At 73.6% G+C, this 44,882-nt stretch carries 39 protein-coding genes and 2 rRNA genes (1 of these 41 cut by a window edge); 33 read left to right on the top strand and 8 right to left on the bottom strand.

What is annotated here, in order from left to right:
• The 6 genes from ACWDRR_RS07605 to ACWDRR_RS07580 all read left to right on the top strand — a co-directional run.
• Window positions 1–93: ribosomal RNA gene (locus ACWDRR_RS07605) — 23S ribosomal RNA — on the top strand; the annotation flags it as partial.
• Window positions 94–177: 84 nt separating this feature from the next.
• A 5S ribosomal RNA gene (rrf, locus tag ACWDRR_RS07600) occupies window positions 178–294 on the top strand.
• A gap of 322 nt (window positions 295–616) precedes the next feature.
• Window positions 617–3,382, top strand: coding sequence for an ATP-binding protein (locus ACWDRR_RS07595; protein WP_449771237.1), 2,766 nt, complete (start codon window positions 617–619; stop codon window positions 3,380–3,382).
• Between the two features lie 38 nt (window positions 3,383–3,420).
• The gene (locus ACWDRR_RS07590; RefSeq protein ID WP_387892709.1) at window positions 3,421–4,101 is read left to right on the top strand and encodes a response regulator; all 681 of its coding nucleotides are present in this window, start codon (window positions 3,421–3,423) and stop codon (window positions 4,099–4,101) included.
• 74 nt (window positions 4,102–4,175) lie between these two features.
• Window positions 4,176–4,583 (top strand): OB-fold nucleic acid binding domain-containing protein, encoded by a 408-nt coding sequence (locus tag ACWDRR_RS07585; RefSeq protein ID WP_387892711.1) that lies wholly within the window; start codon window positions 4,176–4,178, stop codon window positions 4,581–4,583.
• A 2-nt stretch (window positions 4,584–4,585) separates the two neighbouring features.
• Window positions 4,586–5,362: a DUF3159 domain-containing protein gene (locus tag ACWDRR_RS07580; protein WP_449771236.1), complete on the top strand. Its 777-nt coding sequence runs from the start codon at window positions 4,586–4,588 to the stop codon at window positions 5,360–5,362.
• A 155-nt stretch (window positions 5,363–5,517) separates the two neighbouring features.
• Here the strand turns inward: ACWDRR_RS07580 and ACWDRR_RS07575 are convergent, their stop codons facing one another.
• Together ACWDRR_RS07575 and ACWDRR_RS07570 are read right to left on the bottom strand one after the other, a co-directional pair.
• Window positions 5,518–6,189, bottom strand: a complete 672-nt coding sequence (locus tag ACWDRR_RS07575; RefSeq protein WP_387892715.1) for a potassium channel family protein — start codon at window positions 6,187–6,189, stop codon at window positions 5,518–5,520.
• Complete coding sequence (locus ACWDRR_RS07570) at window positions 6,189–6,857, bottom strand: potassium channel family protein (protein WP_449771235.1); 669 nt, start codon at window positions 6,855–6,857, stop codon at window positions 6,189–6,191. Before ACWDRR_RS07570 ends, ACWDRR_RS07575 begins: the two co-directional genes overlap by 1 nt.
• 235 nt (window positions 6,858–7,092) lie before the next feature.
• On the opposite strand from ACWDRR_RS07570, the gene ACWDRR_RS07565 reads away from it, so the two are divergent.
• Window positions 7,093–9,156, top strand: a complete 2,064-nt coding sequence (locus ACWDRR_RS07565) for an APC family permease (protein WP_449771234.1) — start codon at window positions 7,093–7,095, stop codon at window positions 9,154–9,156.
• Between the two features lie 329 nt (window positions 9,157–9,485).
• Window positions 9,486–10,841, top strand: coding sequence for a class I SAM-dependent RNA methyltransferase (locus tag ACWDRR_RS07560; protein WP_449771245.1), 1,356 nt, complete (start codon window positions 9,486–9,488; stop codon window positions 10,839–10,841).
• A gap of 159 nt (window positions 10,842–11,000) precedes the next feature.
• On the opposite strand, the gene ACWDRR_RS07555 is transcribed toward ACWDRR_RS07560, so the two are convergent.
• A complete protein-coding gene (locus ACWDRR_RS07555) occupies window positions 11,001–12,041 on the bottom strand; it encodes a LysR family transcriptional regulator (protein WP_449771233.1) in 1,041 nt (346 codons plus the stop codon).
• 407 nt (window positions 12,042–12,448) lie between these two features.
• Here ACWDRR_RS07555 and ACWDRR_RS07550 point away from each other — a divergent pair, with 407 nt between their 5' ends.
• From ACWDRR_RS07550 to ssuE, 13 genes are all read left to right on the top strand, one after another.
• Window positions 12,449–13,456, top strand: a complete 1,008-nt coding sequence (locus ACWDRR_RS07550; protein ID WP_449771232.1) for an L-tyrosine/L-tryptophan isonitrile synthase family protein — start codon at window positions 12,449–12,451, stop codon at window positions 13,454–13,456.
• A 32-nt stretch (window positions 13,457–13,488) separates the two neighbouring features.
• Complete coding sequence (locus tag ACWDRR_RS07545) at window positions 13,489–14,298, top strand: TauD/TfdA family dioxygenase (protein ID WP_449771231.1); 810 nt, start codon at window positions 13,489–13,491, stop codon at window positions 14,296–14,298.
• Between the two features lie 94 nt (window positions 14,299–14,392).
• On the top strand, window positions 14,393–15,631 hold the full coding sequence (locus tag ACWDRR_RS07540; RefSeq protein ID WP_449771230.1) for a styrene monooxygenase/indole monooxygenase family protein: 1,239 nt from the start codon (window positions 14,393–14,395) through the stop codon (window positions 15,629–15,631).
• Window positions 15,628–16,779: an LLM class flavin-dependent oxidoreductase gene (locus tag ACWDRR_RS07535; protein ID WP_449771229.1), complete on the top strand. Its 1,152-nt coding sequence runs from the start codon at window positions 15,628–15,630 to the stop codon at window positions 16,777–16,779. The genes ACWDRR_RS07540 and ACWDRR_RS07535 overlap by 4 nt, the downstream gene beginning before the upstream one ends.
• The gene (locus ACWDRR_RS07530) at window positions 16,776–18,014 is read left to right on the top strand and encodes a styrene monooxygenase/indole monooxygenase family protein (protein WP_449771228.1); all 1,239 of its coding nucleotides are present in this window, start codon (window positions 16,776–16,778) and stop codon (window positions 18,012–18,014) included. Before ACWDRR_RS07535 ends, ACWDRR_RS07530 begins: the two co-directional genes overlap by 4 nt.
• Window positions 18,015–18,043: 29 nt before the next feature.
• Entirely contained in the window at window positions 18,044–18,565 is a 522-nt protein-coding gene (locus ACWDRR_RS07525; RefSeq protein ID WP_449771227.1) for a cupin domain-containing protein, read from the top strand.
• Window positions 18,566–18,625: 60 nt separating this feature from the next.
• Window positions 18,626–19,822, top strand: coding sequence for an MFS transporter (locus ACWDRR_RS07520; protein WP_449771226.1), 1,197 nt, complete (start codon window positions 18,626–18,628; stop codon window positions 19,820–19,822).
• 127 nt (window positions 19,823–19,949) lie between these two features.
• The gene (locus tag ACWDRR_RS07515; protein ID WP_449771225.1) at window positions 19,950–20,840 is read left to right on the top strand and encodes a sulfurtransferase; all 891 of its coding nucleotides are present in this window, start codon (window positions 19,950–19,952) and stop codon (window positions 20,838–20,840) included.
• A 58-nt stretch (window positions 20,841–20,898) separates the two neighbouring features.
• Window positions 20,899–21,705, top strand: a complete 807-nt coding sequence (locus ACWDRR_RS07510) for an SDR family NAD(P)-dependent oxidoreductase (protein ID WP_449771224.1) — start codon at window positions 20,899–20,901, stop codon at window positions 21,703–21,705.
• Window positions 21,705–23,066 carry an aminotransferase class V-fold PLP-dependent enzyme gene (locus ACWDRR_RS07505; protein ID WP_449771223.1) on the top strand — a complete coding sequence of 454 codons (1,362 nt, stop codon included), beginning with the start codon at window positions 21,705–21,707 and terminating at the stop codon, window positions 23,064–23,066. The genes ACWDRR_RS07510 and ACWDRR_RS07505 overlap by 1 nt, the downstream gene beginning before the upstream one ends.
• Window positions 23,067–23,141: 75 nt before the next feature.
• Window positions 23,142–24,056, top strand: a complete 915-nt coding sequence (locus ACWDRR_RS07500; RefSeq protein WP_449771222.1) for an LLM class flavin-dependent oxidoreductase — start codon at window positions 23,142–23,144, stop codon at window positions 24,054–24,056.
• Between the two features lie 167 nt (window positions 24,057–24,223).
• Window positions 24,224–25,921, top strand: a complete 1,698-nt coding sequence (locus ACWDRR_RS07495; protein WP_449771221.1) for an FAD-binding oxidoreductase — start codon at window positions 24,224–24,226, stop codon at window positions 25,919–25,921.
• 201 nt (window positions 25,922–26,122) lie between these two features.
• On the top strand, window positions 26,123–26,713 hold the full coding sequence (gene ssuE, locus ACWDRR_RS07490) for an NADPH-dependent FMN reductase (protein ID WP_449771220.1): 591 nt from the start codon (window positions 26,123–26,125) through the stop codon (window positions 26,711–26,713).
• A gap of 54 nt (window positions 26,714–26,767) precedes the next feature.
• On the opposite strand, the gene ACWDRR_RS07485 is transcribed toward ssuE, so the two are convergent.
• Window positions 26,768–26,965 carry a hypothetical protein gene (locus ACWDRR_RS07485; protein WP_449771219.1) on the bottom strand — a complete coding sequence of 66 codons (198 nt, stop codon included), beginning with the start codon at window positions 26,963–26,965 and terminating at the stop codon, window positions 26,768–26,770.
• Between the two features lie 287 nt (window positions 26,966–27,252).
• Between ACWDRR_RS07485 and ACWDRR_RS07480 the strand changes: the two genes are divergently transcribed.
• Window positions 27,253–27,489 carry a toxin-antitoxin system HicB family antitoxin gene (locus tag ACWDRR_RS07480; protein ID WP_360641271.1) on the top strand — a complete coding sequence of 79 codons (237 nt, stop codon included), beginning with the start codon at window positions 27,253–27,255 and terminating at the stop codon, window positions 27,487–27,489.
• Complete coding sequence (locus ACWDRR_RS07475) at window positions 27,486–27,911, top strand: fic family toxin-antitoxin system, toxin component (protein WP_449771218.1); 426 nt, start codon at window positions 27,486–27,488, stop codon at window positions 27,909–27,911. Before ACWDRR_RS07480 ends, ACWDRR_RS07475 begins: the two co-directional genes overlap by 4 nt.
• 100 nt (window positions 27,912–28,011) lie before the next feature.
• On the opposite strand, the gene ACWDRR_RS07470 is transcribed toward ACWDRR_RS07475, so the two are convergent.
• Entirely contained in the window at window positions 28,012–28,893 is an 882-nt protein-coding gene (locus tag ACWDRR_RS07470; RefSeq protein ID WP_449771217.1) for a GNAT family N-acetyltransferase, read from the bottom strand.
• A 220-nt stretch (window positions 28,894–29,113) separates the two neighbouring features.
• On the opposite strand from ACWDRR_RS07470, the gene ACWDRR_RS07465 reads away from it, so the two are divergent.
• The 6 genes from ACWDRR_RS07465 to ACWDRR_RS07440 all read left to right on the top strand — a co-directional run bounded on the left by ACWDRR_RS07465 (window position 29,114) and on the right by ACWDRR_RS07440 (window position 34,770).
• A complete protein-coding gene (locus ACWDRR_RS07465; RefSeq protein ID WP_449771216.1) occupies window positions 29,114–30,094 on the top strand; it encodes an ATP-grasp domain-containing protein in 981 nt (326 codons plus the stop codon).
• A complete protein-coding gene (locus ACWDRR_RS07460; protein ID WP_449771215.1) occupies window positions 30,091–30,969 on the top strand; it encodes an ATP-grasp domain-containing protein in 879 nt (292 codons plus the stop codon). The genes ACWDRR_RS07465 and ACWDRR_RS07460 overlap by 4 nt, the downstream gene beginning before the upstream one ends.
• Window positions 30,970–31,021: 52 nt before the next feature.
• A complete protein-coding gene (locus tag ACWDRR_RS07455; protein WP_449771214.1) occupies window positions 31,022–31,852 on the top strand; it encodes a putative RNA methyltransferase in 831 nt (276 codons plus the stop codon).
• 125 nt (window positions 31,853–31,977) lie between these two features.
• Window positions 31,978–33,381: an AAA family ATPase gene (locus ACWDRR_RS07450; protein WP_449771213.1), complete on the top strand. Its 1,404-nt coding sequence runs from the start codon at window positions 31,978–31,980 to the stop codon at window positions 33,379–33,381.
• On the top strand, window positions 33,378–33,758 hold the full coding sequence (locus ACWDRR_RS07445; protein ID WP_449771212.1) for a nucleotide pyrophosphohydrolase: 381 nt from the start codon (window positions 33,378–33,380) through the stop codon (window positions 33,756–33,758). Before ACWDRR_RS07450 ends, ACWDRR_RS07445 begins: the two co-directional genes overlap by 4 nt.
• A 340-nt stretch (window positions 33,759–34,098) precedes the next feature.
• On the top strand, window positions 34,099–34,770 hold the full coding sequence (locus tag ACWDRR_RS07440; RefSeq protein WP_449771211.1) for a DUF6099 family protein: 672 nt from the start codon (window positions 34,099–34,101) through the stop codon (window positions 34,768–34,770).
• On the opposite strand, the gene ACWDRR_RS07435 is transcribed toward ACWDRR_RS07440, so the two are convergent.
• Both ACWDRR_RS07435 and dapD read right to left on the bottom strand, forming a co-directional pair.
• Window positions 34,716–34,964, bottom strand: a complete 249-nt coding sequence (locus ACWDRR_RS07435; RefSeq protein WP_449771210.1) for a hypothetical protein — start codon at window positions 34,962–34,964, stop codon at window positions 34,716–34,718. The two genes, ACWDRR_RS07440 and ACWDRR_RS07435, sit on opposite strands and share 55 nt — an antisense overlap.
• 492 nt (window positions 34,965–35,456) lie before the next feature.
• Complete coding sequence (gene dapD, locus ACWDRR_RS07430; RefSeq protein ID WP_449771209.1) at window positions 35,457–36,446, bottom strand: 2,3,4,5-tetrahydropyridine-2,6-dicarboxylate N-succinyltransferase; 990 nt, start codon at window positions 36,444–36,446, stop codon at window positions 35,457–35,459.
• Window positions 36,447–36,662: 216 nt separating this feature from the next.
• Between dapD and ACWDRR_RS07425 the strand changes: the two genes are divergently transcribed.
• The 3 genes from ACWDRR_RS07425 to argF all read left to right on the top strand — a co-directional run bounded on the left by ACWDRR_RS07425 (window position 36,663) and on the right by argF (window position 42,354).
• Window positions 36,663–38,336: a 3' terminal RNA ribose 2'-O-methyltransferase Hen1 gene (locus ACWDRR_RS07425; protein WP_449771208.1), complete on the top strand. Its 1,674-nt coding sequence runs from the start codon at window positions 36,663–36,665 to the stop codon at window positions 38,334–38,336.
• On the top strand, window positions 38,333–41,056 hold the full coding sequence (locus ACWDRR_RS07420; RefSeq protein WP_449771207.1) for a polynucleotide kinase-phosphatase: 2,724 nt from the start codon (window positions 38,333–38,335) through the stop codon (window positions 41,054–41,056). The genes ACWDRR_RS07425 and ACWDRR_RS07420 overlap by 4 nt, the downstream gene beginning before the upstream one ends.
• Before the next feature lie 296 nt (window positions 41,057–41,352).
• Window positions 41,353–42,354, top strand: a complete 1,002-nt coding sequence (gene argF / locus ACWDRR_RS07415) for an ornithine carbamoyltransferase (RefSeq protein WP_449771206.1) — start codon at window positions 41,353–41,355, stop codon at window positions 42,352–42,354.
• A 78-nt stretch (window positions 42,355–42,432) separates the two neighbouring features.
• Here argF and ACWDRR_RS07410 read toward each other — a convergent pair whose 3' ends face one another.
• Window positions 42,433–43,014, bottom strand: a complete 582-nt coding sequence (locus ACWDRR_RS07410) for a superoxide dismutase family protein (protein WP_449771205.1) — start codon at window positions 43,012–43,014, stop codon at window positions 42,433–42,435.
• Between the two features lie 483 nt (window positions 43,015–43,497).
• On the opposite strand from ACWDRR_RS07410, the gene acnA reads away from it, so the two are divergent.
• Window positions 43,498–44,882 carry the 5' portion of an aconitate hydratase AcnA gene (gene acnA, locus ACWDRR_RS07405; protein WP_449771204.1) on the top strand. It continues 1,276 nt past the right edge of the window, so only the first 1,385 of its 2,661 coding nucleotides appear in the window; the start codon lies at window positions 43,498–43,500; the stop codon falls past the right edge of the window.

Here is a 44,882-nt window from a genome sequence, read left to right as displayed (position 1 = left end):
GGCTCCCAGTAGACGACTGGGTTGATAGGCCGGATATGGAAGCCCTGTAAGGGGTGGAGTTGACCGGTACTAATAGGCCGAGGGCTTGTCCTCAGTTGCTCGCGTCCACTGTGTTGTTCTGAAACAACGACCCCATGCCCTGGCCAGGGTGTGGTGCGGTTGACAGTTTCATAGTGTTTCGGTGGTCATAGCGTGAGGGAAACGCCCGGTTACATTCCGAACCCGGAAGCTAAGCCTCACAGCGCCGATGGTACTGCAGGGGGGACCCTGTGGGAGAGTAGGACGCCGCCGAACAATCATTGTGAAGAACCCCCTGATCCATTCGGATCGGGGGGTTCTTTGCGTTCCCGGGCCATTCGTTCCGGACCCGGTACGAGGTATGTCCGGACGCGGTCGGCTCCGGTGCGACGGGGTGCCCGTCCGGTCGATGCCGCCGGGGGCCCGAAGGGGCCGGCAGAGCTCCCCGAAGACCCCGTCGAGCCGTCAATATGCCGCTAAAACTGCCTGATCAGCGCCTCGATCGGTGGAGAATCGCGGGCTACGCCGTAGTCTCCAAGGTGAGGGGAACAGGTGTCCGGGGTGGTCCCCCGGACAGGCCGGATCAAGAATGGTGCACATGGGACGCGGCAGGCTGCGGATCTACCTCGGGGCGGCGCCCGGGGTCGGCAAGACGTACGCCATGCTCTCCGAGGCGCATCGGCGGCAGGAGCGCGGCACGGACGTGGTCGTCGGGTTCGTCGAGGACCACGGGCGCCGGCACACCGCGGAGCTGGTCGAGGGCCTGGAGGTCGTCCCGCGTCGCGAGCTGGCCCACCGGGGCGCCGCGTTCACCGAGATGGACCTGGACGCCGTGCTGGCCCGCCGCCCGCAGGTGGTGCTGGTGGACGAGCTGGCGCACACCAACGTGCCGGGCTCCCGCACGGCCAAGCGGTGGCAGGACGTCGAGCAGCTGCTCGCGGCCGGCATCGACGTCATCTCGGCCGTGAACATCCAGCACCTGGAGTCGCTGGGCGACGTGGTCGAGGGCATCACCGGGGTCCGGCAGCGGGAGACCGTGCCGGACGAGGTGGTGCGCCGGGCCGACCAGCTCGAACTGGTCGACATGTCGCCGCAGGCCCTGCGCCGGCGGCTGGCCCACGGCAACGTGTACGCGCCGGAGAAGATCGACGCCGCCCTCGCCAACTACTTCCGCCCCGGGAACCTGACCGCGCTGCGCGAGCTGGCGCTGCTCTGGACGGCCGACCGGGTCGACGAGTACCTGCAGAAGTACCGGGCCGAGCAGGGCATCAAGGGCACCTGGCAGGCCCGGGAGCGGATCGTGGTCGGTCTGACCGGCGGGCCCGAGGGGGCGACCCTGATCCGCCGTGCGGCCCGGATCGCCGCCCGGGGCTCCGGCGGCGAGCTGCTGGCCGTCCACATCTCCCGCTCGGACGGCCTGGCCGGCTCGGGCTCGGGCTCCTCCCAGGCGCTGATCGAGCAGCGGGCGCTGGTGGAGAACCTGGGCGGCAGCTTCCACGCGGTGCTCGGCGACGACCCCGCTGCCGGGCTGCTGGACTTCGCCCGCGGCGTGAACGCCACCCAGATCGTGCTGGGGACCAGCCGCCGGCCCGCCTGGCAGTACGTCTACGGGCCGGGCGTGGGCACCACCGTGACCCGGGCGGCCGGGGACATCGACGTGCACATCGTCACGCACGAGCAGGCCGCCCTGGGCCTGGGCCGGATCCCGATCCGCCGGGTCACCGACCTCGGCCGGTCGCGGACCGTCGCGGGCTGGCTGATCGGCCTGGGCGGGCCGCCGCTGCTGGCGCTGCTGCTCACCCACGTCGAGGGCCTCGGGCTCTCCACCGACATGCTGCTGTTCCTGTCGCTGACGGTCTGCGCGGCACTGGTCGGCGGGCTCTTCCCGGCGATCGCCTCGGCCCTGGTCGGGTCCTCGGCGCTGAACTACTACTTCGCCCCGCCGATCCACACCTTCACCATCGACGAGCCGCAGAACATCATGGCGGTGGCGATCTTCACCGCCGTCGGCATCGCGGTGGCCTCCGTGGTGGACCTCGCCGCCCGGCGCACCCTCCAGGCGGCCCGCAGCCAGACCGAGGCCCAGACGCTCAGCGCGCTGGCCGGCACGGTGCTGCGGGGCGTGCCGAGCGGGGACGGCGTCCTGACCGCGCTGCTGGAGCAGGTCCGCGAGACGTTCCAGCAGGACGCCGCCGCGTTGCTGGAGCGGCCCGATCCGCTGGGGCCGTGGCAGTCGGTCGCTGCGGCCGGTCCGCGCCCGCCCCTGCGGCCGGAGACGGCCGATGTCGACGTCCCGGTCGGCGACTCCCTGGCGCTGGTGCTGCGCGGCCGGGTGCTGCCCGCCGAGGACCGCCGGCTGCTCGGCGCCTTCGCCGCCCAGGCCGCCGTGGTGCTGGAGCGCCGCCGGCTGGCGGGGGAGGCCGCCGCCGCCCGCCGGGAGGCCGAGGGCAACCGGATCCGTACGGCGCTGCTGGCCGCCGTCTCGCACGACCTGCGGACCCCGCTGGCGGGCATCAAGGCCTCGGTGACCTCGCTCCGCTCGGCGGACGTCGAGTGGGACGAGGCGGACGAGGCGGAGCTGCTGGCCGGGATCGAGGCCGGGGCCGACCGGCTCGACCACCTGATCAACAACCTGCTCGACATGAGCCGGCTGCAGACCGGCACCGTCACGCCGCTGATCCAGGAGACCGACCTGGACGAGGTGGTGCCGTTCGCGCTCGGCGGGGTGCCGCCGGAGGCCGTCCGGCTGGACGTCCCCGAGACGCTGCCGATGATCCGGGCCGACGGCGGTCTGCTGGAGCGCTCGCTGGCCAACCTGGTCGAGAACGCCGTCAAGTACAGCCCGGACGGTGTGAAGGTGCTGGTCAAGGCCGACGCCCTGCACCCGCCGGGCGGCCCGGGCCGGGTCGAGCTGCGGATAGTCGACCGGGGGCCCGGGGTGCCGGAGGACGCCAAGGAGCGGATCTTCGCGCCGTTCCAGCGGTACGGGGACGCGCCGCGCGGGGCCGGGGTGGGCCTCGGGCTCGCGGTGGCGCGCGGCTTCGTCGAGGCGATGGACGGCACCGTCACGGCCGAGGACACCCCGGGCGGCGGCCTCACCATGGTCGTCACCCTGCCCGCCGTGGACCGCCCGCCGGAGCCGGTCGAGCAGACCGAGCAGGCCGCGCAAACAGAGCGGACCGACCGGACCGAGCAGACAGAGCCGGCCGAGCGGGCCGAACGGACGGAGCCGCCGGAGCAGACCGCGCGGGCCGAACAGGCAGAGCCGGCCGAGCGGGCCGGCCCACCCGAGCCTCCCCCCGCGCCGGCCGCACCCGCCGACGGCCTGCCGTCCGGGCCGACGGACCGCCCGTCCCCCGTATGACCACCACCCTTCCGACAGCTGTGAAAGGCGGAGCCCGAATGACCCGGGTCCTTGTCGTGGACGACGAACCGCAGATCGTCCGCGCGTTGGTGATCAACCTCAAGGCCCGAAAGTACGAGGTCGACGCGGCCCACGACGGTGCGAGCGCCCTGGAGCTGGCCGCCGCCCGCCACCCCGACGTGGTGGTCCTCGACCTCGGTCTGCCCGACATGGACGGCGTCGAGGTGATCAAGGGCCTGCGCGGTTGGACCCGGGTGCCGATCATCGTGCTCTCGGCCCGGCACGCCTCCGACGAGAAGGTCGAGGCGCTCGACGCGGGCGCCGACGACTACGTCACCAAGCCCTTCGGCATGGACGAGCTCCTCGCCCGGATGCGCGCCGCCGTCCGCCGGGCCGAGCCGGTGGCCGGTGAGGACGACTCGCTGGTGGTCACCGACAGCTTCACCGTCGACCTCGCGGCGAAGAAGGTCAACCGGGACGGCACCGACGTCCGCCTGACTCCCACCGAGTGGCACCTGCTGGAGGTACTGGTCCGCAATGCCGGCCGGCTGGTCAGCCAGACCCAGCTGCTCCAGGAGGTCTGGGGTCCGGCCTACCGCACCGAGACCAACTACCTGCGGGTCTACCTCGCCCAGCTGCGCCGCAAGCTGGAGCGCGATCCTTCGCACCCGCGCCACTTCATCACCGAGCCGGGCATGGGCTACCGCTTCGAGAGCTGAACCCCGGGGCGGTCCGGCCCCCGGCCGGCTCCACGGCCTGCCGCTGCGGCCCCCAAAACCGGTACCCTTCCGACATGAGTGGTGACATCAGCAGCGACCAGCCGCAGGGCCGCTTCCGCCGCATGCTCAGCCGGCTGACCTCCTCCGCGGAGGAGCTGCAGGCGGAGGAGTTGCGCCAGGAGAGCGCGGCGGAGTCGGGCTGCACTCCGATCGCCCGGTGCGGGGACCGTGAACTGGTCACCGTCGCGGGCACCCTGCGCACGGTGACGCTCCGCCCGCGGGCCGGCGTGCCGGCCCTGGAGGCCGAGCTCTTCGACGGCACCGAGGCGCTGGACGTGGTCTGGCTCGGCCGTCGCTCCATCGCGGGCATAGAGCCGGGCCGCCGACTGGTGGCCAGCGGCCGGATCGGCCACGCACGCGGGCGCCGCGTGCTGTTCAACCCCCGCTACGAACTGCGTCCGGTCGGACACGGGAGCGAATGAGCGTGAGCAACCAGCCCGGCGGCGAGCCCGCCGCCAAGCTCGGCGTGGTCGAGATCGCCCCCGACGAGCAGACGGCCCAGGAGGCCGCCCGCGAGGCCGCTTCCCGCGAGGCAGCCTCCCGTGAGGCCGCCGACACCGTGATGAAGGCGTTCGGCGGTGTCCGCGGCATGGTCGACATGACGCTGCCCGGCCTGGTCTTCATCGTCACGTACAACATCACCCACCAGGTCCCGGCGGCCGCCTGGGCCGCGCTCGGACTGAGCGGCCTGTTCGTGGTGGCGCGGCTGGCCCGGCGGGAGACCGTCCAGCACGCCTTCAGCGGCGTCTTCGGCGTCGCCATCGGTGCCTGGATCTCCATGAAGACCGGCAAGGCGGAGAACTTCTACCTGCCCGGTCTGCTGTGGAACGTCGGCTACTGCATCGGCCTGGCCGTCTCGGCGCTGGTCCGCTGGCCGATGATCGGCCTGATGCTCGGCCCGATCACCGGGGAGATGTTCACCTGGCGCAAGGAGAACCCCGGGCGCCTCGCGGCCTACACCAAGGCCACCTGGGCCTGGGTGGTGATCATGGGCATCAAGCCGGTGATCCTCTTCCCGCTGTACTTCACCCACAACGTCAACCTGCTCGGCTGGCTGAAGGTCGCCCTGGGCATCCCGCCGATGCTGCTGGCGATGTACGTCACCTGGCAGATCCTGCTGAAGGCGCCGCCGCCCATCAAGGCGCAGCTGGACGACGAGCCGGCCGAGGAGCCCGCCGAGGCGCCGCCGGGGGACAGGTAGCGGCGCACCGCCGCAGAGCCCACGACGACAGCGCCGCAGAGCCGACGCAGAGCCGGCCCACGCACGACAGCGCCGCCGCAGAGCCCACGCACGACAGCGGGGCCCGCACTCGATCCGAGTGCGGGCCCCGCTCGCGTCCGTGGACGGGTGGGCCGCTACTGGGCCCCGGAGGTGGCGGAGAGCAGGTTCTCCAGCTCCTCCTCGCGCTCCTGGGCGGCCACGAAGAGCAGCTCGTCGCCGCCCTCCAGGGTGTCGTCCTTGCCCGGGGTGAGGACCCGGCCCTCGCGGATGATCGTCACCAGCGAGGTGTCCGGCGGCCAGGCCACGTCGCCGACCCGGGTGCCGACCAGCTCGGTGTCGCTCGCCAGGGTCAGCTCGACCAGGTTGGCGTTGCCCTGGCTGAAGCGCATGAGCCGGACCAGGTCGCCGACGCTGACCGCCTCCTCGACCAGGGCGGACATCAGGCGCGGGGTGGAGACGGCGACGTCCACGCCCCAGGACTCGTTGAAGAGCCACTCGTTCTTGGGGTTGTTCACCCGGGCGACCACCCGCGGCACGCCGTACTCGGTCTTCGCGAGCAGCGAGACGACCAGGTTGACCTTGTCGTCACCGGTGGCGGCGATCACCACGTGGCAGCGCTGCAGGGCGGCCTCGTCCAGCGAGGTGATCTCGCAGGCGTCGGCCAGCAGCCACTCCGCCATGGGCACCCGCTCCACCGAGATGGAGTTCGGGTTCTTGTCGATCAGCAGGACCTCGTGGCCGTTCTCCAGCAGCTCGCTCGCGATCGAGCGGCCGACGGCGCCGGCTCCGGCAATGGCGACCCGCATCAGTGACCCTCCTCCTTCGGCCCCTGCGCGAACGCGGCCTCGACGGCGGCCAGGTCGGCCCGGCGCGCCATGACGTGCACCAGGTCGCCCTCCTGCACCACCATCGCGGGCGTGGGCAGGACGCCCTCGCCGAGCCGGGTGACGAACGCCACCCGGGTGCCGGAGGCCTCCTCCAGCGCGCTGATCCGGTGGCCGACCCAGCGCGGGTCGTAGGCGACCTCGGCCAGCTGCACGGTGCCGCTCGGATCCTGCCAGAGCGGCTCGGCGCCGCTCGGCAGCAGCCGGCGCAGCATCTGGTCGGCCGTCCAGCGGACGGTCGCCACGGTCGGGATGCCCAGGCGCTGGTAGACCTCCGCGCGGCGGGGGTCGTAGATCCGGGCCGCGACGTTCTCCACGCCGAAGTTCTCCCGGGCGACCCGGGCCGCGATGATGTTGGAGTTGTCACCGCTGGAGACGGCGGCGAACGCGCCGGCCTCCTCGATGCCCGCCTCCTTCAGGGTGTCCTGGTCGAAGCCGACGCCCGTGACCCGGCGGCCGTTGAAGCCGGCGCCGAGGCGGCGGAAGGCCGTCGGGTCCTGGTCGACGACGGCGACCGAGTGGCCCTGTTTCTCGAGTGCTCTGGCGAGGGCGGAGCCCACGCGGCCGCAGCCCATGATGACGATGTGCACCGGCGCTACCTCACCCGTCCCGTTGGGTTCTTGACCTGCGCAAACACCGTTCATCTTCCTTTCCCGCCCCGTGCTCCGGAGCGAGCGTCCTCGTGCGGCTCGGTGCGACAACCTGAGTGTTGCCCGCCTGCTCGTATCCGACACGCTAGCCGGTCCACCGAACACAGTCGCGACGAAGGGGGGGCCATAAGTCGGACCACAGGCCGAAGAGCCCCTACGATTCCTTAACGTGCCTATGCCGACTGACCTTCCGAAACGCATCCTGATCGGGCGTGCGCTGCGCAGCGACAAGCTCGGGGAAACGCTGCTCCCCAAGCGCATCGCGCTGCCCGTCTTCGCCTCGGACGCGCTCTCCTCGGTCGCGTACGCGCCCGAGGAAATCCTGCTGACGCTCTCCCTGGCGGGTGCCTCGGCCATTCATTTCTCGTGGCAGATCGGCGTCGTCGTCGCCGTCGTCATGCTCGCCGTGGTGGCCTCCTACCGGCAGAACGTGCACGCGTACCCGAGCGGCGGTGGCGACTACGAGGTCGCCACCGTGAACCACGGCCCGAACTCCGGCCTGGTGGTCGCGAGCGCGCTGATGGTGGACTACATCCTCACCGTGGCGGTCTCCACCACCTCCGGGGTGGCCAACGTGGTGTCCGCGGTGCCCTCGCTGCGCGGCCACGAGCTGACCCTCTCGGTCGTCGTGGTGATCGTGCTGATGGGCATCAACCTGCGCGGCGTCCGCGAGTCCGGCAGCGCCTTCGCCGTCCCGACGTACGCCTTCATGGTCGGCGTGCTCGGCATGGTGGTGTACGGCGTGGTCCGGCACTTCGGCCTGGGCCAGGAGATGCCCGCCGAGAGCTCCGGGTTCCACCTGGAGGCGACGCCCGGCAACGAGTCGCTGGCCGGGTTCGCGATGGTGTTCCTGCTGCTCAAGGCGTTCTCCTCGGGCTGTGCCGCGCTGACCGGCGTCGAGGCGATCTCCAACGGCGTGCCGGCCTTCCGCAAGCCGAAGAGCAAGAACGCGGCGACCACGCTGCTGATGATGGCGTCGATCGCCGTCGTGATGTTCATGGGCATCATCTGGCTGGCCCGCCTCACCGGTGTCCAGATGGCCGAGAACCCCGCCGAGCAACTGGTCGGCGCGGGCGACGGCTACCACCAGAAGACCGCGCTGGCCCAGATCAGCGAGGCGGTCTTCTCGAACTTCACGCCCGGCTTCTACTTCGTGGCCGCCGTCACCGGCCTGATCCTGGTGCTGGCCGCCAACACCGCCTTCAACGGGTTCCCGGTGCTCGGCTCGATCCTGGCGCAGGACCGCTACCTGCCGCGGCAGCTGCACACCCGCGGTGACCGGCTGGCCTTCTCCAACGGCATCATCCTGCTGGCGCTGGCCGCGATCCTGTTCATCATCGCCTTCGACGCCGACCCGACCAGGCTCATCCAGCTGTACATCGTCGGCGTCTTCGTGTCCTTCAACATGAGCCAGTCCGGCATGATCCGGCACTGGACCAGGCACCTGCGCACCGAGACCGACCCGGCCAAGCGCCGCCACATGCAGCGCAGCCGGGCGATCAACACCTTCGGCCTGGTGATGACCATGGCCGTGCTGATCGTCGTCCTCGCCACCAAGATCAGCCACGCCTGGATCGCGATCGCCGCGATGGTCGTGCTGTTCGTGATGATGAAGGCGATCCGCCGGCACTACGACCGGGTCTCCGAGGAGCTGGTCGCCGCCGAGGAGCCGGACGACGTGGTGCTGCCGACCCGGGTGCACGCCATCGTGCTGGTCTCCAAGCTGCACAAGCCGGCCCTGCGGGCCCTGGCGTACGCGCGGCTGGCCCGCGCCCACACGCTGGAGGCCGTCACCGTCAACGTCGACCCGGCGGACACCGCGGCGCTGCGCGCGGAGTGGGACGAGCGCGGCATCGAGGTGCCGCTCAAGGTGCTGGACTCGCCGTTCCGCGAGGTCACCGGGCCGGTGCTGGACTACGTGAAGAACCTGCGCCGCAGCAGCCCGCGCGATGTGGTGTCCGTCTACATCCCGGAGTACGTGGTCGGCCACTGGTACGAGCACCTGCTGCACAACCAGAGCGCGCTGCGGCTCAAGGGGCGCCTGCTGTTCAAGCCCGGGGTGATGGTCACCTCGGTGCCGTGGCAGCTGGAGTCCTCCGAGCGGCGCAAGCCGCAGAAGGCCTGGTCGGCGCCGGGTGCCGTCCGTCGTGGTGAGCCGCGGGCCCCGAAGGCCGTAAAGTCGAAGGTCTCCGCACAGCCCGACGACACCGCTGACAGCAGCAAGGACTCCTCCCAGTGACCCGCAACACCCCGCCCCGCTCCAACGGCTCCTCGGGCTCCTCGTCGAAGGGCTCGTCCTCGAAGGGGTCCTCCGCGAAGGGCGCCCGCAAGGGCGGCGCCGGCAAGCCCGGCCAGGTCGCCCGGCCGCGCTGGGGCAAGCCCGTGCGCCCGGCCGCCACCGACCGCGACGGCTTCACCGCGCAGACCGCCCCGCTCGCGCCGAGCGAGCGGGCGCCGGAGCCCGTCGCCGAGCGGCCCGCCCCCGCGCAGGCCCGCAAGGAGAAGCCCAGGGAGAAGCCCAAGGACGGGGACCGCCCGCGCAAGCAGGCCGTCCGCCCGCCGAAGGTGCTGCGCACTCCCCGCGCGCCGCGTGCCGAAGCCGCCCCCAAGGGGCCCGGCGGCGACCCGCTGGTCGGCGAGCGCTACGAGGTCGAGGTCGGCGCCGTCGCGCACGGTGGCGGGCACTGCGTGGCCCGCCACGAGGGCCGGGTGCTGTTCGTCCGGCACGCGCTGCCGGGCGAGAAGGTGATCGTCCAGGTCACCGACGGCACCACGAAGTCGCGCTTCCTGCGCGCCGACGCGGTGGAGATCCTGGAGCCCGCCAAGGACCGGATCGCCCCGCCCTGCCCGTTCTCCGGGCCGGGCAAGTGCGGCGGCTGCGACTGGCAGCACGTGACCCCGGGCGGGCAGCGCAAGCTCAAGGTGCAGGTGCTCACCGAGCAGCTGGCCAAGCTGGCGGGCCTCACCCCGGCCGAGGCCGGCTGGGACGGCAGTGTCGAGCCGGTCGGCGGCAAGCTGCCGGCCGGGCAGGTGCCGGCCTGGCGCACCCGGGTGCAGTACGCGGTGGACCAGGAGAGCGGCAAGGTCGGTCTGCGCAAGCACCGCTCGCACGACATCCAGCCGATCGACCGCTGCCTGATCGCCGCCGAGGGCGTCACGGAGCTGGGCATCGAGGCCCGCGACTGGCCGGGCGTCGCCACCGTCGAGGTGATCGCGGCGGCCGGCTCCTCGGACCGTCAGGTGGTGCTGACCCCGCGCCCCGGCGCCCAGCTGCCGCTGGTCGAGCTGGACAAGCCGGTGTCGATCGCCCGGATCGACGAGCACGACAACATCCACAAGGTGCACGGTCGCTCCTTCGTCCGCGAGCGGGCGGCCGGCCGGACCTGGCGGGTCAGCAACGGCGGCTTCTGGCAGATCCACCCCGAGGCGCCGGACACCCTGGTCGACGCCGTGCTGGACGGCCTGGACCCGCAGTGGGGCGAGAGCGCGCTCGACCTGTACTGCGGCGTCGGGCTGTTCGCGGGTGCGCTGGCCGACCGGGTCGGCGAGGACGGCGCGGTGCTCGGCATCGAGTCCGCCAAGCAGGCCGTGGTCGACGCCCGGCACAACCTGGCGGCGCTGGACAACGTCCGGATCGAGTGCGACCGGGTGGAGACGCTGCTGCCGCGCACCGGCATCACCGCCACCGACCTGATCGTCCTGGACCCGCCGCGCGCGGGCGCCGGGCGGGAGACCGTCGCGCACCTGGCCGGCCTCTCGGCCCGCCGGATCGCCTACGTCGCCTGTGACCCGGCCGCGCTCGCCCGGGACCTCGCGTTCTTCCGCGAGGGCGGCTACCGGCCGGTCTCGCTGCGGGCCTTCGACCTGTTCCCGATGACCCACCACTTCGAGTGCGTGGCGATCCTGGAGCCGATCGGGGAGTAGCCGGGGCTCTCCCCGCAGTACGCGCAGGCGGTATCCGGGCGCTCCGGGTGCCGCCTGCCGGCGTCTGCGGGGCGGCCCGGGGCCGCCCCCGCCGGGGCCGCCCCCGCCGGGGCCGCTCAGGCCCGGCCTCAGCGGCCCGGTACGGCCGTCCGGGCGGGCTCAGCCGGAGGGCGCGCCCACGGTGCCGGCCACCCCGGGGCTGTGGGCGGCCTCGGGCGCGGCCGGGGTCTGCATCGTCCCGGCCGGCAGGCCCTGGTCGCGCAGGCGGCAGCAGACGTCCTGGAGGACGGCGATGCCGGGCTTCTCGTGGTCGTCCGCGGGCCAGACCACGCCGAAGTCGCAGGGCACCAGCCCCTCCACCGGCCGGTAGCGGACGTCCGGGCGGGGGAAGAGCTCGGCCGCCACGGCGGGCAGGAAGGCGATCGCCCCGTCGAAGGAGACCGCGGAGAGCAGCGACTCCACCCGGGTGACCTGGTGCCCGCTGTAGCGGACAGCGGTGCCGTCCGGCCGCGGGTCCATCGCCCAGAAGCTCCGCTCGGAGGGGGACACCTCCGGCGCGAGGCCGACCATCGGCCGGTCGGCGAGGTCCGCGAGCCGCAGGGCCGGCTGCCGGGCCAGCGGGTCGGCGGCGGCCACGCAGACCACCCGGGACTCGGTGGTGAGGGGCTCGGCGTGGAAGCCCTCGGGCGCCGGCAGGTAGACGAACGCGGCGTCGATCTTCCCGATCGCCAGGGCGGTCGTCTGCTCGACCAGGTCCAGGACGTGGAAGTCCACGTCCAGGCCGGGGTGCAGGGTGGTGAGCGCGGCGATCACCCGGCGGGTGGCCGCCAGGGCGGCGGCGCAGTCGGTCAGCCCCAGCCGCAGGGTCAGTCCGTCGCCGTCGGCGGGTGAGTGGCGTGCGGCGTCGCGCAGTTCGTCCGCCGCGCCCACCACGTTCCGGACGAGTGGAAGCAGGGCATGCCCAAGGGGCGTCAACTTCACTTTCCTGCTCGTCCGGGTGAACAGCTGCACCCCGAGCCGGCGTTCGAGGGTGCGGATCTGCTGACTGAGGGCGGGCTGGGTCAGGTAGAGCCGTGCGGCGGCGCGGCCGAAATGCAGCTCCTCGGCCAGCGTCAGCAGTGATCGCAGTTGGTGAACCGCCGGGTCGTCCACGCCGACCATCGCCGTTGCCTCCCATCGCCCCGGAGCTGGCTCCGCCATCCATCAACCATGCTAATCGATAGACGATTGCGCGGAGCCTTGCGGGCGAGGGAAGCTGACGTTGCCTCAGCGAGATCGCGGGAGAATCCGGTACGGCGTGGTCGGGGTGGCCGAAAACCGGCCGACCGATTCTTTCGGCCTGCCCCGATCCACCCGCGTATGCGGAGGCGCGGCCATCGTTTCGGCGAGAACGGCCGTCGGGGGAAGGGTGTCCACCGGGCACGACCGATGACGGTCCGTCGAGAACCACGAGCACCATCCCAGAAGCGGTTCCGTGCCGCCCGGCGCGGACACGAATTCAGGAGCGGTGAAATGAGTGTGCAACCAGGAATTCCACCCGAGTCCGCCCGGTGCGGATCGCACGATTCCGGCTTCGCGCCCAAACGGGCATGTTGTCTGGAGGAGTGTTGAACCACAACACCACGGGGGAGCCGTCCGCCCGGACGGCATCGGAGCGAGTACTCGAACTGCTCTACCGGTACCAGCGGATCGACGAGGCGCTGGCGGCCGAACCGGCCGATCCGGCGGACGGCACCGGGGTTTCGGGGAACGCGCGTTGCGAGGCGTGTTCCGAAGTCCACCGGGCCAAGATGGAGCGCTTCACCGCGCGCAATGAGCCCATCCATTTCGTGGTGCCGGCCTTTCCGGCGAAGTCCCCGAACCAGGGCAAGGTGCTCGGCGCGCTGCCGGACCTCGGCGAGCAGCTGGCGGTCGGCTTCCTGCAGTCGCTCTGCGACTACGTGCGGCACTTCTACGGGCCGGGCGCCCGGGTCACGATCTGCTCGGACGGCCACGTCTTCGGCGACGTGGTCGGGGTGACCGACGGGGCGGTGACCGCCTACCGGCAGGTCCTCGCGGACATGATCGGCACCTCGCACTGGTCGGCGCTGGACCTCTTCGGCCTGGACGACGCGTTCGGCAGCCTCGACTACCCGAAGATGCGGCGCGTCCTGGAGGAGAACTACTCCGCGACGCTGGAGGAGCTCAAGGAGAACGTCCGCACCGACCGGAACACGCGTGCGCTGTTCAACGGAATACACCGCTTCATGTTCGAGGACGCGGTGGCGCGGGAGGGCGGCGGGACGACCCGGAACCAGCTCCGGAAGAACTCCAAGGACGCCGCCTACCAGACCATTCTCCGGAGCAATGCGTGGAGCCGGCTGGTCGCCGAGAAGTTCCCCGACGCGATACGCCTGTCGATACACCCGCAGCCCCCGCACTCGGAGAAGTTCGGGCTCCAGCTCATGCCGACCAGGGACGGCTGGCTGACCCCGTGGCACGGCGTGGTGCTCGACGACGGCGTCAGCCGGTACCTGGTCAAGCGGTGGGACGCGGAAAACCTCCAGGCCTCCGTCGTCTGGCGGGACGGCCGGCCCAGCCATTTCGTCGCCCCGCACCTCGCCGCCCGTCCGTAGGGCCGCCATCTCAGAAAGGAGGACGACGCGCCATGACGACTTCCATGCCCCCGGCCGCGGATCTGCGCCACATTCCGCTCCGTCCGTTCGGCCGCGTGGTCGAGGCCCCCGGCGGCAATGCCCGGATCGCCGACATTCCGGTGGACACGCTGGCCCGCTGGACCGAGGAATCGCGGGTCCTGGTGCTCCGCGGATTCTCGCTCCTCGGAAAGCAGGAATTCGCCGACTACTGCCGGCAGTGGGGAGAGGTCCTGAAGTGGGAGCCGGGCGAGGTCATCGACCTGGTGGTCGAGGACAATCCCCGGAACTACCTGTTCGCCAGCGGCGACGTGCCGTTCCACTGGGACGGCGCCTTCGTCGAGGCCGATCCGCGGTACTTCTTCTTCCAGTGCCTGGACGCGACTCCGGGAGCCGGCGGGGAGACCGTCTTCTCCGACACCACCGCCGTCTACCGGGACGCCGACCCCGAACTGCGCGACCTCTGGGCGGGGATCAGCGTCACCTACACCACCGAGAAGATGGTGCACTACGGCGGCGAGGTCACCGAGAAGCTGGTGGCCCAGCACCCCGGCACCGGTGTGCCGGTGCTGCGCTTCGCCGAGCCGCTGGACCCGGCGGTCTACAAGAACCCGGTGTCCGTGCAGGTCGAGGGCGTCGACGGCGGGCAGGCCGAGGAGTTCATCGCCTCGATGGCGGAACGGCTGCACCGCCCCGCCTACTGCTACGCCCACGACTGGCGCCGCGGCGACATCGTGATCGCCGACAACATCGCGCTGGTGCACGGGCGCAACGCCTTCAACGGGCCGACCTCCCGCCATCTGCAGCGGGTCGAGGTCATCTGACCCGTCCCGGTCGGCTTCCGACACGCCCGACCACTCCCGTCATCACCCGTCAACGCCCGGAGGCCACCATGTCCGGCACAGGTGGAGCGAGAACATGAGTATTGGCATTGTGGGAACCGGGATCTCCGGTCTTCATCTGGCGCTGCGGCTGCGGCAGTTCGGCATCGACGCCACCCTGTACACGGCTCAGGGGCCCGACGGCATCCGCAGCGGGCCGCCGTTGAACTTTGTCACTCGATTCGACTCCACCCGGGAACGGGAATCCGCGCTCGGCGTCACCGAATGGTCCTCGGCGGCGTACGACAACGCGTGGATGCACCTGAACGTGGAAGGCCCGGACGGGTTCTCCTTCCGCGGCCGGCTCCCGAAGCCGGCCAGCTCGGTCGACTTCCGGATGTATCTCGCCACGCTGCTGGAGGAGTACGGGCGGCGTGGCGGGAATCCGGTCCGGCTGCGGGTGGCCGACCGGGCCGGGCTGGAGCGGCTGGCCGAACGGCACGACCTGGTGGTCGTGGCGGCCGGGCGGGGCGCGCTCACCGACGTCTTCCCGCGGGACCCGGCCCGCTCGCCCTACCTCTCGGCGCCGCGCCGCCTCGCCGGCGGCCTGTTCCACGGGGTCCGGCCGCCGGAGCCGGCCGGGATGACGATGCACATGGTCCCCGGGGCCGGGGAGATCCACGCCCCGACCTACCACTCCTTCGCCGGGCAGGTGACCGCCGTGCTCGTCGAGGCCGTGCCGGACGGCCCGTTCGAGGCGCTGACCGGGCGGGATCACCGCGATGACCCGGACGGGTTCGCCAAGGAGGTCCTCGCCCTGGTCACCGCCCACGCGCCCGCCCTGCGGGAGCGCGTGGACGAGCCGGACTTCGCGCTCGCCCGGCCGGTGGACCTGCTCCAGGGCGCCGTCGTCCCGGTGGTCCGCCGGGGCTGGGCCGCACTCACCGGCGACCGGTACGCGCTGGCCGTCGGCGACGCCTGGATCGCCAACGACCCGCTCACCGCCCAGGGCGCCAACCTCGGCTCCGAGCTGGCCTTCCTCCTCGCCGACGTGCTGCGCGAGCACACCGGGCCCTACGACGAGGCGTTCTGCCGCGCCGTCTCCGACCGGATGTGGCAGTGCGCCCAGCCCGTCGTCGACTGGACCAACCTGTTCATCGGCCCGCCCCCGGCGCACATGGGCACCCTGCTCGCCGCCGCCGCGGGCGACCAGCGGGTGGCCGACGCCTTCGTCGCCCACCTCGACCGGCCGGCCGCCATGTGGCACGGCCTCGCCAGCCCCGAAAGCACCGACGAGTTCATCGCCCGGGCACAGTCCGTGAGGAGCGCAGCATGAGTGTCGAGGTCGGCCTGGTCTGGGACGCGGTCGGACGGATCGAGGCCGGGCGGGGGTTGCTGGAAGTCGCCCGCCAGGCCGGGCTGGACACCTTCCTGGTCTTCGACCACCTGATGAACGTCTTCCCCCGGCAGGCCTGGGACACCGACTTCAGCCACGTCGCGGCGGACCTCCCGACCCCGGACCGCTGTCTGGACTTCGCCACCGTGCTCGGCAACTTCGCCCCGCAGGCCGGCCCGGTCCGGCTGGCCATCGGGGTCACCGACCCGAACCGGCGCCACCCCGCGGTGCTCGCGCAGACCGCGCTGACCCTCGCCCAACTCACCGACCGGGCACCGGTCCTCGGCATCGGCGCGGGGGCGCTGGAGAACCTCGTGCCGTACGGCGTGCCGCACGACCACCAGGTGGACCGGGTGGAGGAGGCGCTGCGCGTCCTGCGCCTGCTGCTCTCCGGCGAGGGCCCGCACGACTTCCGCGGCACCTACTTCACCCTCGACCGGGCGCTCATCACCCCCGCTCCCGAGGGCCGCACCCCCCGGATCTGGCTCGGCGCCAACCGCCCGCGGATGCTCACCCTGGCCGGCCGCTACGCCGACGGCTGGCTCCCCTCCGAACTGATGGCCCCCGACGAGTACGCCCGGCGGCTCGACGTGGTGCGGGCCGCCGCCGTCGACGCCGACCGCGACCCCGACAGCATCGTCGCCGCGGGCGGTGTCCCGATCGTGGTGGCGGAGACCGACGCCGCCGCGCAGGAGCTGCTGCGGGCCACCCCGATCCGCTACCTCGCGCTGCACGCGGGCGCCCGGGCCTGGCGGCGGCACGGCGCCGCCCACCCCTTCGGGGAGGACTACCGCGGCCTGGTCGAACTGCTGCCGCACCTGCTCACCCGCGCCGAGGTCGAGCGGGCGCTCGCGGTGGTGCCCGACGAGGTGGTCGCCGACCAGGTCCTCGCGGGCAGCCGGGAGACGGTGCTCAAGCGGATCGGCGAACTCGTCGACGCCGGTATGCGCCACCCCATGCTGATCCCCGCCTCGGCGCTCGCCTCGCCGGAGGCCGCCGGCTACACGATCGAATCGATCGGCTGGCTCGCCGCCCGGCTGCGCTCCGACGCCGGCCCGGGCGCCGACTCCGGGGCGGTGTCCGCATGACCGGCGTGGGCATCATCGGATCCGGCATCTCCGGGCTGCAACTGGCGCTGCGCCTGCAGCAGTCGGGCGTCCCGGTGACGGTGTACTCGGAGCACGGCATCGACGGCCTCAAGGGCGGCCGGCCGCGCAACTTCCCCGCCCGGTTCGGACAGACCCAGCAGCGGGAGCGCGAACTCGGCGTCCACGACTGGGAGTTCGCCGACGCACAGGTGCGGCACTGGGCGGTCACCATGCACACCGGCGCGCCGCGGCCGCTGGAGTTCCTCGCCGCCCTGCGGCCGCCGTCCAGCGTGGTCGACTTCCGGATCTACCTGCCGCGGCTGCTCAGCGCCTTCGTCGACCGCGGCGGTGAGCTGGAGACCGGCGACCACCCGGTCGAGGAACTCGCCCGGCGCCACGACCTGCTGGTCGTCGCCAACGGCAACCGGTCGGTGCGGCGGCTGTTCCCGGCCGACGCCGACCGCTCGCCGTACACCACGCCGCAGCGCGTCCTGTGCGCCGGGATCTACTTCGGGATCGACGAGGAGGTGCCGCACTCGCTCGACATCCACTTCCTGCCCGGCGCCGGCGAGATCCTGCGCCTGCCGTTCTACTCGCCGGCCGGCCGGGCCGACGTGCTCGCCTTCGAGGCCGTCCCGGGCGGCCCGCTGGAGTCCGCCTGCCACCTCGACGCCGACGCCGACCCGGCGGCGTTCCACCGGCACGTGCTCGACCTGGTGGCCGCCCACGCCCCGGGCCTGCGCGAGCGGATCGACACCGCCGGCTTCGCGCTCACCGCGCCCGGCGAGCTCACCCAGGGCGCCATCACCCCGGTGGTCCGCCGGGGCTGGGCCCGGCTCGACGACGGCACCTGCGCGCTGGCCGTCGGCGACGCCTGGATCACCAACGACCCGCTCACCGCCCAGGGCGCCAACCTCGGCTCGGCCACCGCCTTCACCCTGGCCGAGCTGATCACGCGGCACCGGGGGCGCTACGACGAGGAGTTCTGCCGCGACGCGTCCGCGCGCCTGTGGGAGCACGCGCGCCACGTCGTGGAGTGGAGCAACGCCTTCCTCGCCGAGCCCGCGCCGCACGTCGCCGCGGTGTTCGAGCGGGCGGCGACCGACAAGCGGGTGGCCGACGCGTTCGTCGGCCGGTTCGACGACCCGGTCTCGATGTGGCGGGCGCTGTCCACCCCGGAGGGCGTGGACGCCTTCCTCGCCGACTGCGAGCGGACCGCGCCGGCCGCCCCCTGAGCGGAGCCACCACCCACCGAAGGAGTGCAATGACCTTTCCCGACACGGCCCGGGACGAGAAGGGCCGGCTGATCCCCGAGTCCGAGCAGACCGCGGTGTGGCTGCTCGGCGGCCTGGCCCAGATACGCGTGCCCGGCGAGGCGACCGGCAACGCCTTCACCGTCGTGCAGCACACCGGCAACCGCGGCTACACCACGCCGCTGCACATCCACGACTACGAGGACGAGGTCTTCATGGTCCTGGACGGCACGCTGCGCATGATCTGCGACGGGCAGGAGTTCGTCGCCGAGGCCGGCAGCACGATGATCGTGCCGCGGACCGTTCCGCACGGCTTCGTGACGACCTCGCCGAACGCCCGCTTCCTCACCATCCACTCCACGCCCCAGCCGGACCGCAGGCCGCAGTTCGACCTGTTCCTGAAGGCGGAGATCCCGCACGCCAGGGCCCTCACGCTGCCCACCGAGGACGTGGGCGGCCCCGACCTCGACCACATCATCGCGCTGGGCACCACGTACGCGTACCGCTTCGCGGGCCCGCCGCCGACCCTCTGACGGCCGCTCCGGCCTCCTCGGCCGGCCGGCCAACGCTCCCGTTCCGACAGAAGAGACACCATGTCGTTGAAGCTCCTTTCCCTGATGCTGTGCGTGTTCGGCATCACCACCGGCGAGTTCGTCATCGCCGGCATCCTGCCGGACGTCGCCTCCGACCTCGACGTGTCGATCCCCGCAGCCGGGCTCCTGGTCACCGCGTACGCCATCGGAATGATCATCGGCGGCCCGGTGCTCACCGCGCTGACCGCCCGGTACCCGCGCAAGCCGCTCATCGTCGGCCTGCTCGTCATCGTGATCGTCGGCAACGTCGCCTCGGCGCTGGCGCCCGCGTACGCCGTGCTGTTCGTCGCGCGCGTCGTCACCGCGCTGGTGACCGCCACGTTCTTCGCCAACGCGATCGTGATCGCCGCGTCCACGGCCCCGGAGGGCAAGCAGGCCTCGACCGTGTCCAAGCTGGTCTTCGGGATGAACCTCTCGATGATGCTCGGCGCGCCCATCGGCACCTTCATCGGCGACCACTTCGGCTGGCGCGCGACCTTCGCCGTCATCGCCGGGGTCTGCCTGCTCGGCCTGGTCCTGGTGCTGCCGCTGGTGCCGGACGTCGCGGCCTCCACCACCAGCGCGGTGGCGGAGCTGCGGGTGTTCCGCAACCGCAACGTCCAGCTGGCGATCGGCATCACCGCCGTCGCCAACATGGGTCTGCTCATGGTGTTCACCTACTTCTCGCCGCTGCTCACCGACCTCACCGGCTTCGCCGACGGGGCCGTCCCGCTGCTGCTGCTGGCGTACGGGGTGGGCGCGGCGGCCGGCAACTTCGTCGGCGGCTGGCTCTCCGACCGCTCCCTGATGGCCTCGCAGGTCGGCCTGCTGGGCCTGCTCACCGCGGGCCTGCTGGTGATGTGGGCGGTCAGCGGCGGCACCGTGGCCACCGCGGTGATGGTGTTCGTGATCGGCGCGCTGGGCTTCTCCGTCATCCCCGGCATGCAGACCCGGGTGCTGACCACCGCGAGTTCGGCGCCGACCCTGGCGATCGCGGTGAACGCCTCCGGCTACCAGCTCGCCGCCGCGCTGGCCGGCTGGCTGGGCGGCCGGGTCATCGACGGCCCGGGCCTGCGCGCCGTCTACCTCACCGCCGCCGCGGTCACCGTCCTGGGCATCCTGCTCAGCTCCTACGCCTGGCACCGGGACCGCACCAGCGGCAGCGGGGCGGCCGGTACCGGGGCGAAGGAGCGGACGGCCGAGACCTCGCCGGCCTGACGATCCGCCCGGCGGGGCCCGCGCCCGGTGCGCCGGCCGGCCCCCGCCCGGTCCGCTTGGCCCGGCCCCGTGCGGGGGCCGGGACGCCCGCCGGGGCCACCCGGCCGTCACTCCACGAGGGGCAACCATGGGTCGTGATTCCGTCCTGGTCAGCGGCGACTGGGCCGAGCGCCGTCTCGGCACCGCCGGAGTGGTCTTCGTCGAGATCGGCAACGAGGACACCGAGTACCGCAAGGGCCATCCGCCGGGCGCCGTCTGGATCAACTGGAGCGAGCTCCAGGACGACCTGCGGCTCGGCGTCGTCGGCCCGCCGGCGTTCGAGCGGCTGATGCGGGCCAAGGGCATCGGCGAGGAGGACACCGTCGTGGTGTACTCGGCCAACGCCAACCTGCTGGCCACCCAGCTCTACTGGTACCTCACCCTGCACGGCCACCGGTCCGTGCGGCTGCTCGACGGCGGCCGCCGCAAGTGGGAGCTGGACGGACGCCCGCTCACCACCGCGCTGCCCGACCGGCCGGCGACCGGCTACCTGGTCACGCGGCCGGACCCGTCCGTCCGGGCGACCAGGGACGACGTCCTCGCCGCCCTCGGGCAGCGCAACATCATCGACGTCCGGAGCCCGGAGGAGTACTCCGGGCTGGTCTTCGCACCCGGCTTCGCGGGGGAGGCCTTCACCGCCGGCAACAACCCGCACGAGGTGGCCCAGCGCTCCGGCCACGTCCCGGGCGCGGTCCACCTGCCCTGGGAGGCCGTCGTCGGCACCGACGACACCTTCCGCTCCGACGAGGAGCTCGGCCGGCGGTTCGCCGCCCTGGACCCCGCGCGCGGCACCATCACCTACTGCTGGGTCGGTGCCCGCTCCGCGCACTCCTGGTTCGTCCTGCGCGAGCTGCTGGGCTGGCCGGACGTCCGCAACTACGACGGCTCCTGGGCCGAGTACGGGTCGCTGATCGGCGTGCCGGTCGAACGCGGCACCCCCGGCGACCGGGCCGCGCACCTCCCCACCACCCCACGCTGATCCTCCGAGCCTGAAGGGAGCGGGGCCGCCCGGCCTCGGGCGGCCCCCACCACCTGCCATGAACGAACGCAACACGTTGCAGCCCCCGCTCGGCGCGCCCGCCCGGGACCGGCTGGCGGGCAAGGTCGCCCTGGTGACGGGCGCCAGCTCCGGCATCGGCGAGGCCGCCGCGAAGGCACTGGCCGCGCAGGGCGCGAGCGTGGTGCTGGCGGCCCGGCGCCGGAGCGAACTGGACCGGGTCGCCGGGGAGATCGCCGCCGCCGGCGGCGCCGCGATCGCCGTCACCGCCGACGTCACGGTCGACGAGGACGTCGCGGCCGCCGTCCACGCGGCCGAGCAGCACTACGGCGGCCTGGACATCGCCTTCAACAACGCCGGCACGCTGGGCACCCCGGGCCTGGTCGCCGACCAGAAGCCGGAGGCCTGGGCGGAGGACCTCGGCCGGGTGCTCACCAGCGTCTTCCTGTCGATGCGGCACGAGATCCCGGCCCTGCAGCGGCGCGGCGGCGGAGTGATCGTCAACAACGCCTCGCAGCTGGGCGTGGTCGGGTTCGGCGCCGGGATCAGCGCCTACGTGGCCGGCAAGCACGGCGTGGTCGGCCTCACCAAGGCCGCCGCGCTGGAGTACGCCGGGGAGAACATCCGGGTCAACGCCCTCGCGCTGGCGACCGTGGACACGCCGATGTACCGCTCCTCGGTGGGCGGCAACCAGGAGATGGCCGACATGTTCACCGCGCTGCATCCGCTCGGCCGGATCGCGAGCGCGCAGGAGGCGGCCTCGGCGGTCGTCTACCTGGCCGGCGACGAGGCGGGCTTCTTCACCGGCTCGGTGCTGGTCATGGACGGTGGATGGACGGCCCGGTGATGCCCGCGACCGCCGCGGGGCCGCAGCGCACCGTCCGGAACGTGCCGGAGGTCGTCGGCGGGGACCTCGAGGTGCCGCTGGTGACCGGGTCGTGGGTGCCCTACGCCAACCTCGACTACGCGGCGAGCACCCCGAGCCTGGCGGCCGTGCAGCACGCGGTGGACCGCATGCTGCCCTGGTACAGCAGCGTGCACCGGGGCGCCGGGTTCGCCTCCGCGGTCTCCACCCGCGCCTACGAGAGGGCCCGGGACACGGTGCGCCGCTTCGTCGGCGCGGCCCCGGACGCCGAGGTGGTGTTCACCCGCAACACCACCGACGCGCTCAACCTGCTCGGCCGTGCGCTGCCCGCCGGCACGGCGGTCTTCCGGTTCTCCACCGACCACCACGCCGCCCTGCTGGCCTGGCGCGGCTCCCCGGTGTACCGCCTCGCCCGGCCGGCCACCGCGGCGGACGCGGTGACCGCGCTGGCGAAGGCGCTCGCCGACGCCCCCAGGGGGCCGAAGCTGGTGGTGATCACCGGCGCGTCCAACGTGACCGGGGAGCTGTGGCCGGTCGCCGACCTGGCGGAGGTGGCCGGCAGCCACGGGGCGCGCACCGTGCTGGACGCCGCCCAACTGGCCGGGCACCGCCCGCTGGACCTCGCCGGCTGGGGCGTGGACTGGGCCGCGCTCTCCGGGCACAAGCTGTACGCGCCGTTCGGTGCGGGCGCCCTGGTGGGCTCCGCCGACTGGCTGGACACCGCCGACCCCTACCTGGCCGGCGGCGGGGCGACGGCCAGGGTCGCCGAGGAGGACGGCCGGGAGAGCGTCCACTGGTCGGGGCTGCCGCACCGGCACGAGGGCGGCTCCCCGAACGTGGTGGGCACCCACGCGATGGCGGTCGCCTGCCGGACGCTGACCGCCACCGGCTGGGACGCCGTCGCCCGGCACGAGCAGGCGCTGACGGCCCGGCTCCGCGGCGGACTGGCGGCCGTCCCGGGGGTGCGCCTGCTGGACCTGTGGCCGGACGGGCACCCGCGGCTCGGCGTGGTCTCGTTCAGCGTCGCCCGCTGCGGTGACGCGCCCGCCGACCAGCGGCTGGTCGCCACGGCGCTCTCCGCGGAGTACGGGATCGGCGTCCGGGACGGGGCGTTCTGCGCCCACCAGGCGGTGCACGCCCTGCTGCACGACGCGCCCGGACACCAGGCCGACCGCGCGCTGCGGGCCAGCATCGGCCTCGGCACCACCGACGAGCACGTCGACCGCCTGGTGGCGGCGCTGGGCGAGCTGGTGCGGCGCGGACCGCGCTGGACCTACGAGCACCCGGAGGACGGCTGGCGGCCCGTACCGGACCCCCGGCCGGTGCCGGAATTCCTCCGGTGAGCGGGAATTCCCCGGGGCCGCACTCCGGATGACCGTTTCTCAGTAGGCTCCGGCACCGGAAGGAGAGTGCCCGACATGACCGGACCACGCACGACCGAACACCTGAACAATTCCGCCCGGCCCGCCCGCCGATTCGGCGTCATGCTCTATCCGGACCAGCCTTTCCCGGTGCTGGTGGAACGGCTGCGATGGCTGGAGGAGCTCGGTTTCGACCAGGTCTTCGTGCCCGACCACAGTGCGGACCTGCGCAATCCCGGCGGCCTCTGGTTCGACAGCTGGTCCGTGCTGGCCACGGCGGCGGTGACCACGCGCAGGATCCGGATCGGCACCCTGGTGGCCAACCAGATCCTGCGCCCGCCGGCCCAGCTGGCCAAGCAGGCGATCGCCCTCGACCACCTCTCCGGCGGCCGGTTCGACCTGGGCATCGGCGCCGGGCTGTTCCCCTGGGACCACCACAGCGTGGGGCAGGTCCCGTGGTCGCCCAAGGAGCGGGCCGAGCGGTTCGCGGACTACGTGGCGATCGTCGACGGCGTGCTGCGCGGCGGGGTGTTCGGCCACGAGGGCGGCCGGCTGTGGGTCAAGGACGTGGTGACGGTGCCCGGCTCGCTGCAGTCGCCGCGGCTGCCGCTGATCGTCGGAGGCCAGTCGCCGACGCTGATCCGGGTGGCGGCCGCGTGCGCCGACGCCTGGAACACCCACGGCCCGCCGGGCGCGAGCGCGCAGGAGGTGCTCGACATCACCACCGAGCAGAACCGCCGGCTGGACCGGCTCGCCACCGAGGCCGGCCGCGACCCCGCGGACATCCGGCGCGGCTACACGATCTTCGGGCCCTGGGACCCGAGAGGAGGACGGCACGGCTACGAGGAGATCTTCGAACGCTTCACCGGAGCCGGTGTCGCGGAGTTCGTCCTCGACTGGCCGGGGGAGGCCCATCGGGAGGAATTCGAACGAGTCGCCCGTGAGGTGATTCCGCCGCTGCGCGACAGCTGACGGAAACCGCACACCACGGGGGATTTCACGACGCGATCCTGTCCCACGTGTCGGCCGGGGCGACCCGGCCGATCCGACATTCCGCACGGGGGATCACAGGAATTCGGCAGTTCATCGTATTCGGGCACTTCGCCCAGGATTTCGCGTGAAGAGAAGGTGTGACAGAGATGATCGAAGACGTGGCCGGCAGGGCCACCACGGGGGCTTCGGACAACGGGGGTGTTCCTGGCAGTGGGGTGGCTGCGGACGGCGGCGGGGGCGCTCCTGGCAGCGGGGTGGCTGCGGACGGCGCGGTGGCGGCGGACCCCCTGCGGAGCCGGGGCGGGATCACCGTGACCAAGGCCGACCGCCAGTACGAGGACCTGGTCAGCGGGCTCAACCAGCGCTACGTCGCGGCGCCCGACTCCATCCGGCTGGTGAGCACCACCGAGGAGGTGGTCGCCGTCGTCCAGGAGGCCGTCGACCAGGGCAAGCGGCTCGCCGTGCGCTCCAGCGGGCACTGCTACGAGGACTTCGTCCACAACCCGGACGTCCGGATCATCCTGGACATGTCCGGCATGCACGCGGTGGCCTACGACCCCGGGCTCAACGCGATCGCCGTCGAGTCGGGCGCCACCAACCTGCGCACCTACCAGACGCTCTACCCGGAGTGGGGCGTCGTCGTCCCCGCCGGGTTCTGCTACTCCGTCGCCATGGGCGGCCACGTCAGCGGCGGCGCCTGGGGACCGCTCTGCCGACTGCACGGCCTGGTCGTCGACCACCTGTACGCGGTCGAGGTGGTCGTGGTCGACGAGGCCGGCCGGGCCCGCGCGGTGATCGGCACCCGCGACGAGGAGGACCCGAACCACGACCTCTGGTGGGCCCACACCGGCGGTGGCGGCGGCAACTTCGGCGTCGTCACCCGCTACTGGTTCCGCTCACCGGGCGCCACCGGGCGGGACCCGCGCGCACTGCTGCCGAAGCCGCCCGAGGAACTCCTGGTCAGCGCCGTCAGCTGGCCGTGGGACGAACTGAGCCGGGACGAGTTCGTCCGGCTGGCCCGCAACTACGCCGACTGGCACGTGGCCCACCGCGGGCCCGACGACCCGGCCCGGGCGCTGATCAGCCAGCTGGTGCTCAACCACCGCAGCGCCGGCCAGATCGGCATGCTCGTCCTGGTGGACGCCTCGGCGCCGGACGCCGAGCGACTGCTCGCCGACTACCTGGAGCACATCGGCGACGGCATCAGCGTCGAGCGCGGCGCGCTGACCAGGCACATGGGCGAACTGCCCGCGCTGCCCCAGTTCGCCGCCCCGCGCCGGCTGCCCTGGCTCAAGGCGGTCCGGATGCTCGGCACCACCAACGGCGTGCTCAACGACCCGACGCTGCGCGCCGAGTACAAGTCCTCCTTCATGCGCGCCGGCTTCCCCGACGGGCAGCTCGAAGCGCTCCACGAGCACCTCACCCGCGAGGACGTGGCCAACCCGAACATCAGCGTGCAACTGACCTCCTACGGCGGCCGGATCAACGCGGTCGACCCGGCGGCGACCGCGGCGCCGCACCGGGACGCGGCCTTCAAGATGCTCTGGCAGGTGTTCTGGAACGACCCCGCCGACGACGACCTCAACATCGGCTGGGCCCGCGACTGCTACCGGGCGGTCTACGCCGACACCGGCGGTGTGCCGGTGCCGAACGGGATCACCGACGGCTGCTACGTGAACTACCCCGACATCGACCTCGGCGACCCGGACCTCAACACCTCGGGGGTGCCCTGGCACGACCTCTACTACAAGGAGAACTACCCGCGCCTGCAGCGGATCAAGGCGGCGTGGGACCCGCTCGACGTCTTCCGGCACGGCCAGTCCGTCGAGCTGCCCACGGCCTGAACGGTGGCCGGCGGGGCCGCCCGCCCGGCCGCCGCGCGGCGCCCGGTCCCACCCGGGCGCCGCGTGGACCGGCGGTGCTCCGCCGTCGTTCCGCTGCTGCCGGCGCCGTTCCGCCGGTGCCGCGTTCCGGTGCCGTGTGCCGTCGCCGCCGTGTTCCGCCGCCGTGTCCCGCTGCCGTGTCCCCGCGAAGGAGCCCCTCCGATGACCTCCCTGCTCGCGATATCCGCCAGCCCCTCGGCCGGCTCGCGCACCGCCGCGCTGACGGCCCACCTGGTCCAGCTGCTGGCCGGGGCCGGCTTCCGGACCGGGCACGTCCGCGTCCGCGACCTGCCGGCGGCGGAGCTGCTCGCCGGGCGGGCCGAGAGCACGGTGCTGCGCGAGGCCCTGGACGCGGTGGCCGCCGCGGACGGGATCGTGGTGGCGTCACCCGTCTACAACGCGGCCTACAGCGGTCTGCTGAAGACCTTCCTCGACGTGCTGCCCCGCTCCGGGCTGGCGGGCAAGACGGTGCTGCCGGTGATGACCGGCGGGAGCCTCGCCCACGCCCTCGCCCCCGACTACGCACTGCGGCCGGTGCTGACGGCGCTCGGCGCGCGGTACGTCGTCCGCGGCGCGTTCGTCCTCGACGGGGCGATCGAGCCGCGTGACGGCGGTCCGCCGCGGCTGGCGGCGGACGCCGCGCCCAGGCTGGAGCAGGCGGTGGCGGACTTCCTCGCCGCGCTGCCGCCCGACGTGCCCGGTGGGCTGCCCACGGCCGGGCGGTCCGGGCCGGGCGCCCTCGCCCGGAGGTGACGCAGGCGGCCCCCAGGGCTCCGGGGGCCGCCTGCGCCGGTGCGCCGGGGTCGTTCAGGACTCGTGCCGCTCCTCTTCCTCGGCGCTGTGCGGCAGGGTGATCCCGTGCTGCGCGGCGAGCCGCAGCAGTCCGGCGATCCGGCCCTCGTACGCCTGGACGCCGTCGGCGTCCTGCGCGGTCCGGGCTGCCGCGAGTTCCTTGCGGGCGTGGGTGAGCTGCTCACGCAGCTCCTGGTCGAACATCGCTGTCATTGCCGGCCTCCGCACCGGTCGGTGCCACTCCAGGGAATGCTCGGGGCAGTTCAGAATCTACGAAGGTGAAGAAGTCTTCAAGCCCTGCCCGCCGTGGCGCCCGCGTGGCGTTGCCCGCGGCGCGGCGGCGCGGCGGCGCCGGTGTGCGCGGCTGCCCGGTGGTCCGGCCGGTGGTTCGCCCGGTGGCGGTGCGGGGCTTCGGTGCGCCTGTCGGTGCGCCGCCGGGGCGCGCGGCGGGCGTGCGTGCGCCCTTGTTGTGCTAGCACTTCAGCGCTAGCTTGAATTTCATGGGTAAGAAACAGCTGAACGTCCGGGTGGACGCCACCACCGCGGAGATGGCCCGGGAGCGGGCGGAGCAGCAGGGGATCAGCATGAACCAGTACATCGAGCGCCTGGTCCAGCAGGACATGGGCGAGGCCGGGCGGGCGTTCGTGGACGCCGCCGCGCAGTTCATGAAGGAGTACGAGACTGCCTTCCTGGCCGAGTTCGGCGAGCGCGGCGACCTCCAGGACGTGCGCCGTTGAACCTGGAGGTCGACCTCTCGTGGCTGCTCATGACAGCCGAGCAGTACACGCCCGGTGACCCGCAGGTCACCGACTACGGATCGCTGCTCGCGGCGGTCGCCCGCCACCAGGCCGAGATCTTCGACATCGCCGTCTACCCCGAACCGCAGGACCGCGCCGCCGCCCTGATGCACCAGCTCATCCGGGTGCCGGCCCTGGAGAAGACCAACGAACTGTTCGCCACCGCCGTCGCCTACGCCTACCTGGTGGCCAGCGGCTGCACGGTCGCCACCACCGCCCGCGAGGTGCGCAGCCTCGCCCGGGCCATCCGCGAGGGGCGGCTCGGCGTGTCCGGCGTCGCCGAGCGGCTGGCCGCCTGGGTGGTGGACGAGGCCGAGGGCGAGGACGTCAGCGGCGAGGACAACGAGGACAACGAGGAGTAGGGCCGGGGGCCGTCGGGCGGCCCCGCGGCGGACGGGGCCGCCGTCCGGTGGCCGCCGTCGGGCGTCCGCCGCCGGCTGCCCGCCGCTCGTCGCCCGGCGCTCAGGCCCCGGCCGGCTCCGTCGTGGCGGGCTCGGCGATCAGTGCGGTCGCGAACGGCCGGAAGCCCGCCCGGCGGTAGATCCGGGCGACGTCCTCGTCGGCGGCGGACAGGAAGACCGTCCGCACGCCGTTCGCCCGCGCGTGCGCGACCAGCGCCGCCGTCACCGCCAGGCCGAGACCGCGCCGGCGCGCCGACGGCAGGGTGCCGACGCCGGCCACCTCGGTGACGGTGCCCACCGGGTTGTGCTGGCCCGCGCAGAGCGCCGTACCGTCCTGGACGGCCGCGGCGAGCACGGTGCGCCCGGCGGCGATCCGCCCGGCGATCCGCTCGACCGCTCCGTCCGCCGCCAACTGCTCGGCCGTCACGGCCAGTTCGGCCGGGCCGGCGAGACCGAGGCTGGTGCCGGGTTCGCCGAACGCCAGGTGCGGGACGGCCGTCGCGCTCGCGAGGTCCGGATCGCCGGGCGTCAGGACGCGCACCGACACCTCGGCGGGCAGGGCGGGCCCCGAGGGGGTGGCGGGCTCCTCGTCCGGGCCCAGCACCAGCAGCGGGTGCTCGTGCACCGTCAGCCCGGCCTCCTCCACGGCCGCGCGCAGCAGCGGATCGTGCTCGGCCACCCACTCGAAGGCCTGCGGTGCGCCCAGCTCGCGCTGGCGGGCCAGCACCCGCAGGACGTCCTCGGCGGTGACGGCCGGGCCGGTGTGGCCGAGCGCCGGGCGGGCGTAGAAGGGCCAGCCCTCGCCCTCGCGGACGAACAGGCTCAGCGGGCCGAAGTCCTCGACGCGGGCGGAGCTGCGTGGTACGGCGTCGTAGTAGCGCTCGATCTCGTCGAGGAGGGGGCGGTGGGCGGGATCAAGATCGGCAGAAGTCACGCGGTGCATCCAAGCAGGCTGGTCGCGTTCCTGCCAGCGTTTTGCGGTCGGTCGGTGTGCGGACGGTCCCGCGCACGGGGAGCCCGGGCATTTCGGACCGATTGTTGCCGAATGCTTACAGGCCGGGCGATCTTGCGTGCGGGCCCCGTGGCATCCTGGGGCTTTTACAGCTCCGCCGGACGGTACGGCGGACGTCGGCACGGGGAGAGGCGAGGGGGATGACAGGCTCATGAGGCTCTGCTTTCTGGTCGAGGAGCACTACCGGCACGACGGCATGCCGCTCGACGTGGTGCGCCAACTCGCCGCCTGGGGGCACCGGGTGGACGTGCTGCGCCCCGGGAACTCGCTGATGGCGATCTCCGAGGCGGTGCGGGCCGGCAGCCATGACGCCTGGGTGCTCAAGACCGTCTCCGGCGGCCCCGGCCTGACCCTCCTGGAGGCGGCCGCCGCGGTCGGCCTCACCACCGTCAACGACGTCCGTTCCATCCGCGGCGTCCGGGACAAGGCGCTCGCCGCGGTGATCGCGCGCACCCGGGGCCTGCCCGTCCCGGTGACGTACGCCGCCGCCCGCTGGGAGCGGCTCGCCGAGATCCCGGCCTCCGAGTACCCCCTGGTGGTCAAGCCCGCCGACGGCAGCTCCGGGCGGGCCGTGCGGCTCGTCCCCACCCCCGACCACCTCGTCGAGCTCGGCCCCGAACTGGCCGGCGAGGGCCTGCTGATCGCCCAGCCGTACGTACCCAACTCCGGCACCGACCTCAAGGTGTACTGCGTCGACGGCGAGCTCTACGCGACCGAGCGCTGCTCCCCGCTCCACCCCGGCCAGGGCGTGCGCGAGCGGCAGGTGCCGCTCGGCGGCGAGGTCGCGCGGATCGCCGCGCAGGTCGGCGAGGTGTTCGGCCTCGACCTCTACGGCGTCGACGTGCTGCTCGGCCCGGACGGACCGGTGGTCGTCGACATCAACGACTTCCCCAGCTTCCGCAAGGTGCCGGACGCGGTCGCCCGGGTCTCCCGCGCCGTGCTGCGGCTGGCCCGTACCGGCACGGCGGTCTCCGCTCCGGCGCCCGCACTGGCCCAGGAACCGGCCGGTCCGGCGGCGGATCCGGTGCGGCTGCCCGTGCAGGGCGCGGCCGTGGGCGTGGGCGGCGCGGGCCTGATCGACGGCCTGGGGCGCGCCGACCTCGTCAACGGCGGGGTGGGCGGGGCGATATGAGGATCTGCCTGATCGCCTCCGACCCCGGCCACCCGGTGCTCGCCGCCACCGCCGCCGTGCTGGCCCCCGACCACCGGGTCGAGAGCCTCGACCCCGACCGCGGTGACGCCCCGCCCGCCGAACTCCTCGGCCCCGGCCCGCCGGCCGACGTCTACCTGCTCAAGGCCCACACCCCGCGGGGCATCGCGCTCGCCCGTCACCTGGAGGAGCTCGGCGCCCCCGTCGTCAACTCGGCCGCCGCGACCGCGCTCTGCCAGGACCGCAGTGCCATGGCCGACCACGCCCACCGGGCCGGCCTGCCGTTCGCCGCCACCCGCACCGCCGCCACCATCGCCGAACTGCCCGACCCCGAGCACCCGCTGGTGATCAAGAGCCGCCACAACCGCCGCCACGACCTGGTCGCCCGCGTCGACGACGCCGCCGAGCTGCGCGCGCTCGCCGACCAGTGGCCCGACGAACCCGTGGTCGCCCAGCCCTACCTCGCCGGCACCGGCTGGGACCAGAAGATCTGGGTCGTCGCCGGACAGGTGTTCTGCGCCCGCCGGCGCTCCGAACTCGCCGAACCCGCCGCCGAACCGGCCGGCGGCGCGGTGTTCGGCCCCCGCGAGCTGCCCGCCGACCGCGCCGAGCTGGCCCGCCGGGTCGGCGAGGTCTTCGGCCTCGACGTCTACGGCGTCGACCTGCTCGACGGTCCCGCCGAACCGGTCATCGTCGACATCAACGCCTTCCCCGGCATCCGCGGCCAGGCCGGCGCCCCCGAGGCCCTCGCCGCGCTCGCGCTGCGGGCGGCCCGGCAGGGCGCCGGGGCCGGGCAGGCCGGCGGCCACCGGCTCCCGGCCCAGCGGGATGCGGAACGGGACACCGCCGGTCGTTAGGCTTGCCCTTTCCGGCCGGACCGCACGACCGGACGGCGAGAGAAGACGGACGTTGCTGCAGGACATCCAGCCCTACCTGGCCTGCCCGCACTGCGCGCAGGCCCTCACCCCCGACGGGCGCGCCCTGCGCTGCCCCGCCGGGCACAGCTTCGACATCGCCAAGCAGGGCTATGTCAGCCTGCTCGCCGGCGACGCGCACACCGGAACCGGTGACACCGCCGACATGGTCGCCGCCCGCAGCGACTTCCTCGCCGCCGGCCACTACCGCCCGATCGCCGACGCCCTCGCCGACGCCGCCGCGGCCACCGCCCCCGAAGGCCTGGTCGCCGACCTCGGCGCCGGCACCGGCCACTACCTCGCCCACGTCCTGGAGGCCCTGCCCGACCGGCCCGGCGCCGCGCTCGACATCTCCAAGTACGCGCTGCGCCGCGCCGCCAGGGCCCACCCCCGGATCGGCGCCGTGGTGTGCGACGCCTGGCGCCCGCTGCCCCTGCTGGACGGCGCCGCCGGCCTCGTCCTCAACGTCTTCGCGCCGCGCAACGGCCCCGAGATCCGCCGCGTGCTGCGCCCCGGCGGCACCCTGCTGCTGGTCTCGCCGACCCCGCGCCACCTGCGCGAGCTGGTCGGCGCGCTCGGTCTGCTCTCGGTCGACGAGGAGAAGCAGCGCCGGATCGACGAGAAGCTCGGCCCCCATCTGACCCCGGCCGGGCGGCAGGAGGTCGAGTTCGGGCTGCGGCTGTCCGCCGCCGACGTCCGCACGGTCGTCGGCATGGGCCCGAGCGCCTGGCACACCGACCGGGAGCGGCTGGCCGACCGGCTCGCCGCCCTGCCGGACCCGGTCGAGGTCACCGCCTCCGTGACGGTCGCCGCCTACCGGCGCTGAGCGGGGCGTCCCCGGGCGGCCACCGGCGTGGTGGTGCGGGGCCGCCGGGGCGGCGGCGCCTCATTGGGATGAATCTGCCGGGCAGGCACGTTTCTGCCGCCCGAGCGGCGGCTAACGTCCGACGGGTGAACCGCGACGCCACCCGGCCCGCCGTGCCGGCCCACCCCCACCAGCGCACCCCGGACCCGGGCCCGCCGCCCGTGCAGCGACCCACCGTCGAGGAGATCCGGCTCACCTCGTTCAAGTCCTACCGGCGCGCGGTCCTGCCGCTCGCGCCCCTCACCGTGCTCTACGGGCCCGCCGGCGTCGGCAAGTCCAACGCCCTCGACGCCCTCGCCGTGCTCTCCCGGCTCGCCCTCGGCGAGGAGATCACCGACTCCCTGGACGGCCGGCCCGGCCTCGGCGGCCCCCTCGCCACACCCGTCCGCGGCGGCCTCGCCGGCTGCGTCCCGCACGGCCGCGACGCCGTCATCCTCGGCTGCACCGTCCGCTCCGACGAGGGGCCGATCCGGCTGGAGCTCGTCATCCGCACCGACGGCCCGGTCCGGATCGCCCGCGAGCAGCTCACCCTCGACGGCCGGACCCTCGTCGAGACCGGCGAGCAGGACCTCCACCGCAACCGCGTCAACGTCGGCTGGCACAACGACACCCGGCAGGGCGACATCCGCGCCCCCTTCCCGAACACCACCCTGATCACCGCCCAGATCCCCTTGCGCGTCGCCGGGTCCTCGCCCGGGGAACGCACCGTGCTGGCCGCCACCGAACAGGTCCTCACCGCCCTGCGCGAGGTCTTCCCCGTCCACCCCGTGCCCGGGCTGATGCGCGGCTGGGCCCGCCCCGACCCGCAGGCCCGCCTGCTCAGCACCGCCGCCAACATCTCCGCGGTGATCGCCCGGCTCAGCAACGAATGCGCCCGCCGCTACGGGCAACTGCTCCGCGTCGTCCAGTCCGCCGCCCCGCACCCGCTGCTCGGTCTCGACCTCGCCCACCGCGGCGCCGGTGCCGACGAACGGGTCCTCGCCGTCTTCGACGAAGGCGTCCTCGGCCGCACCGGCGCGGACCAGGCCTCCGACGGCATGCTGCGCCACCTCGCGTTCGCCGCCGTCCTGCTCACCGGCGCCGGGGTGCTCGACCTCGACGTGGCCACCGAGGTGCCCTGGGCGCACCGGCAGCTCACCGTGCTCGCCGAGGACCTCGGCGCCGGGCTCGGCACCGAACAGACGGCCACGCTGCTGCGGCTCGCCCGGGAGATGGCCGGGCGCAACCAACTGCGGGTCCTGGCCACCCTCCAGGAGCCGGCCGCGGCCCGGGAGGCGCTCGGCGGGCCCGGCGAGCTGCCGCCGGGGGCCGCCCTCGTCGAGTGCCGGCGCGACCCGGGCTCCGGGCACAGCGTGCTGCGCACCGAGACCGCGCGGGTGCCGGCCCAGGCCGCGCGCGGAGAGGGGGCGGTGGTGGGGCCGGGTGCGGGGGTGTCCGGCGCTCTGCGGCGGGCGGGCACGGCCCTGGATGCGGTAGACCTGGACGGGTGAGCGAACGAGAGACGGAACCCGCGGACCCGACCCTGGAGAGCCTGCGCCGGCGGCTGACGGAGTTCGCCGCGGCGCGCAGCTGGGAGCCCTTCCACACGCCGAAGAACCTGGCCGCGGCGCTGACCGTGGAGGCCGGGGAGCTGCTGGAGATCTTCCAGTGGCTCACCCCCGAGCAGGCCGCCGCGGTGATGTCCGAGCCGGACCTCGCGTACCGGGTGCGGGACGAGGTCGCCGACGTCCTGGCCTACCTGCTGCAGTTCTGCACGGCGGTGGGCGTGGACCCGCTGACCGCCCTGGCCGCCAAGATCGAGCGCAACGAGCTGCGCTTCCCGGCGCCCGGGGCCGGGAAGCGACCGGGGGCGGGGGCCGGGGGCTGATCGCGGGCCGGTTCCGGCGGGGGCCGGGCTTCGGGCGGGCCTCGCGCCGGGGCCTCGGGTGGCACGCCTGAGCCTCGGCCGGGCCGTGCGCCCGGGCCTTGGTCGGGCCGTGCGCCCGGGCCTTGGTCGGGCCGCCGCGCCGGCCGCCGGCGTCAACCGGGGGCCCGCGCCTCACCCCTGTGAGGGACAAAAGTTGTCCACACCCCCGGGGTTGTCCACAGGTTCCGAAGAGGTGGCTGCGCCGATCCCTTCGTCGGCGCACGCTTTCGCCGTGACCAGGTGTCCACTCGTCGCACGACCGGGCGGGCACGGTGAGAACGCGTGGAAGGGGTGGCCGCCGATGGAGGCGCTGCGACTGATCAAGACGGCCCGGCACGCCCTGGCCGAGGCCGGCAACGTGGCCGATGTGCTGGCGGAGGCGCGGCAGGCCGCGCTGCTCACCGAGGCGGTGGGAGCCCGGCTGGCGGAGCTGGACGAAGCCGGGCCGGGCGAGGCCGAGGTGGTCGGCCTCGGCCAGCAGTTGGCCGAGGCCGGTGCCCATGCGGCGGGGTGTCTCGACCGGTCCTCGGGGGACTCGTCCGCCCTGCTGGGGATGGGCATCGGTGGGCGGGCCGGGCGGCTGACCGAGCTCGGCGCCGTCGGCCCCGCCCTGGAGGAGCTCCTCGGTCTGCTCCAGGACGTCGGTGAGACGTTGGTGGTGCTGGCCTGCGGTGCCGAGACCGAGAGCCTCTACTGGACGTGCATCGACGGGGTCGACGCCGGCGCCGAGTGCAAGGACGTGGTGGGTCGGCTGCGGGAGGCCGTCCGATGGGCCGAGGGCGGTGCGGAGACGGCGGGCGGTGCGGTCGATGCACGGCCGCTCCCGGCACCGGCGGCCGAACGGGGATCGCCGTTACTGGTGCTCCGGCTCGGCCCGCCGGGTGACGGCGGGCCGGAGCGGGAGGCCCTGCGGCCGGACTACCGGATGCCGGGCCCGGCCGGTGCGCCGGAGGTGTCCGTGCCGGCGGGGTAGGCGGTCGGGGCGCTGCTCCGCGCACCTGACGACTGCAGGTCGGCGAGGTCCGCGGTCACCGAGGCGAGCAGCTCCTGCATCTGCTCCAACAGACTCTTCGGGGTGGCGGTGCCGGCCACCCCTTCGGCGGCCGGCAGTGCGGAGTTGCCGGGGTACTGCGGCGCGGCAGGTGCCTCGGACCAGGGCTCGGACATGAGGGGACCTCTTCGGATCGGTGGTGCGGCATCAGGCGGTCGGCGGCGGGCCGGCCGGCGGAGCGGGGTTGCCCGGTGCCTCGCCGACGGGTCCGACGCTCCGCCGCAGCAACCAACGAACCCCGCCGTGGACGGGTCACCGGCCACCACCCGATGTGGTCCAACTCCCGCCGGAGGTAAGCCTCCCGGGTGAGCCGGGGTTGCCGTCGGCGAGCCGCCTCGGCTAAGCGCCGGGCGGGGCGGGGGCGCGCAGGTGGGGGGTGTGCAGGCGGGGGCATGCGGGCGCGGTCCACCGGCCGCCCGGCTGCCCGGCGCCGTGCCGAGCCGGCGCCGGGCAGCCGGGGGAGCGGGCCTCGGGGAGGCGGGGAGTGGGAGGGGTGGGGGTGGGCCCCCGAAGCCGGGCAGACGCCAACCCGGGGCAAGCGCCCGGAACAGCCGAAAGCCCCGGCGCCGCCGAAGCGGCGCCGGGGCCCGAGACCTCGAAGGAGGCGATCAGTTGTGCGCGTGCAGCTCGGCGTTCAGACCGCCCCAGGAGCCGGAGCGGGCGATGACCTCGACGGTGCCGCTCTGCGAGTTGCGGCGGAAGAGCAGGTTGTCCTGGCCGGACAGCTCCACCGCCTTCGCCACCTTGCCGTCCGGGGTGGTTACCCGGGTGCCGGCGGTGACGTAGAGGCCGGCCTCGACCACGCAGTCGTTGCCCAGCGAGATGCCGATGCCGGCGTTGGCGCCGAGCAGGCAGCGCTCGCCGACCGCGACGACCTGCTTGCCGCCGCCCGACAGGGTGCCCATGATCGAGGAGCCGCCGCCGATGTCGCTGTGGTCGCCGACCACGACGCCCGCGCTGATCCGGCCCTCGACCATGGAGGTGCCCAGGGTGCCGGCGTTGAAGTTGACGAAGCCCTCGTGCATCACGGTGGTGCCGGCGGCCAGGTGCGCGCCGAGCCGGACGCGGTCCGCGTGCGCGATGCGCACACCGGAGGGGGCCACGTAGTCGGTCATCCGGGGGAACTTGTCGATCCCGTACACGGCGAGCTGGCCGCCCTGGGCGCGGACGGCCAGGCGGGCCTGCTCGACCTTGTCCACCTGCACCGGACCGATGCTGGTCCACGCCACGTTGGCGAGCAGGCCGAACAGGCCGTCCAGGTTCTGGCCGTGCGGCTGCACCAGACGGTGGCTCAGCAGGTGCAGGCGCAGGTAGGCGTCGTGCGCGTCGATCGGCTTCTCGTCGAGCGAGGCGATCGTCGTGCGCACGGCGACCACCTCGACGCCGCGGCGGGCGTCGGCGCGCAGCGCCTCGGCGGCGCCGGCGCCCAGCTCGGCCTCGGCCTGCTCGGCGGTCAGGCGGACGGTGCCGGCCGGGCCGGGCTCGGCGGCCAGCGCGGGGGCGGGGTACCAGGTGTCGAGGACGGTGCCGTCGGCGGCGATGGTGGCCAGACCGGCAGCAACGGCGCCGCTTGCGAGGGAGGTGGATTCTGCAGTCACATCGTGCACGTTAACGAATACGGGCCGCCGGTGCCGAACACGCTCACCGTGCGGACGGGGCGGCGGGCCGCCCCGGGGCGCGACGGGGCCGGGGCCGGAGCCGGTGGCGGCGGGGGCCGCGGCAGGTCACCGCAGGGGTGCGCCCGGGGGCCGTGCCACGGCGCAGCGCGCAAAACCCGGTGCTCGGCGGGCGGGCGCTGGGCAATACTCGGGCTGGTGTTCATGTCGATCTCCACCACCGGTACTGCCGAGAGCCCGGCCACCGACCTCGGTTTCCTGCTGCACAAACACCCCGGCAAGGTCCAGCGGTTCGGGACGTCGCACGGCGAGGCCCACGTCTTCTACCCGGAGGCGGGCGACGAGCTGTGCACGGCCGCGCTGCTGCTCGACATCGACCCGATCGCGCTGGTCCGCAGGGGCCGGGGCAAGGGCCGGGGCGGCTCGCCGGACTTCGCGCTCGCGCAGTACGTCAACGACCGCCCCTACGCCGCGTCCTCGCTGCTCGCGGTGGCCCTGCGGACGGTGTTCCGCACCGCGATGAAGGGTGTCTGCGAGGCCCGCCCCGAGCTGGCTGACCGGCCCCGGCCGCTGCGGATCGCGCTGCCCGCCGTGCCCGCCAACGGCGCGGGCGAGGGTGGCGGGCCGGCCATGGTCGCCCGGCTCTTCGAGCCGCTGGGCTGGCAGGTCGAGGCGGTGGCGATCCCGCTGGACGAGTCGTTCCCCGAGTGGGGCGAGTCGCGCTACGTGCGGATCGAGCTGGTCTCCGCCACCGTCCGACTCGCGGACGCGCTCCAGCAGCTCTACGTCCTGTTGCCGGTGCTCGACGGTGCCAAGCACTACTGGGTCGCCCCGGACGAGGTCGACAAGCTGCTCGCCGCCGGCGAGGGCTGGCTGGCCGACCACCCGGAGCAGGCGCTGATCGCCCGGCGGTACCTCGCGCGGCGCTGGTCGCTCACCCGGACCGCGATGGAGCGCCTGGAGCTGGCCCGGCTCGCCGAGGCCGACGACCGCGAGGTCGAGGAGATCGACAACGCGGTCGACGACACCGACCGGCCCGAGCCCGGGGCGGCGCGCCCGTCCGGCGCCGAGCCGGCCGAGGACGGGGTAGCGCAGGACGGGGTGGCGCAGGACGGGGTGGCGCAGGACGGAGTGCCGCCGAAGCGGCCCTCGCTCGCCGAGCAGCGCCGGGCGGCGATCCTGGCCGCCCTGCGCGAGGTCGGGGCGGCCCGGGTGGCCGACCTCGGCTGCGGGCAGGGCGAGCTGATCGGCGCGCTGCTCAAGGACGCCCGGATCACCGAGGTGGTCGGTGTGGACGTGTCCGCCAGGGCGCTGTCCGCGGCCGCCCGCAAGCTGCGGCTGGACCGGATGCCGGAGCGTCAGGCGGCGCGGGTCAAGCTGGTCCAGGGCGCGCTGACGTACACGGACGCGCGGCTGAAGGGCTTCGACGCGGCGGTGCTCTGCGAGGTGATCGAGCATCTGGACGAGCCCCGGCTGCCGGCCCTGGAGTACGCGGTGCTCGGGGCGGCCCGTCCGGCGGCGGTCGTTGTGACCACGCCGAACTCCGAGTACAACGTCCGTTGGGAGAGTCTGCCGGCCGGCCACGTTCGGCATGCCGACCACCGCTTCGAGTGGGATCGTGAGCAGTTCCGCGCCTGGGCCGAGCGGGTGGCGCGGACGTACGGCTACACCGTCGTGATCCACCCGGTCGGCGAGGAGGACTCCGAGGTGGGGGCGCCGACCCAGCTCGCGCTGTTCCGGATCGGCACCGCGGCCGAGCCCACGACCACCGGAGCCACCGGTGCCGGCACCGAAGCCGCCCGCGCGGCCACCGGAGCCGCCGGCACCACCGCACCTGTCCGCACGACGCCCGAAGGGGGCGAACCCCGATGACGACCGACGACGACGCGCAGTCCCCGAGCCCCGCCGGGGCCACGCCCACCGCGCAGGGCACCACCGAGCAGGCCACCACCGAGGCCCACACCACCGAACAGGGCACCACCGAGCCGGCCGCCACCGAGCAGGCCCCCACCCCCGCGAAGGCGCGCCGCCTCCCGGTGACCGACGTCTCCCTCGTCGTCCTGATCGGCACCAGCGGCGCGGGCAAGTCCAGCTTCGCCCGCAAGCACTTCCTGCCCACCCAGGTGATCTCCTCCGACTTCTGCCGCGGCCTGGTCGCCGACGACGAGAACGACCAGTCCGCCTCCGCCGAGGCCTTCGACGTGCTGCACTACATCGTCGGCAAGCGCCTCGCCGCCGGCCGGCTGACCGTGGTGGACGCGACGAACGTCCAGCCGGAGGCCCGCAAGCAGCTGATCCGGATCGCCCGCGACCACGACGTGCTGCCGATCGCCATCGTGCTGGACGTCCCGCCGGGGGTCTGCGCCGAGCGCAACCGCTCCCGCCCCGACCGTCAGTTGCCGGCGCACGTGGTCCCGCGCCAGCACCGCGAGCTGCGCCGCTCGCTGCGGGGCCTGGAGCGCGAGGGCTTCCGCAAGGTGCACGTCCTGCGCGGCGAGGCCGAGGTCGAGGCCGCCGAGATCGTGCCGGAGAAGCGCTTCAACGACCTGCGCCACCTCACCGGCCCGTTCGACATCGTCGGGGACATCCACGGCTGCCGCTCCGAGCTGGAGACGCTGCTCACCCGCCTCGGCTACGACCTCGCGCGGGACGACGCCGGCCGCCCGGTGGACGCCGCCCACCCCGGGGGGCGCACCGCCGTCTTCGTCGGCGACCTGGTCGACCGCGGCCCGGACACGCCGGGAGTGCTGCGCCTGGTGATGGGCATGGTCGCGGCCGGCCACGCCGTCTGCGTGCCGGGCAACCACGAGAACAAGCTCGGCCGCGCGATGGACGGCAAGAAGGTCACCGTCTCGCACGGCCTCCAGGAGTCGCTGGACCAGCTGGCGGGGGAGTCGGAGGAGTTCCGCGCCGAGGTCCGGGCGTTCATGCGCGACCTGGTCAGCCACTACCTGCTGGACGGCGGCGCCCTGGTGGTCTGCCACGCCGGTCTGCCGGAGAAGTACCACGGCCGGGCCTCCGGCCGGGTGCGCTCGCACGCGCTGTACGGGGACACCACCGGCGAGACCGACGAGTACGGCCTGCCAGTGCGCTACCCGTGGGCGGAGGAGTACCGGGGCAAGGCCCTGGTGGTCTACGGCCACACGCCGGTGCCGGTGGCGAGCTTCCTCAACAACACCATCTGCCTGGACACCGGCTGCGTCTTCGGCGGCAGCCTGACCGCGCTGCGCTACCCGGAGCGGGAGCTGGTGAGCGTCGCCGCGGAGCAGGAGTGGTACGCGCCGGTCCGGCCGATGATCACGGACGCGCCGGGCTCGCGCGAGGGGCGCCCGCTGGACCTGGCCGACGTGGCGGGCCGCCGGGTGGTCGACACCGCGCTGCACGGCCGGATCGCCGTCCGGGAGGAGAACGCGGCGGCCGCGCTGGAGGTGATGAGCCGGTTCGCGATCGACCCCCGGCTGCTCGCCTACCTGCCGCCGACCATGGCACCGAGCGCGACCTCGCGCCGCCCCGGCTACCTCGAACACCCGGAGGAGGCCTTCCTCGCCTACCGCGAGGACGGCGTCCGGCAGGTGATCTGCGAGGAGAAGCACATGGGCTCCCGCGCGGTGGTGCTGGTGGCCCGGGACGACACGGCCCTGGAGAAGCGGTTCGGGCTGGCCGGCCCGGGGGCGATCTGGACCCGCACCGGTCGGGCGTTCCTCGGTGACGACGGCCTGACCGCCGCCGTCCTGGGCCGGCTGCGGGCCGCGGCGGAGCGCTCCGGGCTCTTCGACGAGCTGCGGACCGGCTGGCTGCTGCTGGACACCGAGCTGATGCCGTGGTCCCTCAAGGCCACCGAGCTGCTGCGCCGCCAGTACGCGGCGGTCGGCGCGGCGGCCCGCGCGGCGCTGCCGCAGGTGCTCACCGCACTGGAGCAGGCGGCCGGCCGAGGGCTCGACCTCTCCGCGCTGACGGCCCGCCAGCGGCAGCGCGCCGCCGACGCGCAGGCGTTCACCGAGGCGTACCGGCGGTACTGCTGGCCGACCGAGGGCCTGTCGGGCATCCGGTTGGCGCCGTTCCAGGTGCTGGCGGCCGAGGGGGCGAACCTCGCGGTGCGCCCGCACGACGAGCACCTCGCCTGGATCGACGGCCTGGTCGACGCCGACCACGCGGCCGAGCCGCAGGCCCCGGTCCTGCACCGGACCGGCCGGCTGCTGGTGGACACCGGTGACGAGGCGTCCGTGGCCGCGGCCGTCGCCTGGTGGGAGGAGCTCACCGGGGCGGGCGGCGAAGGCATGGTGGTCAAGCCGCTGGCGTCGCCGGCCCGGGGCAAGGCCGGCGAGGGCCGCCCGGGCGGGCTGATCCAGCCGGGGGTCAAGGTCCGCGGCCGCGAGTACCTGCGGATCATCTACGGGCCGGACTACACCGAGTACCTGGACCAGCTGCGGCAGCGCTTCCTGGGGCACAAGCGCTCGCTGGCGCTGCGCGAGTACGCGCTCGGTCTGGAGGCACTGGACCGGCTGGCGGCGGGCGAGCCGCTCTGGCGGGTGCACGAGCCGGTCTTCGCCGTGCTGGCACTGGAGTCCGAGCCGGTCGATCCCCGGCTCTAGGCCGGCCCCTTCCGGAGCCGGCGGCCCCGCTCCCGGGCGGCCGGTCGGGCCCCGCGGTCACCCCGCGGGGCCCGACCCGTTCCCGGGCCGGTACCGTCGCCGGTCCCGGCCCGTCCCGAGGTGGTGAACCCCCGGGCCCGAAGTCCGAAGTCCGGGACTCGGAAGCCCCGGGGCCCCGGAGCCCGGGGACGCAGCCCCTGCCACGGCGAAGTATCGCGAAGTCTTTGCATAGAAATTCCGAGCATCGTATATAATTGCCGCTTCGCCGTTTGTCCACGTCACCCCAGGAGCCCGGCATGGCCTTCAACCTCCGGAACAGGCACTTCCTCAAGGAGCTCGACTTCACTCCCCAGGAGTTCCGCTTCCTGGTGGACCTCGCCGCTCAGCTCAAGGCGGCGAAGTACGCGGGCACCGAGCAGCCCCGGCTGCGCGGCAAGAACATCGCGCTGATCTTCGAGAAGACCTCCACCCGGACGCGCTGCGCCTTCGAGGTCGCCGCCCACGACCAGGGCGCCAGCACCACCTACCTGGACCCGTCCGGTTCGCAGATCGGCCACAAGGAGTCGATCAAGGACACCGCGCGGGTGCTCGGTCGGATGTTCGACGGCATCGAGTACCGGGGGCACGGTCAGGAGATCGTCGAGGAGCTGGCCGCCCATGCGGGCGTCCCGGTCTGGAACGGTCTGACCGACGAGTGGCACCCCACCCAGCTGCTCGCCGATGTGCTGACCATCAAGGAGCACACCGCCAAGCCGCTGAACGAGGTGGTTCTCGCCTACCTCGGCGACGCCCGCTCCAACATGGGCAACTCGCTGCTGGTCACCGGCGCCCTGCTCGGGATGGACATCCGGATCGTCGCGCCCCGGGCGCTCTGGCCCGCCGAGGACGTCCGGAAGGCGGCCGAGGTGCTCGCCGGGTCGACCGGCGCCCGGATCACCCTCACCGAGGACGTCGACGCGGGCGTGGCCGGCGCCGACTTCCTCTACACCGACGTCTGGGTCTCGATGGGCGAGCCCAAGGAGGTCTGGGTCGAGCGGATCGAGCTGCTCAAGCCGTACCAGGTGTCGATGGACACCGTCCGGGCCACCGGCAACCCGGCCGTGAAGTTCCTGCACTGCCTGCCCGCCTTCCACGACCTGGGCACGGTGCTCGGGCGGCAGCTGCACGAGACGACCGGGATGGCCGAGCTGGAGTGCACCGACGAGCTGTTCGAGTCGAGGCACTCCATCGTCTTCGACCAGGCGGAGAACCGCCTGCACACCATCAAGGCCGTGCTGGTCGCCACCCTCGGGGCCTGACGCCCGGGCCGGGGCCGGCTCGGCCCGGGCGGTGCATCACGGGCGGGGCGTCACGGCCGGTGCGTCACGGGCGGGGCGTCACGGCGTCAGCTTCACGCAGGCGGCCCGGTCGCCCGCGGCGTGCCCGCCCGCCGGGGTGCCCGCGTGCAGGACCACCGAGCGGGCCTCGCCCGGCCGGGGGTGCCAGGCCACCGCGGCGGCGGCCGAGCCGGCGCCCCGGCCGTCGGTGCGCAGCGTCAGCCGCAGCTCGTTGTGGTCGTTGGCGTAGGCGGGATCGGTGGACGGCTGCACCGGGTCCGCGACGTCCTGGTAGTGCGGGCCGGAGGCGGCCGGGTCGGACCCGCACGTGCCGGTGTGCAGGTGTGCCGGGAACTCGTGGTCCGGGGCGAGCCCGGCCACGGTCAGGGTCAGCAGCGTCCGTCCGGGCACCGAGCGGTCGACCACCACGCGGACGTGCGAGCCGTACGGCACCAGGTCCGCGGCGTGGCTGATCGCGGTCGGCGGGACGAACGCCGAGGCCGGGTCGAAGTCGGCCTCGATCACCGAGACCAGCGGGGCCGGCGCGGTCTGAGCAGGGGCGGCAGGGGCAGGGGCGGCCGCGGCGGCGGTGGGCGCCAGCAGGGCGAGCGGGAGCAGCGCGGCGGCGATCGGACTGGGCATCGGCGGGCCTTCCGGGGGCACGGGGAGCGGGACGCCCTGCTCAACGGCGACCCGTGCCGAACGGACACCCCCGGCGCGCGCCCGGCTCCCCGGAACCCCGCCCTGCCGAGCCCCGAGCCCCGAGCCCCGAGCCCCGGGCCCCGAAGTCCGAGCCCCGGACTCCGGTCCCGGGGGCTGGTCCCTTGGCCCCGAACCCGCCCCCGTCGACCGTTGGACGCCTGACCTTGGCGGCCTCGTCACGAGGGGTTCGGGAGGGATGCGCCGGGCGCGGGCAGCGTGGAGGTGGTGCCGACGTGGCGGACGCGCCGCCATGCACTATGGTTTATCTCGACATCGAGATAACTGCCCATTACTATATATCTCGACATCAAGATACTTGCCGAGAGGCGCTCACCGGCGGTGCGGGCAAGGTAAGCCTAAGTAAGGCTGACCTTACCACCGTGGCGGCCGGATACCGCACGAAGCACCTAGAAGGAGTCAGTCGTGTCCGCGAACAGCTTCGACGCCCGCAGCTCGCTGCAGGTGGGCGACGAGTCGTACGAGATCTTCAAGCTCTCCGCCGTCGAGGGTTCCAAGCGGCTGCCCTACAGCCTCAAGGTGCTGCTGGAGAACCTGCTCCGCACGGAGGACGGCGCGAACATCACCGCCGACCACATCCGCGCGCTCGGCAACTGGGACGCCGACGCCCAGCCGAGCCAGGAGATCCAGTTCACTCCGGCCCGTGTGATCATGCAGGACTTCACCGGTGTGCCGTGCGTGGTCGACCTCGCCACCATGCGTGAGGCCGTCAAGGAGCTGGGCGGCGACCCGGCCAAGATCAACCCGCTGGCCCCGGCCGAGCTGGTCATCGACCACTCCGTCATCGCCGACAAGTTCGGCACCCCGGACGCCTTCGTCCAGAACGTCGAGATCGAGTACGGCCGCAACAAGGAGCGCTACCAGTTCCTGCGCTGGGGCCAGACCGCGTTCGACGAGTTCAAGGTCGTCCCGCCCGGCACCGGCATCGTCCACCAGGTGAACATCGAGCACCTGGCCCGCACCATCATGGTCCGGGGCGGCCAGGCCTACCCCGACACCTGCGTCGGCACCGACTCGCACACCACCATGGTCAACGGCCTGGGCGTGCTGGGCTGGGGCGTCGGCGGCATCGAGGCCGAGGCCGCGATGCTCGGCCAGCCGGTCTCCATGCTGATCCCGCGCGTGGTCGGCTTCAAGCTCAACGGCCAGCTGCCGGCCGGCACCACCGCCACCGACCTGGTGCTCACCATCACCGAGATGCTGCGCAAGCACGGTGTGGTCGGCAAGTTCGTCGAGTTCTACGGCGAGGGCGTCACCGCGATCCCGCTGGCCAACCGCGCCACCATCGGCAACATGTCGCCGGAGTTCGGCTCGACCTGTGCGATCTTCCCGATCGACGCCGAGACCATCAACTACCTGAAGCTCACCGGCCGCAGCGAGCAGCAGCTCGCCCTGGTCGAGGCGTACGCCAAGGAGCAGGGCCTCTGGCACGACCCGTCGGTCGAGCCGGTCTACTCCGAGTACCTCGAGCTGGACGTCTCCACCGTCGTCCCGTCGATCTCCGGCCCGAAGCGCCCGCAGGACCGCGTGATCCTGGCCGAGGCCGCCACCAAGTTCGCCGAGGCGCTGCCGACCTACTCGGCCGAGGCCTCGAAGCCGACCGCGGTGACCGCCCCCGACGGTTCGACCTACGAGATCGACAACGGCGCGGTCGTGATCGCCTCGATCACCTCCTGCACCAACACCTCCAACCCCTCCGTCATGCTGGGCGCCGCCCTGCTGGCGAAGAAGGCCGTGGAGAAGGGCCTGACCGTCAAGCCCTGGGTCAAGACCACCCTGGCCCCCGGGTC

The sequence above is a fragment of the Kitasatospora sp. NPDC003701 genome, assembly GCF_053587085.1.
Note: the sequence above shows the minus strand (reverse complement) of the source record. Positions and strands in the feature narration are given on the sequence as shown.

Excerpts from the sequence above, each read along its gene's own strand:
- ACWDRR_RS07595 (WP_449771237.1), top strand. The coding sequence starts at position 617 with ATGGGACGCGGCAGGCTGCGGATCTACCTCGGGGCGGCGCCCGGGGTC.
- ACWDRR_RS07590 (WP_387892709.1), top strand. The coding sequence starts at position 3,421 with ATGACCCGGGTCCTTGTCGTGGACGACGAACCGCAGATCGTCCGCGCG.
- ACWDRR_RS07585 (WP_387892711.1), top strand. The coding sequence starts at position 4,176 with ATGAGTGGTGACATCAGCAGCGACCAGCCGCAGGGCCGCTTCCGCCGC.
- ACWDRR_RS07575 (WP_387892715.1), bottom strand. The coding sequence starts at position 6,189 with ATGCGGGTCGCCATTGCCGGAGCCGGCGCCGTCGGCCGCTCGATCGCG.
- ACWDRR_RS07565 (WP_449771234.1), top strand. The coding sequence starts at position 7,093 with ATGCCGACTGACCTTCCGAAACGCATCCTGATCGGGCGTGCGCTGCGC.
- ACWDRR_RS07555 (WP_449771233.1), bottom strand. The coding sequence starts at position 12,041 with ATGGCGGAGCCAGCTCCGGGGCGATGGGAGGCAACGGCGATGGTCGGC.
- ACWDRR_RS07545 (WP_449771231.1), top strand. The coding sequence starts at position 13,489 with ATGACGACTTCCATGCCCCCGGCCGCGGATCTGCGCCACATTCCGCTC.
- ACWDRR_RS07540 (WP_449771230.1), top strand. The coding sequence starts at position 14,393 with ATGAGTATTGGCATTGTGGGAACCGGGATCTCCGGTCTTCATCTGGCG.
- ACWDRR_RS07535 (WP_449771229.1), top strand. The coding sequence starts at position 15,628 with ATGAGTGTCGAGGTCGGCCTGGTCTGGGACGCGGTCGGACGGATCGAG.
- ACWDRR_RS07530 (WP_449771228.1), top strand. The coding sequence starts at position 16,776 with ATGACCGGCGTGGGCATCATCGGATCCGGCATCTCCGGGCTGCAACTG.
- ACWDRR_RS07525 (WP_449771227.1), top strand. The coding sequence starts at position 18,044 with ATGACCTTTCCCGACACGGCCCGGGACGAGAAGGGCCGGCTGATCCCC.
- ACWDRR_RS07520 (WP_449771226.1), top strand. The coding sequence starts at position 18,626 with ATGTCGTTGAAGCTCCTTTCCCTGATGCTGTGCGTGTTCGGCATCACC.
- ACWDRR_RS07515 (WP_449771225.1), top strand. The coding sequence starts at position 19,950 with ATGGGTCGTGATTCCGTCCTGGTCAGCGGCGACTGGGCCGAGCGCCGT.
- ACWDRR_RS07510 (WP_449771224.1), top strand. The coding sequence starts at position 20,899 with ATGAACGAACGCAACACGTTGCAGCCCCCGCTCGGCGCGCCCGCCCGG.
- ACWDRR_RS07505 (WP_449771223.1), top strand. The coding sequence starts at position 21,705 with ATGCCCGCGACCGCCGCGGGGCCGCAGCGCACCGTCCGGAACGTGCCG.
- ACWDRR_RS07500 (WP_449771222.1), top strand. The coding sequence starts at position 23,142 with ATGACCGGACCACGCACGACCGAACACCTGAACAATTCCGCCCGGCCC.
- ACWDRR_RS07495 (WP_449771221.1), top strand. The coding sequence starts at position 24,224 with ATGATCGAAGACGTGGCCGGCAGGGCCACCACGGGGGCTTCGGACAAC.
- ssuE (WP_449771220.1), top strand. The coding sequence starts at position 26,123 with ATGACCTCCCTGCTCGCGATATCCGCCAGCCCCTCGGCCGGCTCGCGC.
- ACWDRR_RS07485 (WP_449771219.1), bottom strand. The coding sequence starts at position 26,965 with ATGACAGCGATGTTCGACCAGGAGCTGCGTGAGCAGCTCACCCACGCC.
- ACWDRR_RS07480 (WP_360641271.1), top strand. The coding sequence starts at position 27,253 with ATGGGTAAGAAACAGCTGAACGTCCGGGTGGACGCCACCACCGCGGAG.
- ACWDRR_RS07470 (WP_449771217.1), bottom strand. The coding sequence starts at position 28,893 with ATGCACCGCGTGACTTCTGCCGATCTTGATCCCGCCCACCGCCCCCTC.
- ACWDRR_RS07465 (WP_449771216.1), top strand. The coding sequence starts at position 29,114 with ATGAGGCTCTGCTTTCTGGTCGAGGAGCACTACCGGCACGACGGCATG.
- ACWDRR_RS07460 (WP_449771215.1), top strand. The coding sequence starts at position 30,091 with ATGAGGATCTGCCTGATCGCCTCCGACCCCGGCCACCCGGTGCTCGCC.
- ACWDRR_RS07440 (WP_449771211.1), top strand. The coding sequence starts at position 34,099 with ATGGAGGCGCTGCGACTGATCAAGACGGCCCGGCACGCCCTGGCCGAG.
- ACWDRR_RS07435 (WP_449771210.1), bottom strand. The coding sequence starts at position 34,964 with ATGTCCGAGCCCTGGTCCGAGGCACCTGCCGCGCCGCAGTACCCCGGC.
- ACWDRR_RS07420 (WP_449771207.1), top strand. The coding sequence starts at position 38,333 with ATGACGACCGACGACGACGCGCAGTCCCCGAGCCCCGCCGGGGCCACG.
- argF (WP_449771206.1), top strand. The coding sequence starts at position 41,353 with ATGGCCTTCAACCTCCGGAACAGGCACTTCCTCAAGGAGCTCGACTTC.
- ACWDRR_RS07410 (WP_449771205.1), bottom strand. The coding sequence starts at position 43,014 with ATGCCCAGTCCGATCGCCGCCGCGCTGCTCCCGCTCGCCCTGCTGGCG.